The 47,113-nt window shown below is 30.6% G+C and carries 50 protein-coding genes (1 of these 50 cut by a window edge); 44 read left to right on the top strand and 6 right to left on the bottom strand.

Features of this window, described 5'->3' with window-relative positions; translation table 11 throughout:
* Nucleotides 1-123 precede the first annotated feature (123 nt).
* The 19 genes from BUA21_RS08165 (at nucleotide 124) to BUA21_RS08070 (ending at nucleotide 20,595) form a co-directional block, all read left to right on the top strand.
* Nucleotides 124-1,323, top strand: coding sequence for a metallophosphoesterase family protein (locus BUA21_RS08165; protein WP_072744320.1), 1,200 nt, complete (start codon nucleotides 124-126; stop codon nucleotides 1,321-1,323).
* Between the two features lie 80 nt (nucleotides 1,324-1,403).
* A complete protein-coding gene (locus BUA21_RS08160; protein WP_072744319.1) occupies nucleotides 1,404-2,090 on the top strand; it encodes an MgtC/SapB family protein in 687 nt (228 codons plus the stop codon).
* Between the two features lie 466 nt (nucleotides 2,091-2,556).
* A complete protein-coding gene (locus BUA21_RS08155) occupies nucleotides 2,557-5,520 on the top strand; it encodes an insulinase family protein (protein ID WP_159429096.1) in 2,964 nt (987 codons plus the stop codon).
* 244 nt (nucleotides 5,521-5,764) lie between these two features.
* Nucleotides 5,765-6,043, top strand: a complete 279-nt coding sequence (locus BUA21_RS08150) for a hypothetical protein (protein ID WP_072744318.1) — start codon at nucleotides 5,765-5,767, stop codon at nucleotides 6,041-6,043.
* Nucleotides 6,044-6,128: 85 nt separating this feature from the next.
* Complete coding sequence (locus BUA21_RS08145) at nucleotides 6,129-7,004, top strand: hypothetical protein (protein ID WP_072744317.1); 876 nt, start codon at nucleotides 6,129-6,131, stop codon at nucleotides 7,002-7,004.
* Nucleotides 7,005-7,077: 73 nt separating this feature from the next.
* A complete protein-coding gene (locus BUA21_RS08140) occupies nucleotides 7,078-7,503 on the top strand; it encodes an NUDIX hydrolase (RefSeq protein ID WP_072744316.1) in 426 nt (141 codons plus the stop codon).
* A gap of 527 nt (nucleotides 7,504-8,030) precedes the next feature.
* Nucleotides 8,031-8,924 carry an ABC transporter ATP-binding protein gene (locus BUA21_RS08135; RefSeq protein ID WP_072744315.1) on the top strand — a complete coding sequence of 298 codons (894 nt, stop codon included), beginning with the start codon at nucleotides 8,031-8,033 and terminating at the stop codon, nucleotides 8,922-8,924.
* Nucleotides 8,914-11,091, top strand: a complete 2,178-nt coding sequence (locus BUA21_RS08130) for a M1 family aminopeptidase (protein WP_072744314.1) — start codon at nucleotides 8,914-8,916, stop codon at nucleotides 11,089-11,091. Before BUA21_RS08135 ends, BUA21_RS08130 begins: the two co-directional genes overlap by 11 nt.
* Nucleotides 11,081-11,824 carry a hypothetical protein gene (locus tag BUA21_RS08125; RefSeq protein WP_072744313.1) on the top strand — a complete coding sequence of 248 codons (744 nt, stop codon included), beginning with the start codon at nucleotides 11,081-11,083 and terminating at the stop codon, nucleotides 11,822-11,824. The genes BUA21_RS08130 and BUA21_RS08125 overlap by 11 nt, the downstream gene beginning before the upstream one ends.
* A 19-nt stretch (nucleotides 11,825-11,843) precedes the next feature.
* Nucleotides 11,844-12,380, top strand: coding sequence for an RNA polymerase sigma factor (locus BUA21_RS08120; RefSeq protein WP_072744312.1), 537 nt, complete (start codon nucleotides 11,844-11,846; stop codon nucleotides 12,378-12,380).
* Nucleotides 12,377-12,682 carry a hypothetical protein gene (locus BUA21_RS08115; protein WP_072744311.1) on the top strand — a complete coding sequence of 102 codons (306 nt, stop codon included), beginning with the start codon at nucleotides 12,377-12,379 and terminating at the stop codon, nucleotides 12,680-12,682. Before BUA21_RS08120 ends, BUA21_RS08115 begins: the two co-directional genes overlap by 4 nt.
* Nucleotides 12,672-13,409, top strand: a complete 738-nt coding sequence (locus tag BUA21_RS08110; protein ID WP_072744310.1) for an ABC transporter ATP-binding protein — start codon at nucleotides 12,672-12,674, stop codon at nucleotides 13,407-13,409. Before BUA21_RS08115 ends, BUA21_RS08110 begins: the two co-directional genes overlap by 11 nt.
* Before the next feature lie 4 nt (nucleotides 13,410-13,413).
* Nucleotides 13,414-14,541: an ABC transporter permease gene (locus tag BUA21_RS08105; RefSeq protein ID WP_072744309.1), complete on the top strand. Its 1,128-nt coding sequence runs from the start codon at nucleotides 13,414-13,416 to the stop codon at nucleotides 14,539-14,541.
* Between the two features lie 363 nt (nucleotides 14,542-14,904).
* A complete protein-coding gene (gene prdC, locus BUA21_RS08100; protein ID WP_072744308.1) occupies nucleotides 14,905-16,209 on the top strand; it encodes a proline reductase-associated electron transfer protein PrdC in 1,305 nt (434 codons plus the stop codon).
* Between the two features lie 20 nt (nucleotides 16,210-16,229).
* The gene (gene prdA / locus BUA21_RS08095; RefSeq protein ID WP_072744307.1) at nucleotides 16,230-18,311 is read left to right on the top strand and encodes a D-proline reductase (dithiol) proprotein PrdA; all 2,082 of its coding nucleotides are present in this window, start codon (nucleotides 16,230-16,232) and stop codon (nucleotides 18,309-18,311) included.
* Between the two features lie 8 nt (nucleotides 18,312-18,319).
* The gene (locus BUA21_RS08090) at nucleotides 18,320-18,577 is read left to right on the top strand and encodes a CBO2463/CBO2479 domain-containing protein (RefSeq protein ID WP_072744306.1); all 258 of its coding nucleotides are present in this window, start codon (nucleotides 18,320-18,322) and stop codon (nucleotides 18,575-18,577) included.
* Nucleotides 18,574-19,299 (top strand): D-proline reductase (dithiol) protein PrdB, encoded by a 726-nt coding sequence (prdB, locus tag BUA21_RS15225; RefSeq protein ID WP_084604205.1) that lies wholly within the window; start codon nucleotides 18,574-18,576, stop codon nucleotides 19,297-19,299. Before BUA21_RS08090 ends, prdB begins: the two co-directional genes overlap by 4 nt.
* A 49-nt stretch (nucleotides 19,300-19,348) precedes the next feature.
* A complete protein-coding gene (gene prdD / locus BUA21_RS08075) occupies nucleotides 19,349-20,104 on the top strand; it encodes a proline reductase cluster protein PrdD (RefSeq protein WP_072744303.1) in 756 nt (251 codons plus the stop codon).
* Between the two features lie 14 nt (nucleotides 20,105-20,118).
* Nucleotides 20,119-20,595 (top strand): glycine/sarcosine/betaine reductase component B subunit, encoded by a 477-nt coding sequence (locus tag BUA21_RS08070; protein ID WP_072744302.1) that lies wholly within the window; start codon nucleotides 20,119-20,121, stop codon nucleotides 20,593-20,595.
* Nucleotides 20,596-20,639: 44 nt separating this feature from the next.
* Here BUA21_RS08070 and BUA21_RS08065 read toward each other — a convergent pair whose 3' ends face one another.
* Nucleotides 20,640-22,022, bottom strand: a complete 1,383-nt coding sequence (locus BUA21_RS08065; RefSeq protein WP_072744301.1) for an NAD(P)/FAD-dependent oxidoreductase — start codon at nucleotides 22,020-22,022, stop codon at nucleotides 20,640-20,642.
* 170 nt (nucleotides 22,023-22,192) lie between these two features.
* On the opposite strand from BUA21_RS08065, the gene BUA21_RS08060 reads away from it, so the two are divergent.
* Nucleotides 22,193-23,542, top strand: a complete 1,350-nt coding sequence (locus tag BUA21_RS08060) for a [Fe-Fe] hydrogenase large subunit C-terminal domain-containing protein (RefSeq protein WP_072744300.1) — start codon at nucleotides 22,193-22,195, stop codon at nucleotides 23,540-23,542.
* On the opposite strand, the gene BUA21_RS08055 is transcribed toward BUA21_RS08060, so the two are convergent.
* Nucleotides 23,539-24,219, bottom strand: a complete 681-nt coding sequence (locus BUA21_RS08055) for a Crp/Fnr family transcriptional regulator (RefSeq protein ID WP_072744299.1) — start codon at nucleotides 24,217-24,219, stop codon at nucleotides 23,539-23,541. The two genes, BUA21_RS08060 and BUA21_RS08055, sit on opposite strands and share 4 nt — an antisense overlap.
* 158 nt (nucleotides 24,220-24,377) lie before the next feature.
* Between BUA21_RS08055 and BUA21_RS08050 the strand changes: the two genes are divergently transcribed.
* The 11 genes from BUA21_RS08050 (at nucleotide 24,378) to BUA21_RS08005 (ending at nucleotide 32,453) form a co-directional block, all read left to right on the top strand.
* Complete coding sequence (locus BUA21_RS08050; protein WP_072744298.1) at nucleotides 24,378-24,971, top strand: DUF4230 domain-containing protein; 594 nt, start codon at nucleotides 24,378-24,380, stop codon at nucleotides 24,969-24,971.
* A gap of 203 nt (nucleotides 24,972-25,174) precedes the next feature.
* Entirely contained in the window at nucleotides 25,175-26,194 is a 1,020-nt protein-coding gene (locus tag BUA21_RS08045) for a hypothetical protein (protein WP_072744297.1), read from the top strand.
* 69 nt (nucleotides 26,195-26,263) lie between these two features.
* On the top strand, nucleotides 26,264-27,322 hold the full coding sequence (locus BUA21_RS08040; protein ID WP_072744296.1) for a tetratricopeptide repeat protein: 1,059 nt from the start codon (nucleotides 26,264-26,266) through the stop codon (nucleotides 27,320-27,322).
* A gap of 38 nt (nucleotides 27,323-27,360) precedes the next feature.
* Nucleotides 27,361-28,077 carry an early set domain-containing protein gene (locus BUA21_RS08035; RefSeq protein WP_072744295.1) on the top strand — a complete coding sequence of 239 codons (717 nt, stop codon included), beginning with the start codon at nucleotides 27,361-27,363 and terminating at the stop codon, nucleotides 28,075-28,077.
* A 177-nt stretch (nucleotides 28,078-28,254) separates the two neighbouring features.
* Nucleotides 28,255-29,187, top strand: coding sequence for a CobW family GTP-binding protein (locus BUA21_RS08030; RefSeq protein ID WP_072744294.1), 933 nt, complete (start codon nucleotides 28,255-28,257; stop codon nucleotides 29,185-29,187).
* A gap of 16 nt (nucleotides 29,188-29,203) precedes the next feature.
* Complete coding sequence (locus BUA21_RS08025) at nucleotides 29,204-29,548, top strand: ArsR/SmtB family transcription factor (protein ID WP_072744293.1); 345 nt, start codon at nucleotides 29,204-29,206, stop codon at nucleotides 29,546-29,548.
* A 27-nt stretch (nucleotides 29,549-29,575) separates the two neighbouring features.
* Nucleotides 29,576-30,574 carry a permease gene (locus BUA21_RS08020; RefSeq protein WP_072744333.1) on the top strand — a complete coding sequence of 333 codons (999 nt, stop codon included), beginning with the start codon at nucleotides 29,576-29,578 and terminating at the stop codon, nucleotides 30,572-30,574.
* A gap of 18 nt (nucleotides 30,575-30,592) precedes the next feature.
* Nucleotides 30,593-30,820: a thioredoxin family protein gene (locus BUA21_RS08015; protein ID WP_072744292.1), complete on the top strand. Its 228-nt coding sequence runs from the start codon at nucleotides 30,593-30,595 to the stop codon at nucleotides 30,818-30,820.
* 52 nt (nucleotides 30,821-30,872) lie between these two features.
* Entirely contained in the window at nucleotides 30,873-31,598 is a 726-nt protein-coding gene (locus tag BUA21_RS08010) for a L,D-transpeptidase family protein (protein WP_072744291.1), read from the top strand.
* An 85-nt stretch (nucleotides 31,599-31,683) separates the two neighbouring features.
* Complete coding sequence (locus BUA21_RS14720; protein ID WP_158281614.1) at nucleotides 31,684-31,827, top strand: hypothetical protein; 144 nt, start codon at nucleotides 31,684-31,686, stop codon at nucleotides 31,825-31,827.
* Between the two features lie 110 nt (nucleotides 31,828-31,937).
* On the top strand, nucleotides 31,938-32,453 hold the full coding sequence (locus BUA21_RS08005) for a ferritin (RefSeq protein ID WP_072744290.1): 516 nt from the start codon (nucleotides 31,938-31,940) through the stop codon (nucleotides 32,451-32,453).
* 50 nt (nucleotides 32,454-32,503) lie between these two features.
* Here BUA21_RS08005 and BUA21_RS08000 read toward each other — a convergent pair whose 3' ends face one another.
* The gene (locus tag BUA21_RS08000) at nucleotides 32,504-32,731 is read right to left on the bottom strand and encodes an alpha/beta-type small acid-soluble spore protein (RefSeq protein ID WP_072744289.1); all 228 of its coding nucleotides are present in this window, start codon (nucleotides 32,729-32,731) and stop codon (nucleotides 32,504-32,506) included.
* A 492-nt stretch (nucleotides 32,732-33,223) separates the two neighbouring features.
* Here BUA21_RS08000 and lysA point away from each other — a divergent pair, with 492 nt between their 5' ends.
* The gene (gene lysA / locus BUA21_RS07995; protein ID WP_072744288.1) at nucleotides 33,224-34,486 is read left to right on the top strand and encodes a diaminopimelate decarboxylase; all 1,263 of its coding nucleotides are present in this window, start codon (nucleotides 33,224-33,226) and stop codon (nucleotides 34,484-34,486) included.
* Nucleotides 34,487-34,516: 30 nt separating this feature from the next.
* Nucleotides 34,517-35,353 (top strand): diaminopimelate epimerase, encoded by an 837-nt coding sequence (dapF, locus tag BUA21_RS07990; protein WP_072744287.1) that lies wholly within the window; start codon nucleotides 34,517-34,519, stop codon nucleotides 35,351-35,353.
* Nucleotides 35,354-35,408: 55 nt separating this feature from the next.
* On the opposite strand, the gene feoB is transcribed toward dapF, so the two are convergent.
* The gene (gene feoB, locus BUA21_RS07985) at nucleotides 35,409-37,523 is read right to left on the bottom strand and encodes a ferrous iron transport protein B (protein WP_072744286.1); all 2,115 of its coding nucleotides are present in this window, start codon (nucleotides 37,521-37,523) and stop codon (nucleotides 35,409-35,411) included.
* Nucleotides 37,524-37,527: 4 nt separating this feature from the next.
* Nucleotides 37,528-37,764 carry a FeoA family protein gene (locus tag BUA21_RS07980; protein ID WP_072744285.1) on the bottom strand — a complete coding sequence of 79 codons (237 nt, stop codon included), beginning with the start codon at nucleotides 37,762-37,764 and terminating at the stop codon, nucleotides 37,528-37,530.
* A gap of 148 nt (nucleotides 37,765-37,912) precedes the next feature.
* Between BUA21_RS07980 and BUA21_RS07975 the strand changes: the two genes are divergently transcribed.
* From BUA21_RS07975 to BUA21_RS07965, 3 genes are read left to right on the top strand one after another with little or no spacing between them, the layout of a single operon-like run.
* A complete protein-coding gene (locus BUA21_RS07975; protein WP_072744284.1) occupies nucleotides 37,913-38,083 on the top strand; it encodes a spore coat associated protein CotJA in 171 nt (56 codons plus the stop codon).
* Between the two features lie 14 nt (nucleotides 38,084-38,097).
* Nucleotides 38,098-38,358 carry a spore coat protein CotJB gene (locus BUA21_RS07970; protein ID WP_072744283.1) on the top strand — a complete coding sequence of 87 codons (261 nt, stop codon included), beginning with the start codon at nucleotides 38,098-38,100 and terminating at the stop codon, nucleotides 38,356-38,358.
* 14 nt (nucleotides 38,359-38,372) lie between these two features.
* Entirely contained in the window at nucleotides 38,373-38,945 is a 573-nt protein-coding gene (locus BUA21_RS07965; protein WP_072744282.1) for a manganese catalase family protein, read from the top strand.
* A gap of 27 nt (nucleotides 38,946-38,972) precedes the next feature.
* Here BUA21_RS07965 and BUA21_RS07960 read toward each other — a convergent pair whose 3' ends face one another.
* Complete coding sequence (locus BUA21_RS07960; protein ID WP_072744281.1) at nucleotides 38,973-39,170, bottom strand: alpha/beta-type small acid-soluble spore protein; 198 nt, start codon at nucleotides 39,168-39,170, stop codon at nucleotides 38,973-38,975.
* A gap of 161 nt (nucleotides 39,171-39,331) precedes the next feature.
* Between BUA21_RS07960 and BUA21_RS07955 the strand changes: the two genes are divergently transcribed.
* From BUA21_RS07955 to BUA21_RS07920, 8 genes are all read left to right on the top strand, one after another.
* Nucleotides 39,332-39,607: an ArsR/SmtB family transcription factor gene (locus BUA21_RS07955; RefSeq protein WP_199228920.1), complete on the top strand. Its 276-nt coding sequence runs from the start codon at nucleotides 39,332-39,334 to the stop codon at nucleotides 39,605-39,607.
* Nucleotides 39,608-39,708: 101 nt separating this feature from the next.
* Complete coding sequence (locus BUA21_RS07950; RefSeq protein ID WP_072744279.1) at nucleotides 39,709-41,460, top strand: FAD-dependent oxidoreductase; 1,752 nt, start codon at nucleotides 39,709-39,711, stop codon at nucleotides 41,458-41,460.
* 72 nt (nucleotides 41,461-41,532) lie between these two features.
* The gene (locus tag BUA21_RS07945) at nucleotides 41,533-42,078 is read left to right on the top strand and encodes a rubrerythrin family protein (RefSeq protein ID WP_072744278.1); all 546 of its coding nucleotides are present in this window, start codon (nucleotides 41,533-41,535) and stop codon (nucleotides 42,076-42,078) included.
* A gap of 195 nt (nucleotides 42,079-42,273) precedes the next feature.
* Nucleotides 42,274-44,193, top strand: coding sequence for a BglG family transcription antiterminator (locus BUA21_RS07940; RefSeq protein WP_072744277.1), 1,920 nt, complete (start codon nucleotides 42,274-42,276; stop codon nucleotides 44,191-44,193).
* 5 nt (nucleotides 44,194-44,198) lie between these two features.
* Nucleotides 44,199-44,492 (top strand): PTS fructose transporter subunit IIB, encoded by a 294-nt coding sequence (locus tag BUA21_RS07935; protein ID WP_072744276.1) that lies wholly within the window; start codon nucleotides 44,199-44,201, stop codon nucleotides 44,490-44,492.
* Nucleotides 44,493-44,516: 24 nt separating this feature from the next.
* Nucleotides 44,517-44,780 (top strand): HPr family phosphocarrier protein, encoded by a 264-nt coding sequence (locus BUA21_RS07930; RefSeq protein ID WP_072744275.1) that lies wholly within the window; start codon nucleotides 44,517-44,519, stop codon nucleotides 44,778-44,780.
* 13 nt (nucleotides 44,781-44,793) lie between these two features.
* Nucleotides 44,794-46,506 (top strand): phosphoenolpyruvate--protein phosphotransferase, encoded by a 1,713-nt coding sequence (ptsP, locus tag BUA21_RS07925; RefSeq protein ID WP_072744274.1) that lies wholly within the window; start codon nucleotides 44,794-44,796, stop codon nucleotides 46,504-46,506.
* 53 nt (nucleotides 46,507-46,559) lie between these two features.
* Nucleotides 46,560-47,113, top strand: the 5' portion of a protein-coding gene (locus tag BUA21_RS07920; protein WP_233242565.1) for a PrsW family intramembrane metalloprotease. It continues 163 nt past the right edge of the window; only the first 554 of its 717 coding nucleotides appear in the window; the start codon lies at nucleotides 46,560-46,562; its stop codon lies off the right edge, out of view.

Here is a 47,113-nt window from a genome sequence, read left to right as displayed (position 1 = left end):
CTCCCCCAATTAGCTAAATGACTAACATAAAGCTTCAAGAGAAAACTTTAGTTTTAAAGTTTTCTCTTGAACTAATATTTAACTAAAAATATAACATAAAGAGAAAGGCTAGGTATACAAATTATGAAGAGCTATATGGACGTAATAGATTTTATAAATAATACAAAGCTAAATTTAGAAAATCAATATTATTCTACAGGAGAAGAATTAAAAAAAGATTTTTTCAAGATAAATTCATTAGTGTGGAAAGATTTAAATGATTTATTTTATGAAGATTTAAGCAATGTATATGAAATTCATAAATACTTAGTAGATGAAGTATGCAAAATACACGAAGAAGAATATGATGATTATAATAGCCGAATTTTAAAAGAAAATATTAATATAAAGAAAATAGAAAATGAACTTAAGGATGGGAAAAGAGCTTTTAATATATATTCTTTAAATGAGGAAGGCTTTGAATATTATTTAATAGGAGATATACACTCAGATACTATTAGTATAAAAAGAGTTTTAGAAAAGGTGGATTTTTTTAATAGAATTGTAAACAAAGAAAAAATTAGATTAGTATTTTTAGGAGATTATGTGGATAGAGGTAAAAAGCATTTAGAATGTCTCCAATATATACTATCTTTAAAGTATATATTCTCGGAAAATGTTTATATTTTAAGAGGAAATCACGATGGAGGTTCTATAAAGGATGGAGAAGTTGTCTCCTGGGTTAGAGTTCCAGAAGAAGACGATAAAGATGACTGGTTTTATCATTATCTATATCATCTTACAGATGTAAATAAAACAATTAAGTCTGATATTATAGAAATTTATTCAAGATTTTTTGATAGCTTATGCAATATAGTTTTTATTTGTAATAAAAATATTGTAATGGCTACTCATGGTGGTTTGCCAAGATATAAAAAAGATAGAGATAGATACTACTATTACATAAATAGCATATCAGATTTAACCAATAAGGAAATAGTAGATAATCTAAATAAGACCATAGTGGATAATATGATGTGGAGTGATCTAAGCATTAATGGGAAAGATTTAAGGGAAGATAATGGAAGATTTCGATTTTCAGAAGAGCATTTTGAAGAATTTAAGGATTTAATAGGGTTTGATTTATTTGTGCGAGGACATGAAGCAGAATTTAAAGGTTATCATAAATTTTTTAATGATAGTTTAATCACTATTTTTTCTAGTGGAATTATTTTAGAAAATGATGAAAATATAAATCGTGAAACTGCTTATAAAAGTGTAGAACCCAAAATACTTAAAGTAGATGAAAAAAGTAAAATTTCAATTATAGACATTAATAAATAAAAACTGCATAAAGCAAAAATATAAATAGAAAGTTTTAAAAACTTTCATTAAAATAAAAAATTAAGAAAGGATAATATCTTATGACCAATCAAAATCAAATAATATTAAGACTTATATTATCAGCTATAATTGGGGGACTGATTGGATTAGAAAGGGAAGCAAATAATAGACCAGCAGGACTTAGAACTCATATTTTAGTAACGGTTGGCTCAACATTAATCATGCTAGTATCTATAGATGGCTTTTATGATGTGACAACTGGTTTATACCTTGGTGATCCAGCTAGATTAGCTTCTCAAGTAATAAGTGGCATAGGTTTTTTAGGTGCTGGTACTATTTTAAGAACTGGCAGTCATATAAAAGGACTTACTACAGCTGCTAGTTTATGGGTTTGTGCCGGCATTGGATTAGCTATTGGTAATGGATATTATTTAGGAGGATTAGTGACTACAGGAATTGTACTTATAACATTGGTAAGTCTAAGATCTTTTGAAAAAAAGGTTCTTAAAACAAATTATAGGACTTTGGAGATAACTGCAAACAATAGGCCAGGCATTATTGGTGATATTGGGATTTTGTTAGGAATATATAATATTAGTATAAAAGATATTTTCCTAATGGATAGTGATGATACCATAATAACAGCTTTTATTCAAATTAAATTACCTAGTAATATCAATATAAATGAATTTATACAGGATATTCATAAAATAGATGGAATTTTTCAAATTGGATTTGCAGAGGAACAGTTCGATTCTGTGATTTAATCTTAAAATGATGTTAATACATAGTTATGAACACAAAATAAGGAATTTATTAAACGGGCAAGAATGAGCGGTTTATAGACTACGTGAGAAAATACATTACATAAAAGATAATTATGTATTAATGATTATTAGTACTATATGCTTACAAACGGTAAATCTATTATAGATTTACCGTTTGTAAGCATATGTCATTAACGAAATAATTCTATCCCGTGTAAATTCTTAAGAAAACCTTAAGGATTAACGCAGAATTATATGAAAATTGTTGTATATAATTTATTTGAAAGAGTTATATTTTCGAATTTATAGCATTTGGGGAATAGAGGTGATGTGGGGATAAGTGAAATAATAAAAAAGAAAAATGTAATGAAATCAGAAGTTTTGCGTATCAGCATATGATGAAATGTATTTTACTATTATCTTATTTCAAAAAAATATAAAAAATTCATTGGAAAGGAAGAGCAAAATGAAAAGAAAATTGAAGTTGTTTTTAGTAGCTATTTTAGTGACCGTGTGCTTTTTAGGCTCAATTCAGCCATTAGTAAACAATACCTCAATTGCATTAGCTGAAGGTATTAAAGATGAACTAAAAATATCACAAGTATATTCAGGATTTAAATTAATGAAAAAGGAACATATTGAGGATATAGATTCAACAGTTTTTGAGTTTGAGCATGAAAAAACAGGGGCAAAACTTGCATGTATTAAGAATAGTGATAAAAGAAAGGTATTTGGAATTGCCTTTAAGACATTACCAAAAGATGATACTGGAGTGAATCATATAATAGAACATGTAGTTGCAAATGGAGTTAATGCTATAGGTAATCCTTATACTGGATCAGATTTTACTCAATATTTTACTTTTAGTGATAAAGAGGATGAGTTTAGACGTAATATGGGTGAATATTTAGATGCAGTATTTTTTCCCAATATAAATGATGGTGAGATGCTTTTTATGCAGGAAGGATGGCGTTATGAAATAGATTCCCCTGAAAAAGAGTTGAATGTGAATGGTATTGTATACAATGAGATGAAAGGCAGATATTCTCCTACAGGTAAACTATGTGAAGTTGTAGACAAATCTTTATTTCCCAATACAATATATAGATTTGATTCAGGGGGAAATCCAGTTGATATACCTAAACTTACTTATGAAGAATTTTTGAAAACTTATAATAAAAACTATACTCCTTCTAATTCCTTTATATATCTTTATGGAAATATGGATATTGAAAAGACATTGGAATTCATAAATAATGGTTACTTAAGTAAATTAAAGAAAATAGATTTTGATAATAAAATTTATAAAGAAAAACCCTTTGATAAAATGAAAGTTGTAGAAGATTATTATTCATTACCAATGGGGAGTAGCGTAGAGGATGGAACTTATCTATCTATCAACTATGCTTTTGATAAAAATACGGATTATGAAACAAATATGGGATTAGATATGCTGGAGATGTTGCTTCATTCCAATTCTTCACCTTTTTATAAGAAAGTTTCACAAAGTGGAATAGGGAATTTTCTTGGCACCGTTGGAGATGATATACAGCAGCCAATGCGGGGTATCATAATATCCAATTCAAATGAAAGGAAGAAAGAGGAATTTTTGAAAATAGTAAATGAATCATTAAATGATATAGTGAAAAATGGTTTTGATAAGGAATTGATTAATTCAGTGCTCAACTCATATGAATTGAGTATACGAAAGGACAACTTGTCCGAAGAGAGATGGAGAGACTATATGGACAAGGCAAGAAATACATGGTTGTATGGTGGAGATTTGATGGAATGTTTTAAAGTGAATTCACAAATTGAGAAAATAAAGGGAAAAGCAGATGATGGATATTTTGAAAAATTAATTCAAAAGTACATGTTGAATAATAATTATTCATCCCTTGTAGTTCTAAAGCCAAAGCTAGGTTTAGAAGAGGAAACGGTAAAGAAATTAAATGATGAGCTTGCTAGATATAAGGCAAGTTTATCTAAAGAAGAGTTAAATGCTATCATAAACAAAAATAAAGAATTTAAAAAATGGCAAGAAGATTCTTTAAAACTCAAAAAAGAAAAGTCATTCGAAATTAGTTTAGAAGATAGAAATAAAAAGGTTGAAGAAATACCAATAAATATAAAAGAAATTGAAGGGATGAAAATATTAAATCATCCAATATATACAAATGGAATTCAATATGTAGATCTATACTATGATACAACTAAAGTTCCACAAGATAAACTAATGTATTTAATATTATTAACTAAGATGCTAGGAAATGTTGATACTGAAAATTATAACTATACTCAACTTAACAATGCTATATATACTTATACAGATGGAGTTTCCATTGAAGCAATAGCACTTGAGGACAGTAAAAGTAAGGACAATTTTTATCCTAAGGTACTAATATCTTTTAATACACTAAAACATAAATTAGATAATGCATTTGACATATTAAATGAAATAACTAATAAAAGCAAACTTGATGATAAGGATAATTTAAGAAATCAGATTCAACGAATAAAAACAAAAATTCAATTTGATATAGAAAGCGATCCTTTTTATTATCTTTCATCACAGGTTTCGTCTTATGATTCTCAATGTGAAAAATATAGGAATTTAAACTATATTCCATTCTATCAGTTTATTTGTGATTTAGATAAAAACTTTGACAAGAATTCAGATGAAATCATAAAGAATCTTGAAGAAGTAAAAAATATGGCATTTGATAAAAACAACTTAATTGTCAGCTTTACTGGAGATAAAACAGATTATAATGATTTTGAAAAGAGCTTTAAGAGTTTTAAGAATAATATAAAGGCCAACAATCTTTCAATACAAAAGTATGAATTTGACGACTCAACAAAAAATGAAGGCTTTATAATACCATCAAAAGTTCAATATATAGCAAAGGCTGGAAATTTTAAAAAGTTAGGGTATGAGAACAGTGGAAAATTGGCTGTATTAGAGAAGGTTTTAAGTAGATATTTAAGCAAAGAGATTAGGATAAAAGGAGGAGCTTATGGTGGAAATGCTATGATAACTGATTCATCTGTTATGCTCTATTCATATAGAGATCCAAATCTAAAAGAGACTATAGAAGTATTTAATGGAGCAGGTAATTATCTTAGAAATTTCACCGCAGATGAAGAAAAAATGGCAGAGTATATTAATAGAGCACTATTTATTGTTGACTATCCTAGAGAGCCAATTTATAAAGGATCAGATTCTGATGATATGTATATAACAGGAAAGACACAGGAAGATATACAAAGATATAGAGATGAAATTTTATCCACTACGGCAGAAGATATAAGAGGCTATGCCGATATGATAGATGAAATTTTGAAGCAGAATAATATATGTGTAATCGGAGAAGAAACTAAAATAAAATCTGAAAAGAGTTTATTTAATACCATAAAGAATCTGCTTTAAGGTCATCGATAATTAACCAAGCGAATAAGATATAAGATGAAAAATAGGGTGAGAATTGAAACGTTTATTATTTGTTTTGATTCTCACCCTAATATATTTTTTAAATATAATTTGATAATGAAAAATAATTGATTATAAGAGAAGGACTTGAGTGAAAAATGTAGAATTATAGATAGAAGGATTAAAAATAGAAATTAATCGTGCTATTTTTAGTGATGAAAAATAATAATTGAGGTGAAGATAATTGAAAAAAAGAAAAACAGTCACTGTATTTACCATTATATTTATTATAATGACTCTTATTAGTGTATGCCATAACTTTATAATGCCTATATATCCATTATCCAAATTACAAAAACAAATAGGCAGTTCAAGTTCAGTAGAAATTATAGGTGGTGCAGATGGGCCAACGGCTCTTTATATAACAAAAGAACCATCTTTATATATTTTTACCGTCATATTTGCATTGCTTTCAATAGCTGGAGTTTTATATCTTTCTCATATTAAAAGATCAGAAAAATAAGTAATGAAATTGTAATAAATATAGTAATGATAATTTTAAAAAGTGAAATCAAAATAATCAATATAAGAATTAAAAAGGAGACCGTATGAATATAATAGAGGAAGTCTATAAAGAGCTAATTAAGCTTGGTTTGTTAAATACCAATCATATTGATTTGGAAGAAATTCAAAATAAAGATGGAATTTATCTATTTAGAATTGCATATGAAAACAAACATTTTGTACTTAAATATTTTTTAAATGATGAATATGCAAGAGAAATAAAAAATTATTCTATTCTTGAAGAGTTAAATATACCCACAATTAAAGTATATGCTCGTACAGATAGAGCCTTATTGCTTGAGGATTTAAAAAGAAGTAAAAAATATAGATTAGGAAAGGAATCAGATTTAATGAATACTGAAGTAGCAAAGGTACTTGCTACTTGGTATGTTGATTTACACACTAAGGGAGCAAAATATATATATGAAAATGGTAGCAACCTTTATAGAGAATTTGATGTTGTTACAAGGGAAAACATTGATTTAATAAAAAACAAATCTAACACTAGTGATAACAGAGTATGGGATTTAATACTTGATAACTATGATTTAATTTTTAGCAAAATTGGAGATCTTGAAGAAACCCTAACTTATAATGATTTTTATTGGACCAATCTTGCAGTTGGCAATGACGGAAAAGAAGCAATGATGTTTGACTACAATCTGTTGGGTGTAGGTTTTAGATACAATGATATTAGAAATGTGTGTTCATCACTATCAGAAGAGGCTGGGAAGGTGTTTATTGAAGAATATGGTGCTATTGATGAAGAAGAGAAGATAATTGATGACGGTATATCTACTCTAGTTACTTTAATATTTGCATATAGACGACCTAAATTCCCTAATTGGGCTGAAGAGTCATTAAATACTATTCACAGTGGTGAGCTAGAAAAGGCTATTGAAAGCATATTAGATTTGTAAGACAAGTGAAATATCCCTTTGTCTTGAGACTGTCTTGCAGAGCAAATAATAAAAGGAGGAAGTGAGGAAGGTTATGATTTGTGAAATTTGTGAGTTAAATAATTTAAAAACTTATAAATATGTGGTGATTATAGCTAAGTATCGTGATAAATGGGTTTTGTGCAAGCATAAAGAAAGAAATACATGGGAAACTGCTGGTGGACATATTGAATTAGGTGAAAATCCATTAGATGCTGCTAAAAGAGAATTATTTGAAGAGACAGGTGCTATTTCATTTGATATAGTGCCTGCATTTGATTACTGGGCTAGAGATGAAATTTCTAGGGCGAATGGAATGGTTTTTTATGCAGAAATAAAGGAATTAGGAGATTTGCCTGAAAGCGAAATGGAAAAAATAAAGTGCTTTGAAAAGTTGCCATCGAATCTTACCTATAAAGATATTACACCAAAGCTATTTCAGTATTTACAGAACAATTTTGAAAGTATATTATCGGCATAAGGTATATAAAATATCTATTTACACATAGAAGCTGTTGGGATAAAGGGCTTATTATTGAAAGTACCAAACATAGTCGAAAACGGGCAGGTTAGTTTCCTGCCCGTTTATCATTTCATATTAATGTAATGGTATTTCAGATAATTGTTCTCCAAATAATAATGCTTGAAGATTATTTACATCAACTATTTTATCAAAACATAATGATTCAGTATAATTTTCTTCGAATTTATCAAATTGACTTTATCCTCCAGCTTAAAACATTTCTTGTGTTTTTCCACTTTTATATTTAATACCTCGTAGACAAATTGGTTATAGAGTATCTAAATGATTCAGATTTGCCTCTTTATTTTCTTCAACTTTCCAGATATCGCTTCTTGAATAGGTGATATATCAATGATTTTCACCATTTTTTCAACTCCCTTCACTATATACACGAATCAAGAATGCAAATGGTGACATTATTATAACATCTAATTTTTTTGTAACTTTTATACTCATTTCCCGAATATATAGTGGAGGGTGATGAAATGAATATAAAATTAGAAAATATCAGCAAAAAATATAAAAGTGTAAAGGCACTTGATAATATCAATTTGGAAATTAATTCTCCAGCTATGATTGGATTTGTAGGTCCTAATGGAGCAGGGAAAAGTACACTTATGAAGATGTTGGTAGGACAATTGCTTCCTACAAGTGGAAGTATCACAGTAGATGGAGTTCCTTTAAATAAGAATGAAAAGCATTTGAAAGAAAGATTAGGCTATTTGCCTCAGGATTTTGGACTGTATGAGGAACTGACTGTGGAAGAATTTTTAGACTATATGGCTTGTCTAAAAGGTATAAAAGAGAACAAAGAAGGATCAATTGACAGGGTCATTAGTATGACAAGCTTAGAAGAAAAAAGGAAGTTTAGGATAAAAACCCTTTCAGGAGGACAAAAACAAAGAGTAGGTATTGCTCAGGCAATACTAAATGATCCAGAACTATTGATAGTCGATGAACCTACAGTAGGACTTGATCCGGAAGAAAGAATTAAGTTTAGAAACCTTTTTTCAGAAGGGTCAAAGGACAGGATGGTTATACTATCGACTCATATTATTGAAGATATAGAATCTATATGCAATTCAATTATAGTTTTAAATAAAGGTAATATACTTTTTGTTGGACAACCTAGTGAACTGGTTAAAGAAGCTTTGGATCATGTAGGAACTATAGAGATTAAAGGGAATGATAGAGAAAAGATATTGGAAAGTGAAATGAAAGGTGAATTCAAGATTACTTCCACTGTAATTACTCCAAATGGAACTAAATATAGGGTAGTATCTGAAAGTTTGCCATCATCTTTTGAAAAGATAACCCCTTCTTTAGAAGATGCTTATGTATATTGTATGCTGAAAGGAGAAGTTCAAAATGGCAAATAAGATTTTATTGGTCAAGAATGAGATTAAATATATGTTCAAGGAAAAGGTCATTATTTTATTAATTCTAGCTACATGTATTATATTGGCAATAGGAATCAATTCATTGAACATGACAAATGATTTCAACTTATTTTATATAAAAAGAAATTCGTCAACTATATCCTTTAATTCTGCAAAGTTTGGAGCTACTATTTGCTCTCTATTGTTTGCTTTATTTACTGTACTTAAATTGGATAAAGATAAGAGAAAGAGAAGTAGAACTATTGTAGAATCAAATTTAGATTATTTATATATAATAGGTGCTCGAATTTTTTCTATAATATTTTATGCTGTTATAACAACTATAATTGGAATGATAGCAGTCATGGCTATACAAAAGTTAATATATAATATTCCAATTGATATATCATATTACCTGTTTAGCTACCTCATAATATTTTTCCCAACACTTTTGTTTTCTATTTTGATGATATCTGGGCTCTATCTTTTAACAGAGAGTTTAGATATGAGCGTTATAACCTTTGGAATGATTTTTATAAATAGTTTGGAATCAAATAATTACCTGTTAACTTGGGTACGAACAAATTTGGATATCGTTTCAGATTTTGCAGGCATAGGTCCTATAGGTAATACTATTATCTACAATAGATTATTATGGTTTTTAATTTCCCTATCCATATTTGGTATAGGATTATTATTTAGGAGAAGATATGAAAGTGGTATAGGTAGTTCATTTTTAATTAATATGAAAAGTAAAGGATTATTAACTTTAACTATACTTGTCATATTGGGAAGTGGATTTGCTTATACAAAGGAACCCTATACTATGGAATTGATGAATGACTTGGATATATCCATAGATGAAAATATTTGTTTAGATAGTATCTGTCCAGAAATTAAATTTGATAGTGAAAATGGAGAGATGAATGCTCATGTTTCATATAGTTTTATAAACAACGGTTCAAATACAATTAAGTTTGATATAAATGATGGACTAAAAATAAATTCTTTAAAAGTTAATGGGGAAGAAATAGTATACCAAAAGATTAAAAATGTTATTGAAGTATCTATTCCTGATGTAGAAAAGGTGAATGTAGATATTTTTTATAGTGGAAGTGTCAAATGTGATAAAAATGGTGTAGGTAGAGGAATGCCTGGATATATTTCAAAGGAGAGCATATATTTGCTAGAGGCTTCAAATTGGATTTTTAGGCCTCTAGTTGCGGAGGGAGATATGATAGATATTTCTGGATACTATATAGCACCAGATTATTTAACTATGGTAGTACCAGGTAGACTTGTAGATGTAGAAACAATTGATGAAAATAAAAAGTGGATATTTGAATATAGTTCTCATACTGCAGATATTGGAGCATTTGCGTCCAAATATGAAAAAGCTCAAATAGAGGTTGACAATGTAGCTGTTGAGTTTTACTATACATCAAGGCATGAAGAATATGTGGACAATATGAAAATAGTAGATCATATAAAAAGTATGATGGAGTATTATACCCAAAATATTGGTGAATATTATTCAAAAGATTATCCGTTAAAGATTGTTGAGGTTTCCATATATAAGAGGGGAGGTCACTCTTCTGAAAATGTTATAACTTTTGCTGAAAATACTATAAATCGTGATAACAGCATGTATTCTATATTGAATAAAAATAATGAAATAGAAGATTTTAGAAAAGTAGACATTTATGCCAATGACTTAAATTTAATAGCTCATGAAGTGGCTCATCAATGGTGGGGAACAGGTGTAAATGTTATAGATGATACTCCTTGGTCGTGTGAAGGGCTTGCAAACTATTTTTCATATAAATATATACAGAAGGAATTTGGGGACATGGTTTCTTCAGGTGTTTTCTTACAACCTTGGAAATACAGATTAAACGAACTTAAAAATTATTATTATATAAATAATGATGATATGAAAGAGAAGTTAAATGAAAGGTTTATTAGATCATTGGAAATGGAAAAAAGACAAGCTGAATTGTATTATTTAATGCCTCTTAAGCTTTTAAAAGGAGAAGAAATTCAAGGGGGAAAAGTTTTTTTAGAGGGAATACAAGGAGTATATAGAAGACATCTGTTGAAAGATTTGACTTATGATGAATTTCTTCAAGAAATGAATCTTACTAGGGAGGCGATTGATGTTGATTAATTTATTAAGGTATGAGATTAAAAGAATTGTATGGTCTAAAAAGTACTTGTATATTGTTTTATTGATTGTAGCGAGTACTTATGATTCATTGATGAGATTAATAACAGGCGGATATATGGGAACAGCACCTTTTTCGGATTGGACATATACACTTTTCCTAAATTTGATTTCTCCATTGTTAATGGTTGCTATGATATTTATCATATCGAATACTTTTAATGATAAGGAAATGAGAGCAAGGAGTATTGTGCTTTCATCACCTATATCCCAAACTCAATACTATATACTTAAATCTGCTGCTGTATTTGTTACTTTTATACTGACATCTTTAGTTCCAATTTTTATGAGTTTTATATATTATAAAGCTATGTTTGGATATAATGAGTTTGGAAGTTTTATTAACCTTATATTTGTTTTTTTATTTCCAACATTTATATTCTTTTTAGGACTTAGTATGTTTTTAGGGAAGATAAATATAAAATTAATTTATGGCTTGATTCCTGTAGCATTTTTGATGGGAGCTTTAAATCTAGGCGGTAATATAATACCCATATGGGTAGATATGTTTGGAAATAACTTTTTTGATATGTATTCACTTTCAATGCTCATAGGAAGGGAAATGGAAGTTGTGCCTTTTGAAATGCCAAATACATTTATTTATACAAGATTAGAGTTTATCTTATTGGGACTTATGTTTCTATTGTATACATGTAATAAGGGAGAAAAAAAGTAGTGTAGTTGGAGGTGAAAAGGTGGATGAACAATTAGAGTTATTGAAAGAAGGAAATGAACAAGCTTTTGAGGAATTTGTGATTAAATATAAAGATGAAGCTACAAAATTTGCAGTAAGTATATTGAAGGATTATCATACTGCTGAAGACATAGTACAGGATAGTTTTGCTACTTTTTTTGTATATAGAGAAAGGCTTAAAAGCTATAATACTTCAAAAGCTTACTTGTTTTCTATTGTTCACAACAAAGCAGTTGATTATATTAGAAAGAATAAAAGAAATGTGATTTTAGATATAAATGCTATTTCTACCTTTTCTCCTGAAGAACAGATAATAGATAAAGAGCGTAGGGATAGCCTTATAAAGGGTTTTAATAATTTAAATGAGAAATATAAAAAAGTGTTCTATCTATATGCTTTTCAAGAAATGTCTTATAAAGAGATATCTCAAGTATTGGGAATGAGTTTAGCTCAAGTTAAAATAACTATTTTTCGTGGAAGAAAAAAATTAAAAGAGTTATGTAATGAAGGATTTATTAGTGGGAGGTGCATTAAATGAATGGTAACAAAGATAATCACAAATATTTAAATGAAGTTTGGAATCGGGTTAGAATTTTAGAATATGATAAGTCTCAACTTGAAAAGATTAGAGAAAATAAAAGAGTGTTGAGAAAAATACAACTTCGTTGGTTTCTATTAATATTTGGAGTCTCAACTGTCCTAGCATTAACTTTATACTTTAAACTGGGTTTAGAGATAGTGTCACTAACAATATCTACTTTCGTTTTTTTGAGCGCTTCTCAACTCTATGAATATTTTTCATTCAGAGAGATAAGGAGGAAAATTTACTATGAACATTGAAGTTATGAATCTTACAAAGGATTATGGTTCTACTAGAGTTTTAGACAATATAAATCTCAATATAAATAAAGGACTTTATGGATTTTTAGGACCAAACGGTGCAGGCAAGACAACTTTTATGAAAATATTATCAACTTTAATACCTAAAACTTCAGGAGAAGTTTATTTTAATGGAATAAGTGTTGAAAATAGAAAAGAAATAAGAAAGATAATAGGCTATCTTCCTCAAAAATTTTCTTTTTATCCTAATTTTACAGTATATGAAGTTTTAGATTATTTTGCTGCACTTTCTAATAGAAAATTGTCTAGAAGTGAAATATTATCTAAATTAGAGGAAGTACATCTACAAGAACTATTTAAGGTAAAGACAAAGGCTCTTTCTGGAGGAATGAAAAGAAGGCTTGGAATAGCAGTAGCTATGGTAGGAGAACCAGAAGTATTGATAGTAGATGAGCCAACAGCAGGACTTGATTCAGAAGAAAAGATTAAAATGAGAAACATATTTTCTGAAATAGGAAGGCATAAGACTGTATTGTTGTCAACTCATGTTGTTGAAGATATAGCATTAAGTTGTAGTACTCTAGTAGTTTTAAACAAAGGCAAAGTTGTCTATGATGGTACAGTTAGAAATATGATCCAACAAGCTAAAGAAAAACCTTCTTCAAATGGGGAGCTGATTTCTCCAACATTAGAAGATGCCTATATGAAGTTTATAAGGGAGGTGTAGATTTATGTTTGGCAAGATTTTTTCAAAAGAACTAAAACACCAATTTACAAGCTTTACTATCATTATTTTAATAGTATCTACTTTTTTATTTTATTATACTCAATTTATTGGAGATTTAAAAAGAGATTGGGTGAAGCCCATACCTTCCAGAACAGATACTAAAGTTCTTTGGGGGAAAAAAGAAAGTGTATTGACACTTAATGATGAAGTACTTATGAAATCTGTATATGAAAATATGAAAGTGGATTATGAAAAAGGAGATACATTGAAGATTAAAGGAATCAATAGAGTATATGAAAAAATAAATGATGAACAGAAAGCTGTTTTAAAGGAAGCTATTGAAGAATTTGAAGATAGTTCCTTTGACATGAGTTATAATGAATTTAAAAATATTAGGGAAAAAATAGACAGAACTTTAGGAGGGAATACAGCCTATAGTGAAGACTATTATCGTTTATGTTTCGCTAGCAAAGAGCCTTATGAAGTAGAGAAAAAGGAATACGAATCCATTCTTAAAGAAGATAAGGTTACCAATGCTTATGCTAGGCTTTTTGCTGATTACATTGGAATAGGAATAGGCTTTTTCATGGTATTTGTAACTGCCTTTACTTTTGTGAATGATAAAAGGTATGGTACAGATGAACTTATATATACTACTGAAATATCATCTTTTAAATATGTGGGAGGAAAGTATTTAGCTGATGTGCTTACCGCTTTTATTATAGTATTGCTAGTGGCAGGGCATGCTACTTGGCTGTTTCATGGTTTTTCAAAGGCAACTGGCGATAGTATTTCCTATACAGCCTTTTTTAAATATTCAATATTGTGGATTTTACCTACAATCATGTTTGTTACATCTTTGAGTTATGTACTTCAAATTATTTTTGATAATGGTACTGTTCCTATTATTATACAGTTTATATATTGGATGTATAGTATAGATATACACAACAACCAAATTTCAAAATATATAATTAGATTTAACAATATAGTCCCCTATTCAGAGTTTCAACCTTCAGAGCATGGTATATTCATAAATAGAATTTTCTACACATTCTTATCCACAATATTACTTTTTGTAGCAGTAAAACTTTGGAATAGAAAGAGATGTGTGTTAGATGATAAATTTTAAGTTGTATTATATCGTATAATTATTGTTTCTATTGAGCTTATATTTGGACTGTTTTGTGGATTCATCATACTGACTAAAAATAGACATATAGTCGATAAAACGACATGGCTCACAAACAAGTAAATTACAACCCTATGTGAAATTTATATATAATGAAGAAATTTATAATCAAAGTAAGTGTCCTTTTTTCGGCATTTACTTTTTAAAATTTCACGATTTATTTTAATTATAAAATTAAAACAAATTAGGAGTATCAATGGTTTGTACGCATTTTCATATAAATTTTTATAAACAAGTAGTATTGTGGCATGATATTTGCTATATTTAATGATGGTAATTAAAGACTTATAGGGGGTGACGACTTTGGCAAGAATATCGATTAGATTGAAACAGCATGTAGGAGCACCTTGCGTTCCAACTGTTCAAGTTGGAGATGAAGTGAAAAGAGGGCAATGTATTGCAGAACCTTCAGGACTAGGTGCTAAAATACATTCAAGTGTTTCTGGAAAAGTAGAGGCTATAAATGATAAAGAAATAGTCATACTTGCAGATGATGTTCAAGACAAGGACTATATAAAAATAAAAGAATGTGATTCAATAATTGACACGGTTTATGAAGCAGGAATAGTTGGAGCAGGTGGAGCAGGTTTTCCAGCTCATATAAAACTTAAAGCTGAAATACCAAATGGATATATAATAGCAAACTGTGTTGAATGTGAACCTGCACTTCATCACAATATAAATTTGCTAGAAAATGACCCTGGAATTGTCATAAGGGGAATAGAATATGCAATGAAAGCAACAAAAGCTCCAAAAGCATATATAGCAATAAAAGCAAAAAATGTGAAGGCAATTGAAGCTATAAATAAATACTTATCTGGCTCCAAGAATATTGAAGTAAAACAACTAAAAGATATGTATCCTATGGGAGAAGAAAGAGCAATCATTCATGCCATATTTGACAAATGGCTTGAACCAACACAGCTTCCTCTTGAAGCAGACTGTGTAGTTTTGAATGCTGAAACTCTTTCAAATATAACAAGAGCTGTTGAAGATAGAAAACCTGTTATAGATAAGGATATAACTGTTGTAGGAAAGATAAAAGGTGGAAACAAGCCTCATATTCTTTCTCAAGTACCTATTGGAACTCCAATTGTAGATCTCATAGAAGATTGTGGAGGAATTGATGGGGAATATGGAGAAATAATCATTGGAGGGCCATATACAGGAAAGGCAGAAGATTTGGATAGTGCTGTTGTGACTAAAATGTCAGGAGGCGCAATAGTGACCATACCTTTCCCAAAATATGAAGGTCCTATAGGGCTTTTGGTATGTGCTTGTGGTGCCAATGAAGAGAGACTTAGAGATGTTGCTTCAAAAATGGGGGCAGAAGTTGTTGCTGTGACAAAATGTAAAAATGTTGTAGATGTGAGAGGAGCCAACAAATGCAAGACTCCAGGAGATTGTCCAGGACAAGTTGAGGGAATCATGGCTCTTAAGAAAGGTGGAGCAAAAAGAGTTCTTATTTCTAACTGTAGCGATTGTTCCAATACTGTAATGTGTTGTGCACCTAAAATGGGACTTCCTGTATATCATCATACAGATCATGTTTTTAGAACATTGGATTATCCATTGACAAGAAGATTGCCTATGGAAGAAAATAAATAATTGAAAGGAGGATTTTATATATGTCAATGAGTGCTGAACATGCAGCAGAGGTGAAGAATGAAGTTGCTGTTGTATGTTGTAGAACAGAAGAAGGTACAATAATTTCACCAGAAAATTTAGAAGATCCAAGTATATTTCCAGATCTTGTTGATTCAGGACTTTTGACTATTCCGGATGATTGCTTGAAAGTAGGCGAAGTAGTTGGAGCAAAACTTATAAAGACAATAGATTCACTTACACCAATTACTCCAGATATAGTTGAAGGGGCTAAAAAAATTGAAGAAGTAAAAGAAGTAAAATTGACTGAAGAAGATGAGAAGGCTGTTTTAAAATATAACAAGAGTAGAGGAGAAGTTGTAAGTATAGATGATTTAGAAAATCCAATGCATTTTGAAAAACTTTCAGATTCTCTTCTTATAGATTTAAATGACAGAGTACTTTCTAGAAAAGAGGTTGTAGGAAAGAAACTAATAAAAGATGTAGTTGCATTAACTCCTATAACAGCTGATATGCTTGAAGGTTATGAAGATATGGCAGTTGAACCTCAAGAGATTTCTCAAACTACTGTTGTTAATGGTGGAATTTTAAAAATAAAAATAAGCGAAGGAAAAGGAATAGACATAGAAGTTCCTTTAGGAGTTGGAGGAGTTGCTACAAATTCTCCAGTAAAAGTTGAAGCTCCTAAAAAAGATATAGAGTTAAAAACTATAGAAGAGCCAACAGTAAAATATGAAGATAAAGTAGTTAGAAAACTTGTAAAAAAACATTTTAAAATAGATGAAGTAAAATTTGCTCCTGAAACTAAAATAGAAGGAAAAACTCTTTATATAAGAGAAGATATATGTAAAGATGCAGTAAAAGCTGACCATTTAGTAAAAGATATAGTTATAGATATTATTACTCCAGATAAATACAATACTTATAGTGAAACTATAATGGATGTTCAACCAATTGCTACAAAAGAAGGAGAAGATAAACTAGGTACAGGAACTACAAGAGTACTAGATGGAGTAGTAATGATGGTTACTGGTACTGATGAAAATGGTGTTCAGATAGGTGAATTTGGTTCATCAGAAGGAATACTTGAAGAAAATATTATGTGGGGAAGACCAGGAGCACCAGACAAGGGAGAAATATTTATAAAGACTCAAGTAACTATTGCAGCAGGGACAAATATGGAGAGACCAGGGCCTCTTGCAGCTCATAGGGCTACAGATTATATCACTCAAGAAATAAGAGAAGCTCTAAAAAAACTTGATGAAAGTAATGTTGTAGATACTGAAGAATTTGAGCAGTATAGAAGGTCAGGAAGAAAGAAAGTAGTTATAGTTAAAGAAATAATGGGTCAAGGGGCAATGCATGACAATTTGATTCTTCCTGTTGAACCTGTTGGAGTTCTTGGAGGAAAACCAAATGTTGACCTTGGAAATGTTCCAGTAGTATTGTCACCTCTTGAAGTTCTTGATGGGGGAATACATGCTCTAACATGTATTGGACCAGCATCCAAGGAATGTTCAAGGCATTATTGGAGAGAACCACTTGTTCTTGAAGCTATGAATGATCCAGAAATAGATCTTTGTGGAGTTGTATTTGTAGGAAGCCCACAGATAAATTCAGAGAAATTCTATGTTTCTGAAAGACTTGGTATGCTCGTTGAGACAATGGATGTAGATGGAGCAGTAGTTACAACTGAAGGTTTTGGAAACAATCACATAGATTTTGCAAGTCATATAGAGCAGATAGGAATGAGGGGAATTGAAGTAGTTGGAATGTCTTTCTGTGCTGTTCAAGGAGCATTAGTTGTTGGAAATAAATATATGAAGTATATGGTTGACAACAACAAATCAGAAGCAGGCATAGAAAATGAAGTTTTAGGTTGTAATACGTTGTGCAAGGAAGATGCTATAAGAGCTCTTTATATGCTTAAAACTGCTATGGCAGGGGAAGAAGTGAAAGATGCTGAAAGAAAGTGGAATCCAAATGTAAAGGAAAGCAATCTTGAAGCAATTGAAAGAGCTAATGATACAAAAATTGAAAGAGTTGAAAATGAAACTTCAATTCCTATGAGCCAAAAAAGACTTGAAAAATATTCAACAAAGTAGGTATTGCTATGAAATATGGAGACAAAATAATTCAAATGCAAGGCATCATAGTAGAAATTCATGATGGATGTGTATCTATAGATTTAAAAGGAAGACTTGGATTCATGAAAATACCTATGAGAATGCTTATAACGGACTATCCATTAAAAATTGGACAGGAAGTTGGATTCAATATGAGTTTCATAGAAGTTTTATCAGAAGAACCCAATGAAAAATATGTGAGCAATATAGAAAAGAGAAATAGAAAGGAAGGTGTGAGTAAATGAGCTTAACAACTGTTAAGGGTTTACAATCAGAGATATATGTACCTATTACACCTCCACCTGTATGGGCTCCAGTGAAGAAACCTTTAAATGAGATGCGAGTTGCTTTTGCAACTGCTGCAGGAGTTCATTTGAAATCTGACAAGAGATTTAATCTTGCAGGGGACTTCACATTCAGGACAATACCAGGAGATGTAAATACCAAGGATTTGATGGTTTCTCATGGTGGATATGACAATGGAGATGTAAATAAGGATATAAATTGTATGTTTCCTATAGATAGATTGAGAGAACTTGTGGCTGAAGGTTTCATAAAAGAAGTTGCTCCTACACATATAGGATTTATGGGTGGTGGAGGAAACCAGGAAAAATTTAAAAACGAAACTGGACCAGCTATTGCACAAATTTTGAAAGATGAAAATGTGGATGCAGTTATTATGACTGCTGGGTGAGGTACGTGCCATCGTTCTGCTGTACTTGTACAGAGAGCAATTGAGGAATCGGGGATTCCTACAATATTGATTGCAGCATTACCTCCTGTTGTAAAACAGACGGGAACACCTAGAGCAGTAGCTCCTCTTGTACCTATGGGGGCTAATGCCGGAAGACCAAATGATCCTGAAATGCAGATAAATATTCTTAGAGATACATTGAAACAACTTGTTGAAATAGATACTCCAGGAAAGGTAGTTTCTCTTCCATATGAATATATAGCAAAGGTATAATAATTAAGCCTCCCAATGTTGGGAGGCTTAAACCTCAGGTGGTGATTTTATGGATAAATATATAGAGATGAGAAGACTTGTCATAAAAGCTTTTCATATAGAAAAAGTAGAGTTTTCAGAAAAGACATATATAGAGGATAGAGTTTTATATATAAATAAGGATAGAATTTTAAATTCAAAAGAAGAATACATAAAAGCTCTAAATATAGATATTATAAATCCTGATAAAAGAGATATTTATGTAAATTCCATAATGGATTTTTCACCTATTGCTACAAAGGTATTGGGAAGAATTGGAGAAGGAATAACTCATGTGCTCACAGGAGTTTGTACTATGCTTACAGGAGTTGATGAGGATGGAATTCAAGTTGCTGAATTTGGCTCATCAGAAGGAATATTGAATGAACAAGTTGTATTCGACCGTCCGGGAACTCCAGCTAAAGATGATATTCTAATTCATGTAGATGTGGTATTGAAAAGTGGAATGGGAGCTACAAGGAAAGGACCTGAAGCAGCTCATCGAGTATGTGATAGTCTCGTTCAAGAAATAAGAGGATATTTAAAGAATATGAACGGAAGATTTTGTGATGAAAAGCATGAATATGTAGATACTATAAGGCCTAATGGGAAAAAAGTTGTTATAATAAAGCAAGTTGCAGGCCAAGGAGCCATGTATGATACTAGACTGTTTGGGAATGAACCCTGTGGATACAATGGAGGAAAATCTATTATAGATATGGGGAATGTCCCCATAGTACTTACTCCAAATGAATATAGAGATGGTGCCCTTAGGGCAATGCATTAAAAGGTGGTGTTAAAATGGGCGTAGGACCATCTACAAAAGAAACTACACTTCATCATTTTAGAGATCCATTGCTTTCTGTAGTGTCAAATGACAAAGATATAGATTTGTTGGGAATAATCGTTGTTGGGACTCCGCAAGATAATGCGGACAAGATGTTTGTAGGACAAAGAGCAGCTACTTGGGTAGAAGCTATGAGAGCAGATGGTGTCATAATTTCTGTCGATGGTTGGGGCAATAGTCATGTAGATTATGCCAATACCATAGAAGAAATAGGCAAAAGAAGTATTCCTGTAGTGGGACTTAGTTTTGTAGGTACTCAAGGACAGTTTGTAGTGAAAAATGAGTACATGGATACTATAGTAGATTTCAACAAGTCCAAAGAAGGAATTGAAACAGAAGTTGTAGGTGAAAATACTGTAGTGGAAATAGATGCTAAAAAGGCCTTAGCTTTTTTAAAGTTGAAGATGCAAAAGAAAGAAAAAGGTATATAAATGCACAAAAGGGACTAATTTCAAGAAAAATTAGTCCCTTGCACTTATCTACTTAGAATTCGTCCTAGTACCACTCCGTTGACACTTGCTTGCATTAGTCCTCTGGTGATTCCTGCACCATCTCCACCAACATAAAGTCCATTTATATTGGTTTCAAAATTACCGGTAGTTAAAACTTTGTTTGAATAAAACTTGACTTCTACTCCATAAAGAAGAGTTTCATCACTAGTAAGGCCGGGGGCTACATTATCTAGAGCAATGATCATTTCATCTATATCCTTCAAAAGTCTATGAGGAAGAACTAGACTTAAATCTCCAGGAACTGCATCTTTTAAAGTAGGTATGATATTGTTCCTACATAGTCTACTTTCACTGGTCCTTCTCCCTCTTTTAAAATCTCCATATCTTTGCACAAGTACCTTATTTCCAGAAAGCATATTTCCAAGTTTAGCTATATGCATACCATATTCAATAGGAGAATTGAAAGGTTTTGTGAAGTGTTTTGTAACTAATAGGGCAAAATTTGTATTTGGAGTTTTTAGTTCATTAGATTTATAGCTGTGACCATTCACAACAGCTAAATTTCCATCATAGTATTCTGTAGATACTTCTCCACCAGGATTTGTACAAAAAGTTCTTACTTTATCATCAAAAGTTGGAGTATAGTATATGAGTTTGCTTTCATACATGGCTTCATTTAGTTCTTCCATTATTTCATTTCTTGTTTCCACTCTAACTCCTATGTCAACATCTCCTGTTTCTGTGTCAATATCATGTTTCATGCACAATTTTTTCAGCCAATCAGAGCCTTCTCGACCCACGCAGATAATTACCTTTTCAGCATAATATTCTTTATCGGCAATGACACCTTTTATATTTCTATCATCATCAATTAAAATATCTTCAACTGGATTTTTGAAACTTAAATCAATCCCCAACTTTTTTAAATGTTCTTCTATTTTAGCATAAATAGTATATCCTACTTCTGTTCCCATATGTCTTATAGGACATTCCACAAGTTTTAAATTGCTTCTTATAGCTTTTTTCCTTATATCGTGGATTTTATCTTTATAGTCAATTCCATAGACTCTTTTATCAGCACCAAAATCCAAATAAATGTTATCAACATATTTAATTAATTCTTGAGTTTTTTCATATCCAATATATTCTGGAAGGTTGCCCCCTACATCTGGAGACAGAGACAATTTTCCATCTGAATAAGCTCCTGCACCTGCAAATCCAGTTGTGATATTGCAAGGATTGCAATTTACACATACGGCAGTTTTTCTTTTAGGGCAAATTCTTTTTTCGATTGAATTTCCTTTTTCCAAAATAAGTATTTTTTTATCTGGATTCAATTTTTTTAGCTCCAGTCCAGTAAATATTCCACAAGGACCAGCTCCAACAACTATTACATCATAGTTCATTTTTCTACCTCCCAATACTAATCTCTATCTAAATCATATCTTATTTATTCAAAAAAAACTACTTATTTATTGTACGGTTATATTATAGATAATTATTGATAGAAAATGTATTGCTTAAATTATCTTATAAAAACATGGGTATACTATATTTAAAATATGGGGGTGCTTTCATGAGAGATAAAAATTATAGATTACTTTTTAAAGAACTTCTTATAGCTTATTATGAAGATGTATTTGAGGAAAAAGTTGAAGAAATAATAGAAAAGAAAGATGTAGATAAAGAGTCCTTTGCAAAAGTAGTTTCAGCCATTTGTGGTGTAGAAGTGGAATATGGGGAGAATTTTTCCAGGGATTTAAAAACGGCTATAGATAATTATAAGACTACAAATAGAGTTGTCATAAATACTTATTCCTGTATAAAAAACTGCGTTGAAATTGACGGAAAGACAGTTTGCCAAAATGCTTGCCCTTTTGATGCTATTATTATAGATAAAAAAACTTGGCTTCCTGAAATAAATATTGATAGTTGTGTAAATTGTGGATTATGCGTAGATGTATGTGATAAGAAAAATTTTGTAGATAAAGTAGAATTCTTACCTCTTTTAAACACTTTAAGGACAAATACTAAAGTTATAGCGGCCGTAGCACCATCTATAATAGGACAATTTGGAGAGAATGTATCTATAGGTCAGATAAGAGCTGCCTTAAAGAGCATAGGATTTGCGGATATGGTAGAAGTGGCATTTTTTGCAGATATGCTTACTATAAAAGAAGCCGTAGAGTTCAATAAATATATTCAAAAGGAAGATGATTTTATGCTTTCATCTTGCTGTTGCCCTATATGGGTAGGCATGATAAAAGGCAAATATAATGAGCTTATAAAATATACTTCACCTTCTATATCTCCAATGATAGCTGCAGGAAGAGTTATAAAAACAATAGAACCAGAATGTAAAGTGGTGTTTATAGGCCCTTGCGTTGCTAAAAAAGCTGAAGCAAAAATAGAAGATATAAAAGATGCAATAGATTTTGTACTTACATTTACAGAACTTAAAGATATTTTTGATGCTTTAGATATTAAATTAGAAGACATTCATGAAGAACTTTCAACTCAATACTCTTCCAAAGGCGGTAGAATATATGGGAGGATTGGAGGAGTATCATTAGCTGTAGAAGATGCAGTTCAAAATATGTTTCCAGAGAAAATAGGTTTGTTTATATCAGAACAGGCTAGTGGAATTCCTGAATGTAAAGCTATGCTTAAAAATGCTCTAGATGGAAATATAGAAGCAAGATTTTTAGAAGGTATGGGATGTGACGGTGGATGCGTAGGCGGACCAAAAACCATCATACCCAAAGAAGAAGGCAAAATTGCTGTGGATGAGTATGGAAATGCATCAAAAATAAATATTTCTGCAGAAAATAAAATAATGAAAGAATTTCTTCAAGGTATAGGAATAGAATATATTGATGACTTTAAGTATGAAGAAAAAATAAAAATATTTGAAAGAAAACTTTAATCTATTAGACACTCTTCTAGCAATTCTAGAGAAACAATTTTTATGACATTTTTATCAAAATCTATAATTCCATCTTCTTTCATCTTTATTAACTCCCTTGACAAAGATGGCCTTTGTACATCTAATATTTCTGCCATCTTTTTTCTTGAATATGGCAAAGTCAAAAATACTGTTTTTTGCTTTTTATATTCTTCCAACAATACATTTGCTATTTTTTTCCTTATAGTTTCATATGACAAATTTCTTATTCTTCCGCTCAACATGAGAATTCTGTCGGAAAGAACTGTCATAAAATTGTTTAAAAATTTGTCGCTTCTACTGCAAAGTTGTATTATGTCATTTTTTTGGACAAACATAATTTTGGTATTATTTATGGATACAATAGTTGAAGGATAGACATTTTTTTTCGAAAAAACCAATGCTTCGCCAAAGATATTTCCCTCTTCAAAGGTGTTTAGAGCAATGACTTTTCCAGAGGGAAATATCTTTTGGACTTCGACTTTTCCTTCAAGTATTATACCTAAACAGGTACATTTGCTTTCCTCAAGTGCAATGATTTTATCCTTTTTATATGTATTTATATTATAGGATATTTCCTTTAAAAGTGCTTCTATCTCTTCTTTAGATATATTTTTAAAAAGCACACATTTATCTAATGCAGGAATAATATTTTTCATTTTGACCTCCAATGGGATAATATAGATTATCACCATTTTAATATAAAATGTTTGCTAAATCAACAAAAGACATAGTACTAAACAAAAAAATTAGCCATTGAAAGATGGCGTATTTTTTTGTAGAATTAAATATGACTTTACTTTAAGGAGCTGGTTTAGTGTTTAAAAAGAAAAGTAAGAAATATTATTTCACAATATTTTTAATTTGTCTAGCAATTGTAACAGGATTGTTCTTTTATTTTAAGTCTCTAGTTACAAAGAAAACAAGTATTTTGTCAGATACATTGGAAGAACAAGTGTCAAAAATATTGGAATTGTCTACGGTTAAATACAATTATACAAATGTGGTTTCATATAGGGACAACAAGAAATTTAATGAAATGAATATTCCATTTACAAGTAAGGGGTTTCTAATCAAGTACAGTGGCTATATAAAGGCAGGAATAGATTTAGAAACTGTAGAAGTGAATGTAAAGGATAAAAAGAGTGTAGAAATTGTATTGGACAAGCCGAAGGTATTTGACAATGTAATAAATGAGGAAGATGTGTATGTTTATGATGAAAAAGAGTCCATATTTAATCAATTAAAAATTGAAGATCTATATGATGTTCTTGTAAAAGAAAAGAAAAATATGGAGGAAGAAGTCATAAATAAAGGTCTTCTAAACGAGGCACAAAAAAATGCAGAAGAGATTCTCAACTCTTTCCTACAAAATATGGGCTTTGAAAACATAAAAATTTTGTTTAAATAGCACATATAAAAAACATCCTATTGAAAATATAGGATGTTTTTTGTTGTTCATAAATATTTTCTAAGATGCAATGAGACAAAAATTCACAGCATTAATATAGGGAAAGATGTAATTTTTTGCAATAATATGTCGGAATAAAGTTTCCTTATTTGACATTTGTTGTGATAAAATGTATTTATATTCAAACAAAAGGGGGCAATATAGTGAGGAGTAGTTCAGTTAATAGTCATGGTGGCTATAAGGTAAATAGCTATACTAGACCTAAATCTACAGCTAGACCTAATAAAGTTAATTCTAATCATATCCAGTCTAAATCAAATTCTAACAAAATTATTAGCAATACTAAAACTAAGTCAAATAGTATCAAAAGTTCAACTGCTAGTTATAAATCTACATTATCAAATGATAAGTCTTCACTTTTATCATCTGTAAAAAACACAATAAAAAAAGCGGAGTATTCAATTAAAAGTGAAGTTAAGAAGACAGCAGTTTCCTTGAGCGCTAAAGTAGAAAAATCTGTAAAAAATGTTCCAAAAACTGCTCAAAAGACGGTTTCTGATGTAAAAAAACATGTAGATAAAAATATCGGAAAAGGTGTTGAGGTTTTAGGAGGAAGCATTAAAGGTGAAAAATCTGCAGAGGTACTACCAGGAGTTACTGTTAAAGTTACAGGAAATACATCTATTGGAAGTAAAAACTTAAATGTAAATTATAATATTTCCGAAGATAGTAATAGCTTGAAAGCTAAAAAGTCCAATGGCTATGGTGGACTTGAAACTTCAATGAATGATAAAGGAGAAATAGACATTGGAGCAAGTACTGGTAATCAAGATATTGTACAAGCTAAAGTTAGCAAAGATATGACAATCTCATACACCGCAAAAACTTTTAAAACAGATTATTATAATTCAGCATTGACAATATCCACAGGAGGAAGTAAAAGCAGTATATTTACCAACAAGCCCAAGAATGTGAGTTGCGAACTTTCATTAGATACTGACACAGAAAAGAATACAAGTGGTATTAGGTCAAAAACTTCAATTACAGTTGAATTTGATAGAGATAAAATTACAAAAACAGCAGTTACTGTAGCAGCAATTTCTGCAGCAGTAATACTTGCACCAGTTGCTGCATCAGTTATTGCTAAAGTAGGAGTTGCACTTGCTGGAAGTGCTGTAATTACTTCTATTTCAGGACAATTTGTAGAAAAATTTGCATATTGATAAAAATATATAATGATAAGAGTAGCTTTTTTAAAAGGCTACTCTTATCACAAAAAAGCAGGTGATGAAATGAGGAAAAAACTAAAATCTAAATACTGTATATTGATTGCTATTGTTATAGCACTTGGAATATTTTTAATTAACATAAACAGTAAAAAACCAATTATAAAATTTTATTTAATTAAACCTAATTCAAGTCATGTCATCTTCAATAATCATTCAACAGAAGAGACATTGAAAAAAGCGAAGGAATTAGTTGAAGAAAAAGGTGAAATACAAAAAGGCTATGCCTTATATAAATTCATACTAAAAAAAGATCCAACAAATGTAGAAGCATATATGGGAATGGCTTATGCCTATGGAAAAATAAACAATTTTGAAAAAGCAATAGAATATATAAAACAAATGGAAAAGTACATGAACAGTAGTACTCCTCCGGAGATAGCTGTCAATGCATATTACATTGCTGGTATTATATATTCTGGTACAACAATGTATGAAGGTACAAAGTATTATGAAGATGCAATAAATGCATTTCAGAAAGCATTGGAGGTTCAAGGGCTAAAAGAAGATGTCAAAAGACGTAATGATATCTATATTTATTTGAGAATGGGAATGTTATATTTAGATGGAGATATTGAGGATAAAAAGAAAGCTATAGAATGTTTCTTAAAATCTTATGAAAATGACAAGGATGATAAGACTGTGTTTTTTTCTATAGCCCTTGCATATTTAGATATTGAAGAATATGACAAGGCATTAGAATATATTGAAAAATTAGAAAATAAGCCTGAACAAGATAATGAAAATTTACTGTTAAGGGCAAGATATTATTCAGAAATAGGTGAATATAAAAAAGCTGATGATTTATTCAATAGTACAAATAAAAAAATTGACAATCAAAAAGATTGGATTAAATATTATTCTTATCATGCTATATATTATGAAAAGCTCAAAGAATATGATAAAGCTAAAGAATGTTATACAAAGCTTATAGATATCAGTCCTTATTTTGTAAATGAATACAATGTAGAAGAAGCAGCCAAAAGACTTGGGATGGATTTAAGCAAAGAAAAACAAGAAATAGAGCAAGAAAAAGAAAAAGCATATAGCACATCATTAGATTAAAAAATAACTATGTTTGAAAAAAATGGAGGGATTTGCTTATGAAACATATATTTACATATAAGCAAACTGAATATTTTGATATAAAAAACATGTCTGTAATTGGTGATTTCAACAATTGGGATGAAACTGTGAATATCATGAAAAAAAATGAGGAAGGCATATGGTGGAATGAAGTAGAACTTTCTTCTGGCGAGCATTTGTATAAATTTATTATAAATGACAACATTCGTATGAATGATCCTATTGCAAACTTATATGCACTCAATAAAGAAGGAGAATTGATGTCTTTAATAATTATAAATGAAAATGATGAACGTCTTTATAATAATGAACAATATACTGTTCATATAGAGAAATACAATATGTTGAATCAAATTCTTGAAGAAGATTTGCAGATAAATAAAAAATATTTTAATATTAATATAGATGAAAAAGTAGTCACAAAATTTGAATTTACAAATGTAACAGGAGTACATGCTATAACTGTATTATGGTATAAACCAGACAATACGCTGCACTCTTTTTCTGAAAATATATTATTTACACCAGATGGGGAAGAAGATAAACCTATAACAATGTGGTTTTGGATAGAATTAAATACAGAATTTTTATTGATGGGAATGTGGAGTATAAAATTATTTGTAGATGGAGAATTTATTTTAGAGGACGGATTTAATATTGGTAATTCACCAACTTATACATCCACGAAACAAAAACACAATACTCAAAACAATGGTTTTGAAGAGTGGTGTTAGATAAAATATGGGTTTCGAAAACATAAAAATTTTGTTTAAATAGCACATATAAAAAACATCCTATTGAAAATATAGGATGTTTTTTGTTGACAAATTGGAAAACTTGCGGTACTATATCCATATAGACATATAACCATATAGGAATATGAGCATATAATATAGCGAGGAGGAATTTAGATGGGAAAGAAAACAAAACTCTATTTGCTTACAGGTTTTTTAGGATCGGGGAAAACAACTTTTTTGACTAATACCTTAAAAGATCTATCGGAGAAAAGGGTAGGAGTCATAATGAATGAGTTTGGGAAAGTAGGTATAGATGGAACTATAATCAAAAAAGAAGATATGGAACTTATAGAAATAAATAGAGGTTCTATATTTTGTTCATGTTTGCAACTTTCCTTTGTATCTGCCCTTGTAGATATGGCAGATAGGGATATGGACTATGTATTTGTAGAGAGTTCTGGACTTGCAGATCCATCAAATATAGGAGAATTTTTAGAGGCAGTAGAAGTTGCAAAGGGTGATGTCTATGATTATAGTGGGGCGCTTTGTATAGTAGATGGATTGAACTTTTTAGAACAAATAGAAGATATAGAGACAGTAGAAAGACAACTTAAATTTTGTCATTTAGTAGTTATAAGCAAAGTGGACTTAATAGATGAAGATAGATTGGTGAAAGTCATAGAGAAAATAAAAGAAATTAATGATAGTGCTGAAATTCAGACAGCTATAAATGGGAAAATGGACTATGACTTTTTAGAAAAAAATCTTTTAGAAAAAGGATGGATTGATTCAGAAGATACAACAAATACTCTGGACAATAAGCCAAAGACTTTGACTTTAACTTATGAAGGTGAATTGACTAAAGAAGAACTTACAAGATTTTTAGACATTATAAAAATAGATAGTTATAGAATAAAGGGCTTTTTCAAACTTGAAGATGGATGGAATCAAGTGGATGTGGTCAATAAAAAAATAGATTACAAATTGACTGACAAAGAAGAAACTACTTCTCAATTGGTGATTATATCGAAAATAGGTCCTCAAATAATAAGACCTATATTTAATGCTTGGGAGAGTGTAGTCGGTAAAGAAATGAAGTTAAGATAAATGAGAGGATGATTGCATGGATAAACTACTGAATTGTTTTAAAATACTTTCAGATGAAACTAGACTTAGAATAATGGTACTTTTATACCGTAGGGAGTTTTGCGTATGTCAATTGTGTGGAATAACTGGTATACCTCAGCCAAATGTCTCTAAACACCTTGCAAAACTTAGAGATATGGGATTTGTAAAAGATGAAAGAAAAGAACAATATATCTTTTATTCTTTGAATATTGAAGGGGAACTGTTTGAAAATATACTTCAAAATATAGTAGATAATGTAGAGGATTATCCAATTTTGAAGAAAGATTTAGAAAAAAGCAAGGCTGCTGAAAAGTATATAGAATTGGCTAATAAGAAATAAAATCTATAGGTGGTGAGATTGTTGGGAATGTTTAATTGGATAAATGATCAAATGCTTAAAATGAAATGGCTATTTGAACTTGTGGAGAAATTAGTTGAAAATGTATTTGGATTGTCTATGGAGAGCAAAATTGGAGGGAGTGTACATTTCTTTATCTATGATACAATAAAGATTTTTATATTGTTGTCAGTGCTTATATTTTTAATTTCCTATATACAAAGTTATTTTCCACCAGAGCGAACGAAGAAGATTCTTGGAAGAATTAGAGGAATAAAAGGCAATATAATAGGAGCACTATTAGGTACTATAACTCCTTTTTGTAGTTGTTCAAGTATACCTATTTTTATAGGATTTACATCAGCAGGTCTTCCTATAGGAGTCACATTTTCATTTTTAATATCTTCACCTATGGTGGATTTAGCTTCTCTCATGTTATTGATGTCTTTTTTTGGTGGTAAAATTGCCATAGCTTATGTTGTTGTAGGAGTGGTTTTGGCAGTTATAGGAGGAGCTATAATACAAAAATTAAATATGGAAAAGTATATTGAAGATTATGTATGGAGTGTCGAATCAGCTGATGTAGAGCTAGATGAATTAACTAGGAAAGATAGAGTGGATTTTTCTAGAAATCAAGTAAGGGATATAGTTGGTAGAGTTTGGCCATATATTTTAATTGGAGTAGGAATTGGAGCAACAATTCACAATTGGATTCCGCAGCATGTTATAGAGAAAATTTTGGGAGAGAACAATCCATTTTCGGTTCTTATAGCTACACTTATAGGAATACCTATTTATGCTGATATATTTGGTACTATTCCAATAGCAGAAGCTTTAGTTGCAAAAGGGGTTGGAATAGGTACAGTTTTATCTTTTATGATGGCAGTTACTACTCTTTCCTTACCTTCTATGATTATGCTTAGCAAAGTTGTAAAACCAAAATTGCTGATGACATTTATAACTATAGTTACAATAGGGATAATAATCATAGGATATGGGTTCAATGCTTTTTCGTATATATTTTTATAAACCATGGGAGGGATAAAAATGATAATTAAGATATTAGGTGTAGGTTGTTCGAAATGCGAAAAACTTGAAAAAAACGTAAAAAAGGCAGTAGAGGAGCTTGGTATTGAGGCTACTGTAGAAAAAGTAGAGGATTTAAAGGAAATAGTTAGCTATGGAGTTATGACTAGTCCTGCCCTTGTAATTGACGAAAAGGTTGTATTTGCAGGCAAGGTTCCAAGTACAAAGGAAATAAAAAAATTGTTTTAGTTTTAATTCTAAACTCCCTGCATATAATTAAAACATAAAGGAGGGAGTTTAGTTGTTTAAAAAGGTAAAATTGGTCCTTTTGTCATTTGTATTAGTAGTTATAGTTGTTGCTTTAGGAAATGCAATACATACAAATTTAACTATAAGGGGAATAGATTATGACAATAAGGATGTATATAAGAGTCATGATGATAGGAACTTAGCTATACTTATTGAAGTAGATAAAAAGCTACTTTATTTAATAGATTTAGATGCAAATGAAATTGTCAAACAATATGTTGTAGCTACTGGAAAAGTTGATACTCCCACACCTTTAGGTACTTTCAGGATTGTTGAAAAAGCTGCATGGGGTGGAGGGTTTGGATCCAGATGGATGGGACTTAATGTACCTTGGGGGAAATATGGAATTCATGGTACAAATAAGCCAGGCTCCATAGGATATAATGCATCTCATGGTTGTATTAGAATGAGAAATAGTGATGTAGAAGAACTTTATTCATTAGTTAAATATGATACTACAGTTACTTTGGTCAAAGGTGATTTTGGACCTTTTGCTTATGGGTTTAGAGTGCTTAAACCTGGGGACAGAGGAGCTGATGTACAAGAAGTCCAAAAAAGATTAAAACAAAGCGGATATTATGAAGGATCCATAGATGGGGTTTATGGAGATGGAACTAAATATGCATTGTTAAAGTTTTTGAAAGATAACAATATTTCAATTACTGATAGAATAGGTCCGGAGATATATAAAAAACTAGGAATAATTCTTATGGATTGACTCTTTACAAATACAATAGTTTCTCTTATAATAGTCTAGTTGGATATTTATATTATATTATTACATGCAATAGGAGATGAGTTTCATGGTATGTAAAAGATATGAAATTAGACGTGGTCAACTACTATATAGGGATGAACTACAGTTTAGGTCTTTAATTCATGAGCTTTTATGGAAGGTCATGATGAGAGGCAAGGGCTTTTATATAAGAGAAATGCGTCATAACTAAATTTTATGAGAAAACTTCTACTTTAATTTGGGTAGAAGTTTTTTTCATGGTTAATCTATATGTATTAGGGTATACAAAAAATAAGAAATATTTGAGGAGGTAAAAAATTTATGTTATCTGAAAATTTACTTCAAGAATTAAATGAACAAATTAAATATGAGATGTATTCATCAAATTTGTATTTAGCTATGGCGGCATATTGTGCAAATGAAGACTTAGATGGATTCGCAAATTATTTTATAGTTCAAGCCGAAGAAGAAACTTTTCATACTATGAAGTTTTTTAACTATATAAATGAGATGGATGGGAGAGTAAATATTTTAGGACTTGAAGAACCTAAAAATGATTATGATTCTGTATTGGAAGTATTTAAAATTGCTCTTGAACATGAAAAAAGTGTTACAGCTAGAATATATAAATTAATGGATATAGCAATGGAAGAGAGAGAACATGCAACAATTAGCTTATTGAAATGGTTTGTTGATGAACAAGTAGAAGAAGAAAATAGTATGAAGAATGTTTTAAAAAGGCTTGAAAGAATGGGAGAAGATTCTCATGGATTATATATGCTAGATCAAGAATTAGCACAAAGAGTTTTTACTCCACCATTTGATACTGAAAATTAGTTAAAAAGGATAGGTCATTTTGACCTATCCTTTTTAGTATTTAAATGTATTTATCTAGTTGTTCCTCCACCACTCATATTTCTTTGAGCCATTTCTACTAATCTTTTAGTCATATTTCCACCAACATATCCATTTTGTCTGGATGGTAGATTACCCTTATCCATTGTTTCATAATTTGCCATACCAAGTTCACTAGCAATTTCTACTTTCATTTGATCCAATGCTTGACGTGCACCTGGAACTAAAATTTTATTACTTCCAGTAGTATTATTAGCCAATTTTTTCAACTCCTTTCATGATTTTTATAAATTATTATGAATTAACTTGGTGTATTAGTATTATGTGTAGAAAAATATCTTATAAACCATGTAATTTTTTCATTTGGTAATTTAAATTTCTAGCACATCCATAAATATCTTTTTTCAAAAAATTATTACTAAATATAGTATTCCAAAACTAAAATTAAATATTTTTATAATCCATAGAAAAAGTCTAGTTTTCCTTAATATAAAACTTTCCGAAATGAATTATAAAAAACAAAACCAATATACGGGAAATGGGAAAAATGTTCGGAAACCCGAATTGTTGGAAAGTTGTATTTTCCAATTTAAAAAGCAATAAAGTACGGCAAATGGGAATTTATTCACACATCATCTTAATAATCTGATTTTTTGTGCCGATTTTAGATGAATATTAAATGGCATGAATGTTGCTTTAATTTATTTTGAATATAATAAATTGAGGCTTATTGTCAGGAAGGATGATTTTATATGACTAATTTTTTGTTCTCAAATGTGGATACTGTAGAATTGTCGACTAAATATGGTACTCCATTGTACGTTGTATCAGAAGATTTTATTGTAGATAGATGTAGAGAAATCAAGGAAGACTATGTAGAAAAATTTGACAATACAATGGCAGCTTATGCAAGTAAAGCATTTTTAACAAAAGAAATGGCTAGGATTATAAAAAGAGAAGGATTGGGAATGGATGTGGTATCAGGAGGAGAATTATATACTGCCATACAAGTAGATTTTCCAATGGGAAAAATAATATTTCATGGAAACAATAAAACGAGAGAAGAAATAGAATTGGCTGTGCAATATGGAGTGGGAAGAATAGTGGTTGATAATTTTTTGGAATTGAAATTGGTTGAAGAAATAGCTGAAAAATATAACAAAAAAATAAATATATTATTTAGGATAACTCCAGGTATAAATAGTCATACTCATAGATATATACAAACGGGTCAAATTGATTCGAAGTTTGGTATTCCCTTGGATAAAGAAATTATATATAACTCTATAAAAATTGCGATGAATTCTAAGTATGTAGAACTTAAGGGTTTTCACTTTCATATAGGTTCTCAAATTCATGAAAATACTACTCATGTAAAAGCTATTAATATACTTATGAAGATGGCAAAAGCTGCAAAAGATGATTTGGGATTTATTACAAGTGAATTGAATGCAGGTGGAGGATATGGAATTTGCTATGAGCAAAATGAATCTAGAAAACCTATTTCGTATTATACTGATGCTATGATGAAAGAATTAATAGATGAATGTGAAAAATATGAACTTGAAAGGCCAATGCTCATTATTGAGCCAGGGAGATGGATTGTAGGTGAAGCTGGAATCACTCTTTATACAATTGGGTCAATAAAAGAAATTCCAGGAGTGAGAACTTATGTTGGTATAGATGGTGGAATGCCTGACAACCCAAGGCCAGCATTATATGGAGCAAAATATGAGGGAATAATTGCAAATAAGATAGATAAAGAGCCAGTACAAACTGTGACAATTGCAGGAAAATGTTGCGAAACTGGAGACATTCTCATATGGGATTTAAAGGTTCCTCAAATTGAAACCGGCGATATTTTAGCTGTATTATCTACTGGAGCATATAATTATTCCATGGCAAGTAATTACAATAGAATTCCAAAACCAGCCGTTGTAATGTTAAGAAAAGGAAAAGATAGATTGATAGTGAAAAGAGAGACTTATGATGATATACTTAAAAATGAAATATAAATGTATATCATTTTGGGAGTGATTAAAAATATGAAGTTTGCTAAAATGGAAGCAGCGGGAAATGACTTTGTCATATTTAATGGATTTATGTATGATATTGATGATTATGCAAATTTGGCTAAAAAGGTCTGTGATAGACATTTCAGTGTAGGCGCAGATGGTATAATGGTTTGTAAAAAGAGTTCTGTAGCGGATGTGAAGATGATCTATTACAATTCAGATGGTTCTATAGGAGAAATGTGTGGAAATGGTATAAGATGCTTTTCAAAGTATGTATATGAAAATGGTTTAGTTGGAGAAAAAAATTTTACAGTAGAAACCCTTGCAGGCATTAAGAATATAGTTCTTGATACTGACAAAAATGATAAGGTAATGTATGTAAAAGTAAACATGGGATATCCAATATTTAAAAGTGAAAAGATACCTGTAGATATAGATCGTGAAAAAGCTATATTGGAGACAATAAATATTGATGAAAGAGATTTGGTCTTTTCTTCGGTACTTGTAGGAGTTCCTCATGTAGTTATATTTGTAGATAGTATTGATAATATAGATGTAAATGAATTGGGCGGGAAAATTGAGGTTCATCCCATGTTTCCTAAAAAGACAAATGTGAATTTTATTGAAGTAGTTGATAGAAGAAATATAAATATTTATACTTGGGAAAGAGGAGCAGGAAGAACCCTAGGATGTGGAACTGGTTCTTGTGCTAGTGTAGTTATAGGCTACATGATTGGGAAATTAGATAGTATAGTAAATGTAGTGACTGAAGGCGGCTCTCTTCGAATAGAACTAAAGGATGATTATGAAATATATATGAAAGGTAGTGCAAACACTATTTGTATGGGAGAATTTTTCAATATATAAGTCCATGATATTGAAGCTAGTTTTTAACTAGTTTCAATATCATGGACTTTATTTTTTAGATGAATAATTTTGAAATCATATTTACTGTGAAGGTGACTAGTATTGCTATACTGGTAGTTAAGATAAATGTAAAAAGAGGCCATTTATATCCATTGGTTTCTCTTTTCATAGTCATGAGTGTTGTACCACAAGGAAAATGAAGTAGTGAAAATAGCATGAAGTTGATACCAGTGATGAAAGTCCATCCATTATCTAATAATAGTGTTCTCAAGGCTTCTGTACTTTCAAGTTCCATCATTGTTCCTTCAGACATATATCCCATGATGAGTATAGGAAGTACTATTTCATTTGCTGGCAGTCCTAAAATAAAAGCCATGAGAATGAGACCATCAAGCCCTAGCAGTAATCCAAAAGGGTCTAAAAATGTAGCGCATCTATTTAAAATGCTCATTCCATTTATATTTATATTGGCAAATATCCAAGTGATGGCTCCTGCTGGAGCGGCTACTATTATAGCTCTACTTAGGACAAATAGTGTCCTATCTATGAGACTTCTAATGAGTATCCTACCTATTTGAGGTTTTCTATAAGGAGGAAGTTCCAATGTAAACGAGGATGCCATACCCTTTAAAAAAGTTTTTGACAAAAATTTTGAAATCAGTAGTGTCACTAATATTCCTATGAGTATTACACATACTACAGAGATAGCAGCTATAAAAGATCCCAATCTTTTGTTAAAAAGTCTTCCTATAAATATTGTAGACATTGCTATAATTATAGGAAATCTCCCATTACACGGAACAAAATTGTTTGTTATCATGGCTATTAATTTTTCTCTTGGAGAATCAATTATTCTACAAGCTATTATACCAGCAGCATTGCATCCAAATCCCATACTCATAGTTAGTGCTTGTTTTCCATGAGTTCCAGCTTTTCTAAAAGAATTGTCTAAATTGAAAGCTACTCTTGGTAAGTATCCTAAATCTTCAAGAAGTGTGAATAATGGGAAGAATATTGCCATAGGAGGAAGCATTACAGATATGACCCAGGCTAGAGTCTTGTATACGCCAAGTATTAATATTCCATGTAGCCAATCGGGGGAATTCCATTTAGAAAAGAGAAAAGTTAATTTATCTTCTAGTGCAAAAAGACCTTTTGCTAGCAAATCTGAAGGGTAATTTGCACCAACTATAGTTATCCAAAAGATGATTCCAAGTAGCAAAATCATAATAGGGTATCCTGTTATTTTATTTGTAAGAATGTCATCTATTTTTTTATCCCAATTGACTTTTTTTTCATTTTTTACTTTTACTACTTCTTTAGCAATTTCTTCTGCATTTTTATATATAGAAGTAACAATAGAATCTCCGATATTTTCAAATTCTTCTAAAAGTGAATCTATTTTTTCAAGTGGGTTTTCATAAAATTTATTTGAAAGGAGTATTTCTTCTAAATGTTTTCTCATGTTTTTGTCTCCATCCATAAGCCTCAGTGCAATCCACCTTAAATTATAATTTTCATTTAAATAGTTTGAGAGTATATTTTCTATATTATTTATGAGTTCTTCAATTTCCTTATCATATTTAACTTTGTTGGGATTTGGTTTAATCTGTAGATTGTCAATAGCATAAATTGTTTCTATTAATCGGGAAACTCCTGTTCCATCTCTAGCTACAGTTGGAATCACAGGTATTCCTAAATAATTTTCCAGTTTTTCTACATCAATTTCTATGCCTTTTCTCTTTGCTTCATCTATTAGATTTAATGAAACTATTGTATTGTCAGTTATCTCCATTATCTGGAGCACTAAGTTTAGATTTCTCTCAAGACTTGTAGCATCTACAACTACTACAGTTATTTTAGGATTTCCAAAACAGATGAAATCTCTAGCTATTTCCTCTTCTTCTGAATTTGCCAATATTGAATAGGTTCCTGGCAAATCTACTAATAAGTACTCTTCATCCAAGTATTCAAAATGTCCCTTGGCATTGGAAACTGTTTTTCCAGGCCAGTTTCCTGTGTGTTGTTTTAAACCTGTAAGATAGTTGAATAGTGTGCTTTTGCCTGTATTTGGATTTCCTGACAATGCGACAACGGTTTTCTCTATTTCTTCTTCTATATATTCTTCTTTTATCAAATTTAATCCACTGGATTCATGAGTAAGTCCCATAATATCATCTCCAATCTACAGTTTCCACTAAAACTTTTTTAGCTTCTTCCAATCTCAAAGCTATGATTGTTCCTCTTATATTGAAAGCTATAGGATTGCCAGATGGACTCAACCTTTCAGCTTTAACGATTGTATTTGGAGTGAGACCTAAATCTAAAAATCTTCTTCTAGATTCTCCTTCGCTTAAAAGAGTTGTTACTACTCCGGATTTTCCTACAAGTAAATTACACAATGGAATCATAAAATTACCTCCTTAAAAAGTTTGATTTTTAGAAATTGTACTATTGCCATTATATGTAGAAATACATTAAAAGTTCAAAAGTATATAAGGAACTTTTGTTGGCGTTTTAACGTATTATGTAGTGCAAAGAAATAAAGGAGGAGTAGAAATGAACAGAAATTATGGCTATGAAGAGTCTGTAAGGCCAGATAGCTCTCTAGCTAGAGCTTATGTGCCATTTCAATTTATGAATCAAGTGTATTCTAAAGAAGAAGCCCTTAAAAGAGGGACGTTGTTTCCTGAGCTATATAAACCTTATAAATATGGTAAGAGATATTGATGGAGGTGTTTTATATGGATAGAGAACAAGTATGTTCATTAAGAGAAATTATGGAAGTAGATTTTGTAGTACTGGAGACAGCCTTGTATTTAAATACTCATCCTACTGATGAAAGGGCTCTTCGATTGCACAATACCTACTCTCAAAAACTTAAAGAGTTAGAATCTATTTACCAGGCAAAGTATGGGCCTTTGACAAATCATGAAATGAGTCAATGTCCTTGGGCATATATAAATGAACCTTGGCCTTGGGAATTTGATTTTAGCCTTTGCTAGAAGGAGGTCAGAATATGTGGATTTATGAAAAAAAACTTCAATATCCAGTTAGAGTTGACACATGCAATCCTACTTTAGCTGCCATGATCATAGAACAATTTGGAGGGCCTGATGGAGAATTGTCAGCAGGAATTAGATATTTAACACAAAGATGGACTATGCCCACAAATCAGGGAAAAGCCACATTGACAGATATAGGCACCGAAGAACTAGCCCATTGGGAAATTATCGGAACTATAGTATGGAAATTGGTAAAAGATGCACCAGAAGAAGCAATAAAAGGCACACCTTTTGAAGCCCATTATGTAAATCATGGAAAGAGTCCTTTTCCACACAGTGCAGCAGGAGAGGCTTGGACTGCAGCATATATACAATCTAAAGCAGATCCTATAGCAGATTTACATGAAGATATGGCAGCAGAAGAAAAAGCAAGAGCTACTTATGAATATTTGATTAGAGTTAGTGATGACCCAGGAGTAAATGAAGCCTTAAGTTTTTTAAGACAAAGAGAAATAGTTCATTTTCAAAGGTTTGGAGAAACACTACAAATTGTTCAAGAAGAAATGAATAGGAAGAAATACTATTAAAAATAGGAAATAGCCCCAAAATTGGGGCTATTCTTTATCTGTTAAATTTTCTTCTCCCATTTCCACCAATTTTCTAGTCATCAATCCTCCAATTTTTCCTCCATAAAAAATATTTTTAGTATTATCTATAGTTTTGTCTTGGGTAATATCAAGACCTAATTCCTTACTCATTTCAGCTTTAAATTGCTCAAGTCCTACTCTTGCATTGGGATCAATTTTCTTCATTTTATCACTCCTTATTTTTTAGACTTGTATGTATTTTTTGCATTATATTCGATACAATACTAGGAATAAAATAGAAAAAATATTTTCAGGAAAACTACTGTTGACTTTTATATTCATATATCATATTATATAAATATAAGGATAAAGAGAGGATGCAAACAATGAACCCAGATAAAAAATTGTTAGAAGAAAAAGCAGAAATACTAAAAGCTATATCACATCCAGTAAGACTTTGTATAGTTAGAAGATTAATGATTGAAGGAGAAAAAAATGTAACTGAAATGCAAAATTGTTTAGAAGCTCCTCAATCAACAGTTTCTCAGCATCTAGCTAAATTGAGAGCAGCTGGAATCATAGAAGGGAAAAGAGAAGGTACTGAAATTTATTATAGTGTAGTGAATGAAGATGTAAAAAAAATAATAAAAGCTTTATTTTAATTTTTTATATTTTAATTTGTCACATATTTAACAAATTGTTTTGCGCTCAATATATCGCAATATCTACATATTTAAATTATATGATGAAAGGGGAAAACAAAATGTCAAAAAAGGTTTTAGTAGTAGGTGGGGTAGCTGGTGGAGCTACTACTGTAGCTAGGCTTAGAAGATTAGATGAAGATGTGGAGATAATATTGTTTGAAAGAGGTGAATATATTTCTTTTGCAAATTGTGGTCTTCCTTATTATATAGGTGGAACTATTGAATCAAGAGATGCACTGTTGGTACAGAAACCAGAAGCTATGAAAAAGAGATTTAATATTGATGTAAGGACAAAAAACGAAGTGCTTAAAATATACAGAGATGATAAAGAAGTTGAAGTAAATGACTTAAATACAGGGAATATTTATAGGGAATCCTATGATATTTTAGTATTGTCTCCTGGTTCTACACCTTTAAAAACACCAATTCCGGGGATTGATGCACCAAACATTTTTAGCCTTTGGAATATACCCGATACAGATACTATAAAAGGATATGTCGAGAAAAAGTGTCCTAAAAAAGCTGTAGTAGTTGGTGGAGGATTTATAGGCCTTGAAATGGCTGAAAACTTGCATGCACTTGGACTTGAAGTTTCTATAGTAGAAATGTTGAATCAGGTTATGGCACCTCTTGATTTTGAAATGGCGGAAATAGTCCATGAACATATTGAGTCAAAGGGTGGGGAACTCCATTTAGGTGATGGAGTGAAAAAGTTTGAATACAAAGATGGCAAAACATATGTAATTTTGCAAAGTGGAATTAGTATTGAGACAGATTTGGTCATATTGTCAATAGGCGTAAGGCCAAATAGTCAATTGGCAAAGGATGCTGGTTTGGATGTAAATGAGAGAGGCGGTATAGTAGTTGATGAATATTTAAGAACTTCTGATAGAAATATTTATGCTCTTGGAGATGCTATAGAAGTAGTGGATTTTGTCAATGAAAACAAAACCATGGTTCCTCTAGCTGGTCCAGCTAATAAGCAGGGAAGAATTGTAGCTGGTAATATAGCAGGAAGAAATGAAAAATATAATGGTACTCAAGGAACCAGTGTAGCTAAAATATTTGATATAACTGTGGCAACTACAGGAAACAATGAGAAGACATTAAATAGATTGGGAAAGAAATATAAAGAAGATTATTTAATTTCTTTTATTCATACAAAATCACACGCAGGATATTATCCACAAGCATTGCCTCTTACAATAAAGCTTATTTTTGACTTGAAAGGCAAAGTATTAGGTGCTCAAATAGTTGGATATGATGGAGTAGATAAGAGAATAGATGTATTGGCTACTGCTATTCGATTTGGCGGAACTATCTATGATTTAAAAGAATTGGAACTAGCTTATGCACCACCATATTCATCAGCTAAAGATCCTGTAAATATGTCTGGATTTGTAGCAGAAAATATATTGAATGGTGATGTAGAGCCAATTCTTTGGAATGAAATAAAGGATTTAGACAAAGAAAAAATCATCATATTAGATGTGAGAGAAGAAGTGGAAAGAGAAATAGGATATGTTGAAGGCTCAATAAATATTCCACTGGATGAATTGAGAGATAGAATGGATGAGTTAGATAAAGATAAAACTATAATAATATATTGTGCTATAGGTCTTAGAGGATATATAGGAGCTAGAATATTAAAACAAAATGGTTTCAAAGTAAAGAATTTCTGTGGCGGGTTTACAACCTATAAAAATTTATTCTGCAAAGATGATGATTTAGATAATTGTGGCAATGGGACTTTCAAAGGAGAGGTAGAATATACTGATCAAGGAGATATAAAAATTAATGTAGAAGGCTAGCAAAAATGTTTATGTAAATTGTCTTTGGGTAAAAATAAAAAGGAAATTATAAAACTAAAGGGGGAATTTCACATGAACGCAATGACAGCGCAAAATTTACGCTCAGCTTTTGGCGGTGAAAGCCAAGCGCATATGAGATATTTAGTTTGGGCAAACAAAGCAGAAAAAGAAGGATTCCCAAATGTAGGAAGACTTTTTAAAGCTATTTCCTTTGCAGAACAAGTTCATGCTACAGGACATTTTAAAGCTATGAAAGATGAAAGTGGCGACTTTCAAGTTACTGCTGGAGCAGGATTTGGTTTAGGAACTACTTCTGAAAATCTACAAGGGGCTATAAATGGAGAAAATTTCGAAGTAGAACAAATGTATCCAGCTTATATAGCTGTTGCAGAGTTGCAAAATGAAAAAGCAGCAATTCAATCTATGAAATTTGCTATAGAAGCAGAAAAAGTTCATGCTAATTTGTATAGTGAAGCCAAAGAAGCGGTAGACGGAGGAAAAGATGTAGATTTCAGTGAAGTTTATGTTTGTCCAATTTGTGGATATGTAGAGGCAAATGGAGCTCCAGACAAATGTCCAATTTGTGGCGCAAAGAAAGAAATGTTTATAAAATATTAAATTGATTTGTCATAAAAACTCTAGGACTTTCCTAGAGTTTTTCATATTCAAATTAGTAACTTATTGCCGCATTAATTGACGACAAAAAAGTACCTTTTTAAAGTAGTAAATAACGTTATTGTATGGTATCATACAAGTATAAAGAATGAAAATGTATACTAATTGCCAGATTATACTGATATGTGGGGTGTCATGATGGATAGTATTTTTAAAGAGAGATGGGTAGAAATAATTAAGATACTTTTAAATAGCACCCGACCTATGACAATAAGAGAAATGGAAATTAAGCTTAAAGTTTCAAACAGGACAATTAGAAATGATTTGGATGAAATAAATATTTACCTTAAAGAAAATAAATACGGTAGCATTGTAAGAAAACCCAGAGTTGGAATTTGGATTGAGATAGATGATGATAGAGAAAATGAATTAAGAAAAATGTTTAATGAAATTAATAGATATGTAGAGCCTTTTTCGCCTAAAGAGAGACAACTGTATATTTTGAAAGAATTGTTAAAATGTCAAAACCCTATTACCATGGAAGAACTTTCTGAAGAGCTTTATGTAAGTAGAATAACAATATTTAAGGATATAAATAAAATAGAGGAAGATATAAAAAGATATAATTTATCTATTTTAAGAAAACAAAATTATGGAGTAGAAATAATAGGTAGTGAAAGCGATTTTAGAAAACTTGTTACAGAAGTATTTAAGGAAGATAGAGATGTGTTTTCTCAAAACAGTTTGAATTTTATAAGGGAACTTTTATTGGAATCTGAAAGACAAATGGACTTTTTTTTTACTGATGAATCAATGTCTAGTTTAATTTTTCATATAGCTATTTCTGTTGAAAGGGTTAGACAAAATAAGAGTATTAAATTGGATTGTGAAAAAAAGGATGAGCTTAAATCTCATAGAGAATACAGTATAGCAAAATATATAGTTGAAAAACTTGAGACTGAATTTGCAGCTTGTATACCTGAAAATGAAATATGTTATATAACTATGCATATATTAGGTTCTAAAATTCAAAGAGATTATAGGTATGATGATGAAAGACTTCTATCCATTTTAGATAAAGATGTAGTTAAATTATCTATGGAAATAATAGAACTTATAGGAAATATTTTGTCAGTTGATTTGAGCAATGATAAAGCACTATTGATAGGATTAGCTCTTCATTTGGAACCTACTGTCAACAGGTTTAAATATGATCTTGTTATAAAAAATCCTTTATTACCTGAGATAAAAAAGAACTATCCAAGTATTTTTGGAGCAAGCTGGGCAAGCAGTGTATTGTTTGAAAAGTATTATGGATATAAAGTGAATGAAGATGAAATAGGATATATTGCCATTCACATTGGTGCTGCATTGGAAAGACAGAAAATAAATACAAAAGCTATAATTGTTTGTTCAAGTGGTGTAGGGACTTCTCAATTAGTATCTGTAAGACTTGGGAAAGCCATTCCCAATTTAGATATAGTAGATGTAATTTCGCTACATGAGGTAGAAAATATTGAAAACAAAAATTTTGATATAGTTATTTCAACAGTACCTTTTGAATATTCTTTAAAGCCTGTTGTTCAGATAAGTCCATTTGTAGAAGAAAAAGATATAGAAAAAATTAAAAAATGGATTAAAAATATAGAAGGAATAAGAAAGCCAGATAAGAAAATACTAGATGATACATTAGGTATATTTTTTAGTCCTTCTCTTATATTTCCAAAACTAAATTTAAAAACTAGAGAAGAGGTAATTAATGTACTTGGCGATTACATGTTGAAATATGGGTATATAGAACCAGCTTTTTTAGAAGAAGTATTTGAAAGAGAAAAAATCACATCTACAGCTATAGGAAAAGGTGTTGCAATACCTCATGGAAATCAAAAATATGTAAAAAGGCCTGTAATAGCTTTAGCTATATTGGAAAAACCAGTTCAATGGGGAGAAAACGATGTAGATTTGGTTTTTATGTTGGCCTTTAAGGAAGATTCAAAGCTTAATATGCAGAACTTTTTTTCTGAATTTTACAAGATATTAGATGATGAAAAAATTTTAAATGATATAAGAATATTGAATTCAAGTGAAGAAATATATAGATATTTGTCAAGAAGGTGAGGATTGTGAAAATATTAGCTGTAACCTCATGCCCATTGGGGCTTGTATATACTCATTTGGCAAAGGAAGCATTGTTAAAGTCAGCAGATAAACTAAGAATAGATATAAAAGTAGAGACACAAGGAGAAATACAAAGTGATGTTATAGGGGCAAAAGACATCAAAGAAGCAGTGGCTGTAATTCTAACCAATGACATGCCCATTGATAATATAGAAAGATTTGAAGGATTGTCAAAAATATATGTAAGTTGTAAAGATATAATAAACAATTCTGAAGATATTATTAAAAAAATAATTTAAATAAACAAAATGGGAGGAATTTAAATGTATAAAGAAACAGCAGTGTTGAAAAATGAAACAGGTTTACATGCTAGACCAGCAAGTTTATTTGTTAAAGAAGCTTCTAAATATGCATCAGATGTAAAGGTTGAAAAAGATGGAAAACAATATAATGCAAAAAGTATCATGGGAATATTAAGTATGGGTGCAGCTATGGGAACAACTATAACTATAATTGCAGATGGAAAAGATGAAAAAGAGGCAGTAAAGGCATTGGTAGGATTGGTAAATAGTAAATTTGGAGAATAGGGGGTAGTATACCATGAAGGGTATAGGAGTGTCTCCCGGTATTTCTATTGGGAAAGTATTTTTAAAGGAAGAAATAGAAATAAAAGTTGAAAAGAAAAACATAGAAAGCAGCTCTGATGAAATAGCTAAATTAAATGATGCTATTGAAAAGAGTTTAAAGGAAGTTAAATCTATTCATGAGTATGCTTTAAAAAATTTAGGAGAAAAAGAGGCTGAAATATTTTCTGCTCATAAACTGATGCTAGAAGATCCAGAATTTATTGGTCTTATAAAAGGAAAAATAGAAGATGAAAATGTAAATGCAGAATGGGGAGTTCAAGAAGCCTCAAATAATTATATTTCTATATTAGAAAATATGGACAATGAATATTTAAAAGAAAGAGCTGCTGATATAAAAGATATATCTAAAAGGCTTATAAACAATTTGATGGGTATAGAAAATATAAGTTTATCTACTTTAGAAGAAGAATGCATTATTGTTTCAAAAGATTTAGCTCCATCTGATACTGCTCAGATGAGAAAAGATAAGGTACTTGGCTTTGTAACCGAAGTTGGAGGTAGAACATCCCATACTTCTATTATGGCTAGAACCTTAGAGCTTCCTGCAGTTGTTGGAGTAAAAGATATAACAAAAGCAGTTAAAAGCAATGACATAATCATCATTGATGGAGATGAAGGAACCATAATTATAAATCCAACTCAAGATGAAATAAATGCTTATAAAGAAAAAAGAAAAGCATTTGAAGAATTTAAAAATAAATTGAAAGAATTAAAAAATAGTAAAAGTATTTCAAAAGATGATCATAAGGTTGAAATTGCTGGCAATATAGGTACTCCAAAGGATATAGATAAAGTAATTGAAAATGGCGGAGAAGGAGTAGGACTGTATAGAACAGAATTCTTATATATGGACAGAGATAAACTACCTACAGAAGAAGAACAATTTAAATCCTATAAAATTGTAGCAGAAAAATTAGAAGGAAGGCCACTAGTTATTAGAACTCTTGATGTAGGTGGGGATAAGGAACTACCATATCTAGAAATGCCAAAAGAAATGAATCCATTTTTAGGCTATAGAGCTATTAGACTTTGTTTAGATAGAGTAGATATATTTAAAGTTCAATTGAGAGCTATATTGAGAGCTAGTGCATATGGAAATGTAAAGATAATGTTCCCTATGGTATCTAACTTAAAAGAATTTAGGGATGCAAAGCAAATTCTTGAAGAAATGAAAAGTGAATTAAGAGCTGAAAATATTCCATTTAATGAAAATATAGAAGTGGGGATAATGGTTGAAATACCTTCTGCAGCAATACAATCTGATGTTTTTGCCAAGGAAGTGGATTTCTTCAGCATAGGAACAAATGACCTTATTCAATATACTCTTGCAGTAGATAGAGGAAATGAAAACATATCTTACTTATACAGCCAATACCATCCAGCAGTGCTTAGACTTATCAAAATGACTATAGAAAATGGTCATAAAGAAGGAATTTGGGTAGGTATGTGTGGAGAAGCTGCTGGAGATGAAAGGCTTATTCCGATACTTTTAGGAATGGGACTTGATGAATTTAGTATGAGTGCTTCTTCTATACTGAAAGCAAGATATACAATTAAAAACATTTCGAAAGTTGAAATGGAAAATATGATTGAAGAAGTTTTAAATTTAGAAACCCCTCTACAAGTTAAACAATATATAGATGAAAAAATAACCTTCAAGCATTAATGCTTGGGGTTATTTTTTTAAAAAAATCAAATACTATTAAGTAGAATGTGGAGGTGAATTTTTTGAATGCGAGATTATTTATCATTGCAATAACACCAGCAATAGCTATAATAGTAGGTATATATTTAAGTGATAGATATGATAGAGAACCTTTAAAAACCCTTCTTTTAACTTACATATTGGGCGCATTGGCAGTTATTCCAACTATTTTTGTAGAACAATTTTTAAGCTATTTCAATGTATTTCCTGGTGTATTTGGAGCTTTCTATACCGCTTTTATAGTAGCGGGATTTACGGAAGAGTATTTTAAAAGATTAGTAGTATTGAAAACTGCATATAAAACAAAATATTTTAATGAAAAATTAGATGGGATAGTTTATTCTGTGTTTTCATCTATGGGATTTGCTACAGTAGAAAATGTGATATATGTGGTATATAGATATAGCTATAATCCATATATTGGGCTTTACAGAGGAGTACTTTCAGTTCCAGCTCATGGTGTATTTGCTGTGACTATGGGATATTATTTATCATTAGCAAAATTTAGCCAAGAGGAGGGAAGAAAGAAAAGAAACTATAGAAAATCATTATATATGCCAATTATTTT

The organism is Sporanaerobacter acetigenes DSM 13106, assembly GCF_900130025.1.
Classification (GTDB): Bacteria; Bacillota; Clostridia; order Tissierellales; family Sporanaerobacteraceae; genus Sporanaerobacter; species Sporanaerobacter acetigenes.
Note: the sequence above shows the minus strand (reverse complement) of the source record. Positions and strands in the feature narration are given on the sequence as shown.

What these genes read in the sequence shown, in the direction of transcription:
- BUA21_RS08165 (WP_072744320.1), top strand. Translation starts at nt 124, where the DNA reads ATGAAGAGCTATATGGACGTAATAGATTTTATAAATAATACAAAGCTA.
- BUA21_RS08160 (WP_072744319.1), top strand. Translation starts at nt 1,404, where the DNA reads ATGACCAATCAAAATCAAATAATATTAAGACTTATATTATCAGCTATA.
- BUA21_RS08155 (WP_159429096.1), top strand. Translation starts at nt 2,557, where the DNA reads ATGAAAAGAAAATTGAAGTTGTTTTTAGTAGCTATTTTAGTGACCGTG.
- BUA21_RS08145 (WP_072744317.1), top strand. Translation starts at nt 6,129, where the DNA reads ATGAATATAATAGAGGAAGTCTATAAAGAGCTAATTAAGCTTGGTTTG.
- BUA21_RS08140 (WP_072744316.1), top strand. Translation starts at nt 7,078, where the DNA reads ATGATTTGTGAAATTTGTGAGTTAAATAATTTAAAAACTTATAAATAT.
- BUA21_RS08135 (WP_072744315.1), top strand. Translation starts at nt 8,031, where the DNA reads ATGAATATAAAATTAGAAAATATCAGCAAAAAATATAAAAGTGTAAAG.
- BUA21_RS08130 (WP_072744314.1), top strand. Translation starts at nt 8,914, where the DNA reads ATGGCAAATAAGATTTTATTGGTCAAGAATGAGATTAAATATATGTTC.
- BUA21_RS08125 (WP_072744313.1), top strand. Translation starts at nt 11,081, where the DNA reads ATGTTGATTAATTTATTAAGGTATGAGATTAAAAGAATTGTATGGTCT.
- BUA21_RS08115 (WP_072744311.1), top strand. Translation starts at nt 12,377, where the DNA reads ATGAATGGTAACAAAGATAATCACAAATATTTAAATGAAGTTTGGAAT.
- BUA21_RS08110 (WP_072744310.1), top strand. Translation starts at nt 12,672, where the DNA reads ATGAACATTGAAGTTATGAATCTTACAAAGGATTATGGTTCTACTAGA.
- BUA21_RS08105 (WP_072744309.1), top strand. Translation starts at nt 13,414, where the DNA reads ATGTTTGGCAAGATTTTTTCAAAAGAACTAAAACACCAATTTACAAGC.
- prdA (WP_072744307.1), top strand. Translation starts at nt 16,230, where the DNA reads ATGTCAATGAGTGCTGAACATGCAGCAGAGGTGAAGAATGAAGTTGCT.
- BUA21_RS08090 (WP_072744306.1), top strand. Translation starts at nt 18,320, where the DNA reads ATGAAATATGGAGACAAAATAATTCAAATGCAAGGCATCATAGTAGAA.
- prdD (WP_072744303.1), top strand. Translation starts at nt 19,349, where the DNA reads ATGGATAAATATATAGAGATGAGAAGACTTGTCATAAAAGCTTTTCAT.
- BUA21_RS08070 (WP_072744302.1), top strand. Translation starts at nt 20,119, where the DNA reads ATGGGCGTAGGACCATCTACAAAAGAAACTACACTTCATCATTTTAGA.
- BUA21_RS08065 (WP_072744301.1), bottom strand. Translation starts at nt 22,022, where the DNA reads ATGAACTATGATGTAATAGTTGTTGGAGCTGGTCCTTGTGGAATATTT.
- BUA21_RS08060 (WP_072744300.1), top strand. Translation starts at nt 22,193, where the DNA reads ATGAGAGATAAAAATTATAGATTACTTTTTAAAGAACTTCTTATAGCT.
- BUA21_RS08055 (WP_072744299.1), bottom strand. Translation starts at nt 24,219, where the DNA reads ATGAAAAATATTATTCCTGCATTAGATAAATGTGTGCTTTTTAAAAAT.
- BUA21_RS08040 (WP_072744296.1), top strand. Translation starts at nt 26,264, where the DNA reads ATGAGGAAAAAACTAAAATCTAAATACTGTATATTGATTGCTATTGTT.
- BUA21_RS08035 (WP_072744295.1), top strand. Translation starts at nt 27,361, where the DNA reads ATGAAACATATATTTACATATAAGCAAACTGAATATTTTGATATAAAA.
- BUA21_RS08030 (WP_072744294.1), top strand. Translation starts at nt 28,255, where the DNA reads ATGGGAAAGAAAACAAAACTCTATTTGCTTACAGGTTTTTTAGGATCG.
- BUA21_RS08025 (WP_072744293.1), top strand. Translation starts at nt 29,204, where the DNA reads ATGGATAAACTACTGAATTGTTTTAAAATACTTTCAGATGAAACTAGA.
- BUA21_RS08020 (WP_072744333.1), top strand. Translation starts at nt 29,576, where the DNA reads ATGTTTAATTGGATAAATGATCAAATGCTTAAAATGAAATGGCTATTT.
- BUA21_RS08015 (WP_072744292.1), top strand. Translation starts at nt 30,593, where the DNA reads ATGATAATTAAGATATTAGGTGTAGGTTGTTCGAAATGCGAAAAACTT.
- BUA21_RS14720 (WP_158281614.1), top strand. Translation starts at nt 31,684, where the DNA reads ATGGTATGTAAAAGATATGAAATTAGACGTGGTCAACTACTATATAGG.
- BUA21_RS08005 (WP_072744290.1), top strand. Translation starts at nt 31,938, where the DNA reads ATGTTATCTGAAAATTTACTTCAAGAATTAAATGAACAAATTAAATAT.
- lysA (WP_072744288.1), top strand. Translation starts at nt 33,224, where the DNA reads ATGACTAATTTTTTGTTCTCAAATGTGGATACTGTAGAATTGTCGACT.
- dapF (WP_072744287.1), top strand. Translation starts at nt 34,517, where the DNA reads ATGAAGTTTGCTAAAATGGAAGCAGCGGGAAATGACTTTGTCATATTT.
- feoB (WP_072744286.1), bottom strand. Translation starts at nt 37,523, where the DNA reads ATGGGACTTACTCATGAATCCAGTGGATTAAATTTGATAAAAGAAGAA.
- BUA21_RS07980 (WP_072744285.1), bottom strand. Translation starts at nt 37,764, where the DNA reads ATGATTCCATTGTGTAATTTACTTGTAGGAAAATCCGGAGTAGTAACA.
- BUA21_RS07975 (WP_072744284.1), top strand. Translation starts at nt 37,913, where the DNA reads ATGAACAGAAATTATGGCTATGAAGAGTCTGTAAGGCCAGATAGCTCT.
- BUA21_RS07970 (WP_072744283.1), top strand. Translation starts at nt 38,098, where the DNA reads ATGGATAGAGAACAAGTATGTTCATTAAGAGAAATTATGGAAGTAGAT.
- BUA21_RS07965 (WP_072744282.1), top strand. Translation starts at nt 38,373, where the DNA reads ATGTGGATTTATGAAAAAAAACTTCAATATCCAGTTAGAGTTGACACA.
- BUA21_RS07960 (WP_072744281.1), bottom strand. Translation starts at nt 39,170, where the DNA reads ATGAAGAAAATTGATCCCAATGCAAGAGTAGGACTTGAGCAATTTAAA.
- BUA21_RS07955 (WP_199228920.1), top strand. Translation starts at nt 39,332, where the DNA reads ATGAACCCAGATAAAAAATTGTTAGAAGAAAAAGCAGAAATACTAAAA.
- BUA21_RS07950 (WP_072744279.1), top strand. Translation starts at nt 39,709, where the DNA reads ATGTCAAAAAAGGTTTTAGTAGTAGGTGGGGTAGCTGGTGGAGCTACT.
- BUA21_RS07945 (WP_072744278.1), top strand. Translation starts at nt 41,533, where the DNA reads ATGAACGCAATGACAGCGCAAAATTTACGCTCAGCTTTTGGCGGTGAA.
- BUA21_RS07940 (WP_072744277.1), top strand. Translation starts at nt 42,274, where the DNA reads ATGGATAGTATTTTTAAAGAGAGATGGGTAGAAATAATTAAGATACTT.
- BUA21_RS07930 (WP_072744275.1), top strand. Translation starts at nt 44,517, where the DNA reads ATGTATAAAGAAACAGCAGTGTTGAAAAATGAAACAGGTTTACATGCT.
- ptsP (WP_072744274.1), top strand. Translation starts at nt 44,794, where the DNA reads ATGAAGGGTATAGGAGTGTCTCCCGGTATTTCTATTGGGAAAGTATTT.